55 protein-coding genes, 1 tRNA gene and 3 pseudogenes (2 of these 59 running past the window's edge) are annotated in these 56,103 nt (G+C 65.4%); 35 read left to right on the plus strand and 24 right to left on the minus strand.

All coding sequences use genetic code 11. The features are described from left to right. Window positions 1-32 carry the final stretch of a potassium channel family protein gene (locus tag C489_RS01415; RefSeq protein ID WP_006429322.1) on the plus strand. Its footprint begins 742 nt before the window's first position, so only the last 32 of its 774 coding nucleotides appear in the window; its start codon lies off the left edge, out of view; it ends in the stop codon at window positions 30-32. Continuing rightward, entirely contained in the window at window positions 32-262 is a 231-nt protein-coding gene (locus C489_RS01420) for an Lrp/AsnC family transcriptional regulator (RefSeq protein ID WP_006429324.1), read from the plus strand. Before C489_RS01415 ends, C489_RS01420 begins: the two co-directional genes overlap by 1 nt. A 729-nt stretch (window positions 263-991) precedes the next feature. On the opposite strand, the gene C489_RS01425 is transcribed toward C489_RS01420, so the two are convergent. Beyond that, on the minus strand, window positions 992-1,522 hold the full coding sequence (locus C489_RS01425; RefSeq protein ID WP_006429325.1) for a DUF5813 family protein: 531 nt from the start codon (window positions 1,520-1,522) through the stop codon (window positions 992-994). A gap of 198 nt (window positions 1,523-1,720) precedes the next feature. Between C489_RS01425 and C489_RS01430 the strand changes: the two genes are divergently transcribed. Beyond that, entirely contained in the window at window positions 1,721-1,906 is a 186-nt protein-coding gene (locus C489_RS01430; protein WP_006429326.1) for a hypothetical protein, read from the plus strand. On the opposite strand, the gene C489_RS01435 is transcribed toward C489_RS01430, so the two are convergent. The 10 genes from C489_RS01435 to C489_RS01480 all read right to left on the minus strand — a co-directional run bounded on the left by C489_RS01435 (window position 1,884) and on the right by C489_RS01480 (window position 14,885). Beyond that, window positions 1,884-2,273, minus strand: a complete 390-nt coding sequence (locus tag C489_RS01435) for a DUF7522 family protein (RefSeq protein ID WP_006429327.1) — start codon at window positions 2,271-2,273, stop codon at window positions 1,884-1,886. The genes C489_RS01430 and C489_RS01435 overlap by 23 nt on opposite strands. 86 nt (window positions 2,274-2,359) lie before the next feature. Beyond that, a complete protein-coding gene (locus tag C489_RS01440; protein ID WP_006429328.1) occupies window positions 2,360-3,652 on the minus strand; it encodes an O-acetylhomoserine aminocarboxypropyltransferase/cysteine synthase family protein in 1,293 nt (430 codons plus the stop codon). Between the two features lie 182 nt (window positions 3,653-3,834). Further along, complete coding sequence (locus tag C489_RS01445) at window positions 3,835-4,848, minus strand: sodium:calcium antiporter (RefSeq protein ID WP_006429329.1); 1,014 nt, start codon at window positions 4,846-4,848, stop codon at window positions 3,835-3,837. Window positions 4,849-5,054: 206 nt separating this feature from the next. Then, on the minus strand, window positions 5,055-5,822 hold the full coding sequence (locus C489_RS01450) for a hypothetical protein (protein WP_006429330.1): 768 nt from the start codon (window positions 5,820-5,822) through the stop codon (window positions 5,055-5,057). Between the two features lie 4 nt (window positions 5,823-5,826). Beyond that, the gene (locus C489_RS01455; RefSeq protein ID WP_049890487.1) at window positions 5,827-8,484 is read right to left on the minus strand and encodes an alkaline phosphatase PhoX; all 2,658 of its coding nucleotides are present in this window, start codon (window positions 8,482-8,484) and stop codon (window positions 5,827-5,829) included. A gap of 324 nt (window positions 8,485-8,808) precedes the next feature. Further along, window positions 8,809-9,228, minus strand: a complete 420-nt coding sequence (locus C489_RS01460) for a hypothetical protein (protein WP_006429332.1) — start codon at window positions 9,226-9,228, stop codon at window positions 8,809-8,811. 173 nt (window positions 9,229-9,401) lie between these two features. Further along, entirely contained in the window at window positions 9,402-11,090 is a 1,689-nt protein-coding gene (locus tag C489_RS01465; protein ID WP_006429333.1) for a histidine kinase N-terminal 7TM domain-containing protein, read from the minus strand. 135 nt (window positions 11,091-11,225) lie between these two features. Beyond that, window positions 11,226-12,794: a 2,3-bisphosphoglycerate-independent phosphoglycerate mutase gene (gpmI, locus tag C489_RS01470; RefSeq protein WP_006429334.1), complete on the minus strand. Its 1,569-nt coding sequence runs from the start codon at window positions 12,792-12,794 to the stop codon at window positions 11,226-11,228. Between the two features lie 113 nt (window positions 12,795-12,907). Continuing rightward, window positions 12,908-14,461 carry an HTTM domain-containing protein gene (locus tag C489_RS01475; protein WP_006429335.1) on the minus strand — a complete coding sequence of 518 codons (1,554 nt, stop codon included), beginning with the start codon at window positions 14,459-14,461 and terminating at the stop codon, window positions 12,908-12,910. 145 nt (window positions 14,462-14,606) lie between these two features. Further along, window positions 14,607-14,885, minus strand: coding sequence for a hypothetical protein (locus tag C489_RS01480; protein ID WP_006429336.1), 279 nt, complete (start codon window positions 14,883-14,885; stop codon window positions 14,607-14,609). Window positions 14,886-15,009: 124 nt separating this feature from the next. Between C489_RS01480 and C489_RS01485 the strand changes: the two genes are divergently transcribed. After that, window positions 15,010-16,287, plus strand: a complete 1,278-nt coding sequence (locus C489_RS01485) for a DNA double-strand break repair nuclease NurA (RefSeq protein ID WP_006429337.1) — start codon at window positions 15,010-15,012, stop codon at window positions 16,285-16,287. 91 nt (window positions 16,288-16,378) lie between these two features. On the opposite strand, the gene C489_RS01490 is transcribed toward C489_RS01485, so the two are convergent. Continuing rightward, window positions 16,379-16,711 carry a DUF7113 family protein gene (locus C489_RS01490; RefSeq protein WP_049890488.1) on the minus strand — a complete coding sequence of 111 codons (333 nt, stop codon included), beginning with the start codon at window positions 16,709-16,711 and terminating at the stop codon, window positions 16,379-16,381. 436 nt (window positions 16,712-17,147) lie between these two features. Between C489_RS01490 and C489_RS01495 the strand changes: the two genes are divergently transcribed. The 3 genes from C489_RS01495 to C489_RS01505 all read left to right on the plus strand — a co-directional run bounded on the left by C489_RS01495 (window position 17,148) and on the right by C489_RS01505 (window position 20,665). Continuing rightward, complete coding sequence (locus C489_RS01495; RefSeq protein WP_006429339.1) at window positions 17,148-17,774, plus strand: DUF7344 domain-containing protein; 627 nt, start codon at window positions 17,148-17,150, stop codon at window positions 17,772-17,774. A 141-nt stretch (window positions 17,775-17,915) separates the two neighbouring features. Beyond that, window positions 17,916-18,704, plus strand: coding sequence for a cohesin domain-containing protein (locus tag C489_RS01500; RefSeq protein ID WP_006429340.1), 789 nt, complete (start codon window positions 17,916-17,918; stop codon window positions 18,702-18,704). Window positions 18,705-18,760: 56 nt separating this feature from the next. Continuing rightward, complete coding sequence (locus tag C489_RS01505) at window positions 18,761-20,665, plus strand: ATP-binding protein (protein WP_006429341.1); 1,905 nt, start codon at window positions 18,761-18,763, stop codon at window positions 20,663-20,665. A 101-nt stretch (window positions 20,666-20,766) separates the two neighbouring features. Here C489_RS01505 and C489_RS01510 read toward each other — a convergent pair whose 3' ends face one another. Beyond that, window positions 20,767-21,861, minus strand: coding sequence for a PAS domain-containing sensor histidine kinase (locus C489_RS01510; protein WP_006429342.1), 1,095 nt, complete (start codon window positions 21,859-21,861; stop codon window positions 20,767-20,769). Window positions 21,862-22,281: 420 nt separating this feature from the next. On the opposite strand from C489_RS01510, the pseudogene C489_RS01515 reads away from it, so the two are divergent. After that, window positions 22,282-23,590 (plus strand): annotated as a pseudogene (locus C489_RS01515) (RNA-guided endonuclease InsQ/TnpB family protein). An 81-nt stretch (window positions 23,591-23,671) separates the two neighbouring features. Here the strand turns inward: C489_RS01515 and C489_RS01520 are convergent. Beyond that, window positions 23,672-24,430 carry an SDR family NAD(P)-dependent oxidoreductase gene (locus tag C489_RS01520; protein WP_006429344.1) on the minus strand — a complete coding sequence of 253 codons (759 nt, stop codon included), beginning with the start codon at window positions 24,428-24,430 and terminating at the stop codon, window positions 23,672-23,674. Between the two features lie 182 nt (window positions 24,431-24,612). Between C489_RS01520 and C489_RS01525 the strand changes: the two genes are divergently transcribed. Next, window positions 24,613-25,041, plus strand: a complete 429-nt coding sequence (locus C489_RS01525; RefSeq protein WP_006429345.1) for a hypothetical protein — start codon at window positions 24,613-24,615, stop codon at window positions 25,039-25,041. A 103-nt stretch (window positions 25,042-25,144) separates the two neighbouring features. Here the strand turns inward: C489_RS01525 and C489_RS01530 are convergent, their stop codons facing one another. Both C489_RS01530 and C489_RS01535 read right to left on the minus strand, forming a co-directional pair. Next, entirely contained in the window at window positions 25,145-25,762 is a 618-nt protein-coding gene (locus C489_RS01530) for an alpha/beta hydrolase (RefSeq protein ID WP_006429346.1), read from the minus strand. A gap of 26 nt (window positions 25,763-25,788) precedes the next feature. Continuing rightward, window positions 25,789-27,432: a M23 family metallopeptidase gene (locus tag C489_RS01535; RefSeq protein ID WP_006429347.1), complete on the minus strand. Its 1,644-nt coding sequence runs from the start codon at window positions 27,430-27,432 to the stop codon at window positions 25,789-25,791. A 127-nt stretch (window positions 27,433-27,559) separates the two neighbouring features. On the opposite strand from C489_RS01535, the gene C489_RS01540 reads away from it, so the two are divergent. From C489_RS01540 to C489_RS01550, 3 genes are all read left to right on the plus strand, one after another. After that, window positions 27,560-28,447, plus strand: coding sequence for a winged helix-turn-helix domain-containing protein (locus tag C489_RS01540; protein ID WP_006429348.1), 888 nt, complete (start codon window positions 27,560-27,562; stop codon window positions 28,445-28,447). Between the two features lie 103 nt (window positions 28,448-28,550). Then, the gene (locus C489_RS01545; RefSeq protein WP_006429349.1) at window positions 28,551-29,387 is read left to right on the plus strand and encodes a PspA/IM30 family protein; all 837 of its coding nucleotides are present in this window, start codon (window positions 28,551-28,553) and stop codon (window positions 29,385-29,387) included. A gap of 259 nt (window positions 29,388-29,646) precedes the next feature. Then, entirely contained in the window at window positions 29,647-29,994 is a 348-nt protein-coding gene (locus C489_RS01550; RefSeq protein WP_006429350.1) for a hypothetical protein, read from the plus strand. 55 nt (window positions 29,995-30,049) lie between these two features. Here the strand turns inward: C489_RS01550 and C489_RS01555 are convergent, their stop codons facing one another. Beyond that, complete coding sequence (locus C489_RS01555; protein ID WP_006429351.1) at window positions 30,050-30,559, minus strand: FxLYD domain-containing protein; 510 nt, start codon at window positions 30,557-30,559, stop codon at window positions 30,050-30,052. Between the two features lie 225 nt (window positions 30,560-30,784). On the opposite strand from C489_RS01555, the gene C489_RS01560 reads away from it, so the two are divergent. The 4 genes from C489_RS01560 (at window position 30,785) to C489_RS01575 (ending at window position 35,016) form a co-directional block, all read left to right on the plus strand. Beyond that, a complete protein-coding gene (locus C489_RS01560) occupies window positions 30,785-31,831 on the plus strand; it encodes a hypothetical protein (RefSeq protein WP_006429352.1) in 1,047 nt (348 codons plus the stop codon). Between the two features lie 294 nt (window positions 31,832-32,125). Continuing rightward, the gene (locus tag C489_RS01565; RefSeq protein ID WP_006429353.1) at window positions 32,126-33,154 is read left to right on the plus strand and encodes a hypothetical protein; all 1,029 of its coding nucleotides are present in this window, start codon (window positions 32,126-32,128) and stop codon (window positions 33,152-33,154) included. A gap of 80 nt (window positions 33,155-33,234) precedes the next feature. Continuing rightward, window positions 33,235-34,272, plus strand: a complete 1,038-nt coding sequence (locus C489_RS01570) for a hypothetical protein (protein WP_006429354.1) — start codon at window positions 33,235-33,237, stop codon at window positions 34,270-34,272. Between the two features lie 294 nt (window positions 34,273-34,566). After that, window positions 34,567-35,016 carry an AAA family ATPase gene (locus C489_RS01575; RefSeq protein WP_006429355.1) on the plus strand — a complete coding sequence of 150 codons (450 nt, stop codon included), beginning with the start codon at window positions 34,567-34,569 and terminating at the stop codon, window positions 35,014-35,016. 164 nt (window positions 35,017-35,180) lie between these two features. Here C489_RS01575 and C489_RS01585 read toward each other — a convergent pair whose 3' ends face one another. From C489_RS01585 to C489_RS01595, 3 genes and pseudogenes are all read right to left on the minus strand, one after another. Next, entirely contained in the window at window positions 35,181-36,071 is an 891-nt protein-coding gene (locus tag C489_RS01585) for a hypothetical protein (RefSeq protein WP_006429356.1), read from the minus strand. Between the two features lie 170 nt (window positions 36,072-36,241). After that, window positions 36,242-37,281: pseudogene (locus C489_RS01590) on the minus strand (dipeptide epimerase). A gap of 1 nt (window position 37,282) precedes the next feature. Continuing rightward, complete coding sequence (locus tag C489_RS01595; protein WP_049890490.1) at window positions 37,283-38,299, minus strand: DUF1611 domain-containing protein; 1,017 nt, start codon at window positions 38,297-38,299, stop codon at window positions 37,283-37,285. 312 nt (window positions 38,300-38,611) lie between these two features. Between C489_RS01595 and C489_RS01600 the strand changes: the two genes are divergently transcribed. The 13 genes and pseudogenes from C489_RS01600 to C489_RS01660 all read left to right on the plus strand — a co-directional run bounded on the left by C489_RS01600 (window position 38,612) and on the right by C489_RS01660 (window position 51,030). After that, window positions 38,612-40,048 (plus strand): sulfatase, encoded by a 1,437-nt coding sequence (locus C489_RS01600; RefSeq protein ID WP_049890491.1) that lies wholly within the window; start codon window positions 38,612-38,614, stop codon window positions 40,046-40,048. Beyond that, window positions 40,049-40,471 (plus strand): GtrA family protein, encoded by a 423-nt coding sequence (locus C489_RS01605; RefSeq protein WP_006429360.1) that lies wholly within the window; start codon window positions 40,049-40,051, stop codon window positions 40,469-40,471. A gap of 100 nt (window positions 40,472-40,571) precedes the next feature. Then, a complete protein-coding gene (locus tag C489_RS01610; RefSeq protein WP_006429361.1) occupies window positions 40,572-41,141 on the plus strand; it encodes a YqaA family protein in 570 nt (189 codons plus the stop codon). A gap of 95 nt (window positions 41,142-41,236) precedes the next feature. Then, a pseudogene (locus tag C489_RS20570) lies at window positions 41,237-41,436 on the plus strand (MFS transporter); the annotation flags it as partial. A gap of 93 nt (window positions 41,437-41,529) precedes the next feature. Further along, window positions 41,530-42,699, plus strand: coding sequence for a bifunctional phosphopantothenoylcysteine decarboxylase/phosphopantothenate--cysteine ligase CoaBC (gene coaBC / locus C489_RS01620; protein WP_006429363.1), 1,170 nt, complete (start codon window positions 41,530-41,532; stop codon window positions 42,697-42,699). A 108-nt stretch (window positions 42,700-42,807) separates the two neighbouring features. Further along, window positions 42,808-43,464 (plus strand): DUF7344 domain-containing protein, encoded by a 657-nt coding sequence (locus C489_RS01625; RefSeq protein ID WP_006429364.1) that lies wholly within the window; start codon window positions 42,808-42,810, stop codon window positions 43,462-43,464. A 177-nt stretch (window positions 43,465-43,641) separates the two neighbouring features. Beyond that, window positions 43,642-44,211 (plus strand): hypoxanthine/guanine phosphoribosyltransferase, encoded by a 570-nt coding sequence (gene hpt, locus C489_RS01630; protein ID WP_006429365.1) that lies wholly within the window; start codon window positions 43,642-43,644, stop codon window positions 44,209-44,211. Window positions 44,212-45,125: 914 nt separating this feature from the next. Continuing rightward, the gene (locus tag C489_RS22500) at window positions 45,126-46,004 is read left to right on the plus strand and encodes an ABC transporter substrate-binding protein (RefSeq protein WP_239642018.1); all 879 of its coding nucleotides are present in this window, start codon (window positions 45,126-45,128) and stop codon (window positions 46,002-46,004) included. Window positions 46,005-46,011: 7 nt separating this feature from the next. After that, window positions 46,012-46,959: an ABC transporter permease gene (locus tag C489_RS01640; RefSeq protein WP_006429366.1), complete on the plus strand. Its 948-nt coding sequence runs from the start codon at window positions 46,012-46,014 to the stop codon at window positions 46,957-46,959. A 3-nt stretch (window positions 46,960-46,962) separates the two neighbouring features. Next, complete coding sequence (locus C489_RS01645; protein WP_006429367.1) at window positions 46,963-48,084, plus strand: ABC transporter permease; 1,122 nt, start codon at window positions 46,963-46,965, stop codon at window positions 48,082-48,084. Then, entirely contained in the window at window positions 48,084-49,166 is a 1,083-nt protein-coding gene (locus tag C489_RS01650) for an ABC transporter ATP-binding protein (protein WP_006429368.1), read from the plus strand. The genes C489_RS01645 and C489_RS01650 overlap by 1 nt, the downstream gene beginning before the upstream one ends. After that, on the plus strand, window positions 49,163-50,503 hold the full coding sequence (locus C489_RS01655) for an ABC transporter ATP-binding protein (RefSeq protein WP_006429370.1): 1,341 nt from the start codon (window positions 49,163-49,165) through the stop codon (window positions 50,501-50,503). The genes C489_RS01650 and C489_RS01655 overlap by 4 nt, the downstream gene beginning before the upstream one ends. Continuing rightward, window positions 50,500-51,030: a hypothetical protein gene (locus C489_RS01660; RefSeq protein ID WP_006429371.1), complete on the plus strand. Its 531-nt coding sequence runs from the start codon at window positions 50,500-50,502 to the stop codon at window positions 51,028-51,030. Before C489_RS01655 ends, C489_RS01660 begins: the two co-directional genes overlap by 4 nt. 359 nt (window positions 51,031-51,389) lie before the next feature. Here C489_RS01660 and C489_RS01665 read toward each other — a convergent pair. The 3 genes from C489_RS01665 to C489_RS01675 all read right to left on the minus strand — a co-directional run bounded on the left by C489_RS01665 (window position 51,390) and on the right by C489_RS01675 (window position 52,456). Continuing rightward, window positions 51,390-51,464 (minus strand) — tRNA-Met (locus C489_RS01665). A 66-nt stretch (window positions 51,465-51,530) separates the two neighbouring features. After that, window positions 51,531-51,977: a GtrA family protein gene (locus C489_RS01670; protein WP_006429372.1), complete on the minus strand. Its 447-nt coding sequence runs from the start codon at window positions 51,975-51,977 to the stop codon at window positions 51,531-51,533. 212 nt (window positions 51,978-52,189) lie between these two features. Continuing rightward, window positions 52,190-52,456, minus strand: a complete 267-nt coding sequence (locus tag C489_RS01675) for an HAH_0734 family protein (protein ID WP_006429373.1) — start codon at window positions 52,454-52,456, stop codon at window positions 52,190-52,192. A gap of 157 nt (window positions 52,457-52,613) precedes the next feature. On the opposite strand from C489_RS01675, the gene C489_RS01680 reads away from it, so the two are divergent. Genes C489_RS01680 through C489_RS01700 form a run of 5 tightly spaced genes read left to right on the plus strand, consistent with a single transcriptional unit; the run spans window position 52,614 to window position 54,824 of the window. Continuing rightward, a complete protein-coding gene (locus tag C489_RS01680) occupies window positions 52,614-52,895 on the plus strand; it encodes a 50S ribosomal protein L44e (protein ID WP_006429374.1) in 282 nt (93 codons plus the stop codon). A gap of 5 nt (window positions 52,896-52,900) precedes the next feature. Next, complete coding sequence (locus tag C489_RS01685) at window positions 52,901-53,074, plus strand: 30S ribosomal protein S27e (protein WP_006429375.1); 174 nt, start codon at window positions 52,901-52,903, stop codon at window positions 53,072-53,074. After that, window positions 53,071-53,871 (plus strand): translation initiation factor IF-2 subunit alpha, encoded by an 801-nt coding sequence (locus tag C489_RS01690; protein WP_006429376.1) that lies wholly within the window; start codon window positions 53,071-53,073, stop codon window positions 53,869-53,871. The genes C489_RS01685 and C489_RS01690 overlap by 4 nt, the downstream gene beginning before the upstream one ends. Next, entirely contained in the window at window positions 53,871-54,050 is a 180-nt protein-coding gene (locus tag C489_RS01695) for an RNA-protein complex protein Nop10 (protein WP_006429377.1), read from the plus strand. The genes C489_RS01690 and C489_RS01695 overlap by 1 nt, the downstream gene beginning before the upstream one ends. Window positions 54,051-54,056: 6 nt before the next feature. Next, complete coding sequence (locus C489_RS01700; protein WP_006429378.1) at window positions 54,057-54,824, plus strand: proteasome assembly chaperone family protein; 768 nt, start codon at window positions 54,057-54,059, stop codon at window positions 54,822-54,824. 184 nt (window positions 54,825-55,008) lie between these two features. Here C489_RS01700 and C489_RS01705 read toward each other — a convergent pair whose 3' ends face one another. After that, window positions 55,009-55,788, minus strand: coding sequence for a DUF7839 domain-containing protein (locus tag C489_RS01705; protein ID WP_006429379.1), 780 nt, complete (start codon window positions 55,786-55,788; stop codon window positions 55,009-55,011). A gap of 171 nt (window positions 55,789-55,959) precedes the next feature. On the opposite strand from C489_RS01705, the gene artA reads away from it, so the two are divergent. Next, on the plus strand, window positions 55,960-56,103 hold the beginning of the coding sequence (artA, locus tag C489_RS01710) for an archaeosortase A (protein ID WP_006429380.1). Its footprint extends 963 nt past the window's final position; only the first 144 of its 1,107 coding nucleotides appear in the window; it begins with the start codon at window positions 55,960-55,962; its stop codon lies beyond the right edge, outside the window.

Here is a 56,103-nt window from a genome sequence, read left to right on the forward strand (position 1 = left end):
AGATCGACTCCGACACCGGAGGTGTCAACTGATGGTTACCGCGTTTATCATGATCAAGGCGAACACGGGCGAGGCGGATCGGCTCAGAGACAGCATCGAATCCATCGACGGCGTGCAGTCGGCCCACATCGTCGCGGGCGATGTCGACCTCATCGCGAAGACGCAGGTCGAGACGCCGGCCGCAGTCAAGGAGATCGCGGCGACCCATATTCAGGCCATCCAGGGCGTCGAGGACACGCAGACGTATATTGCGATGGATTAAGAACGAAATTTTCCTCTGCGGTCTATCGCGAGCGAAGCGCTGAGCGCTTCGCTCGCGATGTCCCTCGGCAAAATTTCGATCAAAAGCACTCCTCCTTCCGTTCCGAGCGCAAAGCGCTCTCCACATCAGTCGTCGGCCCGCTCGCTCGTTTCACTCGCTCGCGGTCGGCGACTTGCAACGGCCTGCCCTCCCCCGGGGTGCACGGCTCTCGCGTCTGCCCGAGCCGCGCTCCCGGCCACAGCGGTCGTTTGATAGTCCAACACTAGAACTTATCAACCAAGTAGACTACCTTCCAAATATGGTACAGAGACAACACAAAGCAATTCTTGGAGTCGCGATGGTTCTGTTGGGGCTCGTTCAGGCAGGTTCGTATTTCGTAGATAGCGAATGGCAGTTCGCCGTGTTCGGTCTCTTATACGCTTGCATCGGAATAGGGTATCTCTGGGCTGAGGTCTATACTGCTGGTGGGTAGTTGCAACCGGCGCAACGAATGATGGACTCCCACTAATGTTGCATCAGAAATCGAACAGTTCGGAGAACCTGAGCGCCGCTGTTCACCGAGCGCTTCGCGTTCGGGCCGACGAGCGACCACTGGGAGCGAGGAAGGCTTTTAATCGAATTTTTGTCGAGGTGCGCCGCAGACGTACCCGTGGTTCGAAAGACGCCTCTGGTGTCTTTCGTCATCACGAGAGAGCGAAGCTCTCTCGAACGACAGCGCAAAACTTCGTTTTAGAGCGGCATGCCGCCGCTGCTGCCGTCGCCGTCCGCGGCCTGCTGACCTCTGTCCTGGGCGTTCTCGAGCAGCGTCGCCGCTTCCCCTTGATAGTCGTAGCCGGGGATGATCCCCTGTGCGAAGGTGCCTTCGACGAATTCGATCAGGGCCTTGGCGTCGGCGACGCCCTCGCCGGCGTCCCACGCGGTGTACGCGAGGCGGACGCGGACTTCGTCGGCGTCGCGTTCGACGACCGGGTCGTCGTGAGTGCTCGTCTGTGCGACGGTGAAGACGTCCGCGAGCCGGCGCTCGAGGGTTTCGAACCAGCCGTTTTCGACGGGATCGGCGACGACTTCGTCCGCGACGGCGGCGTCGAGCGTCGGGAGGAAAACGGTGACGTGGAATCGGCCGTCGCGGTTGCCCTCGGCGTCCTCGGCCTCGATCGCGGTGTCGAAGACGGTCGTCGTGAGGGCGTAGCCGTCGTCGGTCCGGTCGAACGCGTCGTGGGACTCGAGTTCGCGCGCGATGGGGTCTGGAAGCTCGCTCATTGTCGACCCAACGGGCGTGGCGGAAAAGGGTGTTACGTTGTTCTGACTACAGAGCGGTCGGGTCGGAGGAAACCGCTACAGCGTGGATATCACGCGCAGTTCTCGAGGGTTTCGAGGGGACCGTTTCGCGGGGAAGTAACGAGTTTCTACCGGAAACGGCCCCCATTACTACAAGGGAACCCGTCCTCTCTCGACGGCATGAGTCTGGACAGACACGCCGCGGAACGCCGTCGCTTCGCTCGCCTCCTCGGAACGGACGGCGACCACGGTTCCGGCCTGCCGATCGGCGGGCGGGACGCCGACGAGGAGGCGGACGACCGAGACGCGGTCGACGATGACGACCGCTCGAGCGACGACGCAGCTACGACGCCTGCCGATCGGTGAGGAACGAGTCGAGTGCCGTCGCGACTTCTTCGAAGTCTTTGACCGTCAGCCCGTCCGTCGTGGCGAAGACGCCTTCGCTGTCGTTTGTCACGCGGATGAGAAAGCCGTTCTCGAAGACCCGAATCGTGTAGTCGTAGGAACCGAGTTCCGACCCTTCGTAGGCCGTCTGCGTGGTCTTGAAGCCGCGCCACTCGTGGCCGATGAACGTCGAGAGATCGGCGTCGCGCTCGAGGTCGTCGCGGAGGTAGAGCTGCTCGAAGTCGTCGCGCGTGAAGTACGTGACCGAACGGAGGCTGTCGCCGATGGCCGTTCGACAGGTCGCGACGATCTGCTCCGCCGCCTCTGACGTGAGTATCCCAGTCGGCATACGCGACCAGTTGGTCTCCGCGAACTTAACCGCGAGGGCTACTCACAGCGCGCTGGAATAGCCGTAAGCGATCGAGTGGGGGCGAACTACACGTGCTCGATCGCCCGGTCGAGATCCGCGATCACGTCGTCGACGTCCTCGATCCCGACCGAGAGGCGCACGAGGTCGTCGGTGACGCCGCTGGCCAGCTTCTCCTCCTCGGTGAGTTGCTGGTGGGTCGTGCTCGCGGGGTGGATGATCAGCGTCTTCGCGTCGCCGACGTTCGCGAGCAGGCTCGTGAGGTCGACCTCGTTACAGACCGTCTCGGCGGCGTCGTAGCCGTCCTCGAGGCCGAACGTAATCATGCCGCCGTAGCCGCCCTCGAGGTAGTGCTGGGCGTTCTCGTGGGTCTCGTGGCTCTCGAGGCCGGGGTAATTGACCCAGGAGACCTTCGAGTGCTCCTCGAGGTACTCCGCGACGGCCATCGCGTTGTCACAGTGTTTCTCCATGCGCAGGGGCAGGGACTCGAGTTTCTGCAGCGTGACCCACGCGTCGAAGGGGGCCTGCTGGTTGCCCAGATCGCGCAGGCCGCGGGTACGGGCGACGACCGAGAAGGCTGCATCGCCGAAGGTTTCCTGGAAGTTCACGCCGTGGTAGGCCGGGTTCGGCTCGGTGATCTCGGGGTAGTCGCCGTCCTCCCATGGGAACGAGCCGCCGTCGACCAGGATCCCGCCGACGGTCGATCCCGCGCCGTGGATCCACTTGGTCGTCGAGTTCCAGACGAGGTCCGCGCCGTGTTCGAGCGGTCGGCACAGATACGGCGTCGCGAAGGTGTTGTCGACGAACAGCGGCACGTCGTGGTCGTGGGCGATGTCGGCGATCCGTTCGATGTCCGGGGTCACGAGCGCGGGGTTGCCGATCGTCTCGAGGTGGACGAAGGCGGTGTCGTCGTCGATGGCCTCGGCGTAGGCCTCGTAGTCGAGCGTATCGACGAACTTCGTCTCGATCCCGCGCTTTTCGACGGTGTGGGTGAGGTAGGTGTAGGTCCCGCCGTACAGCGACGACGAGGAGACGATGTTGTCGCCGACTTCGGCGAGGATGAACGTCGCGAGGTCGAACGCGGCCATTCCCGATGAGGTGGCGAGCGCCCCGACGCCGCCCTCCAGCGTCGCGATGCGCTCCTCTAACATCGCGTTCGTCGGGTTCATGATCCGCGAGTAGATGTTGCCCGCCTCTTCCAGTCCGAACAGCGCGGCGGCGTGGTCCGTGTCCTCGAACTGGTAGGAGGTGGTCTGGTACAGCGGCGGCGCGCGGGCACCCGTCGTCGGATCGGGCTCCTGGCCGGCGTGGACGCTGTTCGTGGCGAATCGGTGTCCGTCGGAATCCGAATCGTCGCTCATACCCGCAGATCAAACGGGAGCTGGTAAAGTTATTAGGCGAACCGGTTCGGTTCCGGTCGTACAGTAGCCACTGAACCGATTCAGACACTGATCGCAACGCAGTCCGGCGATCAGGTGTCCAGTGAGTTTCAGTGGCGACGAAACTTGTCGGTCAAACGGTCACCGGGGCTCTCGGCCCCGACTCAGAGTTCGAGCACGCTGACGATCCGGAGGCTCTCGAGGACGACCCACCCGACGAACAGTCCGTAGGTCACCAGCAATGCCCACGCTTCCCGACGCGAGAGGTACATCCCGGTTCGCGAAATCGCGAAGAACGTGATCGTCGCGAGGACCAGAAACCCCATCATTGGGACGATGTACGCGAAGTTGATCGTCAGCGACCCCGCCACGAGGACGCCGACCGGGACGGCGACGAGCAGGTCGAACGTGTTGCTCCCGAGGACGTTCGCCAGCGTGACCGTCGGCCGATCGGCCCGCGCCGCCGCGAGACTGACGAAGGCGTCGGGCAGGCTCGAGCCGGCCGCCACGACGGTCAACCCCCAGAGGAACGACGGCGTGCCGAACGCGTCCCCGAGCCCGATCGCGGCGCGGACCAGCGCCTCGACGCCGACGACAATGAGCACTAACCCGAGCCCGAATTGGAGCCACGTCGGGACGAGCGCGATCGAGTCGTCATTAGTCTCGTCGCTCGCCGCGGCGTCGAGGTACTGGGTGAACAGGTAGAGGCCGTACAACCCGAGGGGAAACAGCGCGAGCGGTCTCGAGACGGATCCCCTGACGAGGTCGTCAGCGCTGTCGACGGGATTGTAGATGACCGCGAGCGAGAACGTCAACAGCAACGCGGCGACCGCGAGCATGTAGAACAGCGACTCCTTGTAGACCAGTTCTCGCGTCGTGTCGATCCCGCCGCCGACGAGGACCGCGAGCCCCGGGATCACGAGGAGGTTGAACACCGCCGAGCCGACGATGGAGCCGACGCCCAGTTCGAACTCGCCGTGGAGCAACGTCGCGAGCAACACGCTCGCCAGTTCTGGGGTGCTCGAGCCCACGGCGGCGACGATCGCTCCCTGAACCACCAACGGGAGCCCGTACGCGGCGGCGAGCCCGTTTGCCGACTCCTCGAGCCAGTCGCTGCCCTTCCAGACGACCGCCGTCCCGACGGCGGCGAGCGCGAGCAAGGCGAGGATATCGATCATCGCTGGGAGTCGGCGGCCCGCCGGCGAAACCGGTTCGGAGCGGTCGTCCGCGGTCCGTCGCCCGTCGGAGCGTCGGTGTCTCGGTTCATACGTCCCCGTTATCGCCCGGACGTGTAAACGTCCCTGACTATCCTCTGGGTGCGTTACGGTGAAGAAAACCGACCAATACGACGCACCTCGTCGGCCGAAAAAACGGTCGACCGGCGTCAGCGCGACCGTGCCAGCAGCGCGGCCGCGAGTGCAGCGATCGCCGTGATCGCTGCGCCGCCCGTAAAGCCGGGGACCGAGTCCGATCCGTCGGACTCCGTCTCGTCGCCCGAGTCGCCGCTCTCGTTTTGCGACGCTGACCCGCCGTCGACGGTGAGCGTCCCCGCCTCGAGCGACGGGTCGATGCGGTCGCCGCCGTCCGCGTCGATCTGCAGGTCCGTTACCTCGAGCGCGGTCGAGCCGGCGTCGGTGCCGTTCACTTCGATCGTCGCGAGCGTCACGTCGCTCGCGCCGGGAGTTACCTCGTCGGTGAGGTCGGCGGCTTCGACGGTGACCGACTGGCCGTCGGCGCTCACTATCGGATCGGTCGTCGGGCCGTACCGGTCGGGATAGCTGGCGTTCGCGACAGTCGCGGTTCCCTCGTCACCGGACAGTTCGACGGTGAGTTCGAACCCGGCGAGCCCGTCCGGCGCGTCGGTGAGCGCGATCCGGTGAGTCGCCGTCTCGCCCGATTCGACGGACGCATCGCCGACGACGAGGCCGGGTCCGGCGGCCGTCTGCGTCGCGGGTGCCGTCGTGGCTCCCGCATCGGCGACTGCCAGCGACGCGATCGGGACGAGTGCCACGGCGACCGCGAGCGCGACGAGCAGCGCCGCGGCGGTCCGTTTCCACCGTCGCGACGGGGTCGAACCCCGGTCCGATTCGCCCATCGGTGTGCGTCCCCGGCCCGCCTCGCTGACTGCCGGATCGGCGTCGTGGCGTGCCATCGGCTCAGATTTCGTCGTAGAGTTCGGTGATGTCGTCGTAGTCGATGCGACCGTTGTCGTTGAAGTCGTAGTAGTCGGCGCTGAGAGTGACCGAGTCGTCCTCGATGGAATCGAACAGCAAGACCACGTCGTCGTAGTCCAGTCGACCGTTGCCGTTGACGTCCTCGTACATCCCGTCGCCATCGGGGTCCGTCGGCGTCCGGCCGCTGCCGGGGCCGCCCCCGACCGCCGGCGGACCGGTGACGACGACGCCCGGTCGGGACTGCGGTTCGATGGCGATCCCGTCGTCGTCGTCCAGCGCGTGAACGTCGACCGTGATGTCGGTCGTCCCGGTGCCGGTACCCTCGAGTTCGAGCGAGGCCAGCGTGACGTCCATCGCGCCCGGTTCGATCGCCTCCTCGAGGTCGGCGAACTGGAACTCGACGCTCGAGCCGTCGTCGCTGATCGCCGGGCCGGCGGTGAGCTCGAGCGCGTCGTGGTAGTCCGCGCCGGTGATTTCGGCGATCTCGGTGTGGGCGAGTGAGACGGTGACGCGACCGCCGGCGAGCCCCTCCGGGACCGACGAGAGCGTCAGGTCGGCCGTCCCGGTGGCACCGTGGCTGATCGCGACGGAGTCGACGTGTAGCGACGTTGGGGGCTCGTAGACCCACAGCGCATCGTTCTCGTACGTGCGGCCGAAGGTGCCTTTGTCCTCACAGAGGAGCACCCGGCCGTCGTCCATGACCATTACGTTGTCGACGTTGATGAGCGACTCGTCGAGCACCGACGAGGGATCGCTCTCGTTCGGCCCGACGACGACCGGCTCGAGCCGGGAAACGTTGTAGTCCGCCTCGAGTTCGGCCCGGTAGAGGACGCCGGACTGCACCTCATCGAATCGGATGTCGCCGTTCTCATCGGTCATGGCACCGCCGAGCGAGGAGATACCGAAGTAAATGAAGTCGCCGGGTTCGGCCTCGTCATGGGAATCGATCCCCTCGGCCTTGTTGAACTCGACGCTGGCACCGATCTCCTTGGCCGCGGCGCGGGTCTCGAGGAAAGGGACCCGGCGAAGGGCCTCGTCGACGCCGTCCGGCCCGTTTTCCTCGTACTGCGTTGCCCACTCGACGACCTCCTCGTCGGTGATGTAGTCCTGGTTCCCGTTGATCGCGACCGCCTCGTCGGCTTCCGCGAGCGCGGTCTCGAGGTCGGCCTCCCAGTCGGTTTCGGCGTGGGTCTCGAGGTAGTCGACCTGCGTGACGTCGTCGTAGTCGGCGATCCAGGAGTCGACCTCGGCGTTGCTCGCCGTCCCCAGTTCGAGCCACTCGATCTCGAGGGGGGTCTCTGCGACCGGTCCCTCGCCGATCTCGGCGGCTTTCATGGCGTACAGCGTGCCGCGGACGTCCATCCGGCTGTCGTACTCCGGAATCGGCTCCTCGGCGACGAACTTGTAGATGCCCTTCGCGCCGCCGTCGGAGGCCAGATAGACCGTCCGCTCGTCGGGTAGTACTTCGGGACACTCCCACGCGGCGCGACCGAAGACGTGGTGTTTGACCGGCGTCGGCACGTCGGCGGTCGGCTCGGTGATCTCGACGATTTTCCCGTAGCGGTAGCGGTTCGGGAACTCCTCGTCGCCGATGGGCTGGGGCGTATCGTCGATTTCGACTCCCTCCTCGTCGAGACCGGCTTGATCGATCGGCTCCGCGCCGAGATGATAGGCCATCTTCTCGGTGTTCCGATTGTTATGCAGCCCCATCGGGTACCAGCTGTCCTCGGAGCCGAAGACGTCCTCGATCGACTGCTCGACCCCGAGAATCTTGGGCCGGTTCCAGAACTCGCTGCTGCCGCGGAGGCCGACACCGCTTCCGGCCTCGACGATGTCGCTGACCGTCGCGAGTCCGCCGACGCGCGGATGGCCGTACTCCTCTTCGGCCGACAGCGGCGTCTCCCACGGGCTCAGATCGCCGTAACAGTTGACCTTCGTCCCGCCGATCTCGCGGAACGGTTCAGTATTCTCGAGTTCCATCGCGTTCTCGAGGTCGGCCTGCAAGTAGCCCTCCTCGTCGCGGTAGAGCGGCGTGCGCGTGATCGCACCCGGTCGCGTCTCGTTGTTTGTAAAGAGATAGCCCTCGAGGCCCTCCTCGTCCGTCGAGACGAAGAAGTTCATGTCGGCCTGGTCGCCGACGCCCTCGTACCACGGTTCGGTGATCTCAGCGAGCGGCCGACCGTCGGGCGTCTGCGGGTGGCTGAACCGCTCGGTCCCGCCATTGATCTTGTCGCCCGTCTGCACGAGCAGTCGGTACTCGCCGGCTGCCGAGAGGACCTGTTGTTCCTCCTTGTCAGTTCGGGGTGGCTCGAGTTCGTCGAACTCGTCGTTCGTGCCGTTGAACGTGAACCGGAAATCGTCGAAGACGCCGACGCCACCCGTGTTAAAGGGCTCGAGGTTGCCGTCGTGGGGCCCCTGCAGGCTGTAGAGGAGTTCCCCCGTGTCGAAGACGAACGGCCCCGTTACCTCGGCGCCGAATGCCGTCGTCGAGAACCGATCGATGTTCCCCTCGATATACGGCGCCTCGAGCGTGTCGTGTTCCTCCGGATCCTCGTCTGCCCCCACAAGGCCGACCGTTCCCGCTCCGATTGCCGTTACCGCTGACGATGCCATCAGCTTTCGCCTCGTAAATTCGACCATGCAAACGGATCAACCCCCGACTAATTAATTAGATTTTATAATATTTGGACTTATTATAATGTACTACAAGAGAGGGAACGTTACAGAACATAGCAGACAGAGCACTCTGACACCTATTGAACGCTAGATAGTTGAGAATACGGATCGGAGTCGGTGGCGGCACGGAAGCGGTGATCGACGCGTCTCAGCGCGAGTCAACCGGCTCGAGACTCGCCCGTACGCTCAGGACGGTACCACGAAGTATCGCGGTTCCAGACCTGCAAAGCGATGACCGTGACGAAAATGTGACGGAGACGGTGAGCGTCGAGTCCACCGACGCAGCCGTCAGTCGAGTTCCTGTTCTTCCACGTCGGTCCGGATCGTTTCGGCGCGGTCACGGACCCACGTGAGGTAGCGATCGAGTTCGGTCGGCGTCGACCCGTAGAAGGAGGCGACCCAGCCGCGGTCGGCCCACGGCATCGTCATGAGATAGGCGGCAAGGGTGTCTTTACCCGCTTGGACGACCTCCGGCGGAACGCCGCGCTCGCCGGTGTTTTTCTCGACGAAGCCGTTGACATCGAAGTAGACGTCGGCGTAGAGCCGCGCGTCCTCGAGGTCGTCGAACGCGATATCCGTGTGTTCGGGCGCTTCGAATCGGTAGCGCGGGTCGCCGTCGGCCGCGTCGGTCTCGACGATCCGGACGTCGAGAACGTAGGCGTCGACGATCGACTCGTCTGTGTCGGGGCCGGTTGTGGTCTGGGACATGGTGGAACGGGTCCAGCCGAACCCAGTCCTATCGCAGTATTGAACCTTCGTATGTGGCGTATATATCTCTCGAGAACCCGCCGTTCCGATACAGAGACGCATGAGCTCGTTACGGGATCGCAGAGGTAATCGCGACGGCGACCGGCCTTCGGGTCCCGTACTCCGGTTCCCGATCACGCTGCTGCGTCCGTCTCGACGACGCCGGGGAGCCGAACGGTCGCGGTCGTCCCGGTCTCGTCCGTGTCGAACGCGATGTCGCCGCCGAGTGCCGTCACCGACCACGAGACGATCCACAGTCCGAGCCCGCTTCCGTGTTCCAAGGCCGTCTCCTCGCCGCGCTCGAGGACGGCGAGTTCGTGGTCCGGGATCCCCGGCCCGTTGTCGCGGACGGTGAAGACGGCACTTTGTTCGGCGCTGCCGTCGTACTCGATCGTCACGCGAGGCGTCGCGGCGTCGCTGTGGACGAGCCCGTTCTCGACGAGGTTCGTAAAGACGAGGTCGAACAGCTCCCGGTTTGTCTGCAGCCGGCAGGTCTCGGGAACGGCTACGTCGATATCTCCCGACAGCTCCGCCTCGAGGTCGGCCGCGATCGACGCGAGGGCGTCGCGGGCGGACAGCGTCGCCGGCGAGCGGGCCCCCGTTTCGATCGCTCGTTCAAAGTCGCGGGCCTTTTCGCTCGTCTCGAGAACCCCGCTGACATCGTCGCCGACCGTCTCGAGCATCTCGGCGAGGTCGTCGTCCTCGACGCGGTCGGCGGCGATTCCGACGTAGCCGCGGACGGCGGTCAGATCGTTCCGGAGGTTGTGGCGCAACACCCGGTTGAGAATCTCCAGGCGCTGTTCGCGCCGGCGCCGGTCGGTAATGTCCTGTAAGATCACGGTGTGGCCGACGGTCCGGTCCGAGCCGTCCCGCAGCGGGGACGTCGACACCGCGAACTCCCGCCGATCGCCCCGGTCGGTCCGCGTGAGAACTGCGTTCTCCGCGTCGACGCGGACATCCGTCACCGCCTCGAGTGATTCGCCGAGGACCGCCGATCGCGCGGCGTTGAACAGGGTCTCGGCCGCCGGATTGTAGTCGACGATCCGCTCGTCCGTGTCGACGACGAGAAACGGGGACTCGAGGTCGGCGATCGCCGAGCGGTCGGCCGTGCGCCGAACGGCCGGGCTGTAGGTGAACATCCGTCCGCCGACGAACGCGTAGGTATCGAGGACCACGTGGGGCAGGAACATGACGGCAGAGAGGTTGAGCTGCGGGACGGGGCCGAGTTCGAAGAGCCAGACGAGCAGGGCGATCCCCGGCGGGAGCGTGCTGAACCCGACGGCGAGCGCTTCCGTGCGGTAGAGCGGGCCGTAACTGATGACCGTATCGAACAGGAGCAACGTCCCCGAGGCGGCGAACACCGCCCCGGTCATGATCGCGAAGAAGGCCCACGCGTTGCGATCGTAAGAGACCGTCGCCGCGCCGTAGACCGGTTCGATCCGGAAGCCGCTCCAGACGAGTTCGTGCAACGGGTTCGTTACCACGAGGACCGTCGTGACTATCGGAACGAGCACTAATAACCCGAACCACGGCGTCCGAATGAGGTTCCCGCGACCGGTGTACTCGAGGCCGAAGGCGAGAAACGGGACGCCGGTCCAGACGATGCCGGTCCACGTCAGAACCTCGAACCCCCACCGCAGCGCGGGATCGAAGACGAACAGCGACGCGCCGTAGGAGAAACACCACAGCGCCTGCGCGACGAAGGTCAGGAGCAACCAGTTCGCGCCCGGCCTCCCGCGGTACCGGCGGAGATAGGAGAGCAACAGTAGCGTTCCGACGCCCGACAGGATCGACCCGGCTGCCGGCCACGGAACCGTCACCATGCTACGCAGGGTCCCAGCACAGCGACTTCGGTGTTTCGGCTCGCCGCCGTAACGCGGTCGACGATAGCTGTCGGTTCCGATTCCGGCCCGAGTCGGCCCGCTGGGCCGAGTCGGCCTCGCGGCCGGCCCGGTCGCTCACTCGAGCAGCGACTCGCCGGTCATTTCGGGGGGCTGGTCGAGGTCAATGACCTCGAGGATCGTCGGCGCGATGTCCGCGAGCGTGCCGCCCTCGCGGACGGTTCGGCCCCCGTCGGTCCCGTCAGGAGCGAGGTAGACCAGCGGGACCTCGTTGTACGTGTGCGCGGTGTGGGGGTTCGCTTCGGTTCCCATGTCGTCGGCGTTGCCGTGGTCGGCGGTGACGAGGACGTGTGCCCCGGCGTCCTCGAGCGTCTCGACGAGGCGACCGAGTTGGGCGTCGACGGTTTCGACGGCCTCGATCGCGGCCTTGTAGTCGCCGGTGTGACCGACCATATCGGGGTTGGCGTAGTTGAGCACGAGCACGTCGGGGTCGTCCGATGCGATGGTGTCGATGGCGGTGTCCGTGACTTCTGGCGCGCTCATCTCGGGTTGCAGGTCGTAGGTCGGCACGTCGGGGCTCTCGACGATCTTCCGGATCTCGCCGTCGAACTCGACCTCGCGGCCGCCGTTTAAGAAGTAGGTGACGTGGGCGTACTTCTCGGACTCGGCGATCCGGAGCTGGGTTCGGCCCGCGTCGGAAAGCACCTCGCCGAGCACCTGCTCGGGCTGGTTCGGCGGGTAGGCCACGGGGAGGTCGAAGGTCTCGTCGTACTGGGTCAGCATCACGACCTCGGCGTCGGGGGGACTGGTCTCGACCTCGTCCGCCCAGTCCTCGGGCCGAATGTCGGCCAGCATTCGCGTCAGTTGCCGTGCGCGGTCTGATCGGAAGTTGAACCAGACGACCGAATCGCCGTCCTCGAGTGCCGGCTGTCCCTGCTCACGGCTTCGCCGTTCGCCGTTCGAGGCGCGTAGCGCCTCGCTCTCCACGACCGTCGGCTCGACGAACTCGTCGGTCTCCCCGCGGTCGTAGGACGCCTCGACGGCGTCGACGGCCGACTCGGCGCTCCACTCGGCCTCGCGGTTCACGATCGCGTCGTAGGCCCGCTTGGTCCGCTCCCAGTTCTGGTCGCGGTCCATCGCGTAGTACCGGCCCGAGACCGTCGCCACGTCGCCGGTTCCGTGGTCGTCGATCACGTCCTCGAGCGTCGAGAGATACTCCCGGCCGCCGGTCGGCGAGGTGTCCCGGCCGTCGGTGATTGCGTGGGTGACGGCCTCGACGTCGCGGTCGGCCGCCAGTTCGATCAGCGCGTGCAGGTGCTCGTGATCAGAATGGACCCCGCCGTCGCTGACGAGGCCGACGAAGTGCACGCGGCCGTCGTTTTCCCGCACCCGGTCGAAGGCCGCGTTGATCGCATCGTTCTCCCGGAAGGAGCCGTCCGCGATCGAGTCCGAAATCCGCGTGTACTCCTGATAGACGACCCGCCCCGCGCCGATATTGAGGTGGCCGACCTCGCTGTTTCCCATCTGGCCCTCGGGCAGCCCGACGCGCCGGCCTGCGACCTCGAGTCGGCCGTACGACCCCGCGTCAGAAATCCGATCGAAAACTGGCGTCTCGGCCGCTTTGACCGCGTCTCGTCCGCCCTTTCCGAGCCCCCAGCCGTCGAGAATGATCAGCGCAGCGTCCATGTGTTTCCGGTTTCCAGCCGGGGTTACTTAGCTATCGTTGTCCGCCGCGAGCCGGTATCCCCTGTTGTGATTCCGACCGCCCGGCTCGAGCCGGCTGGATCGACGCAACGGGGTCAGTCGTTCTGGATGAACTCGCCCGAGCAGTCGTACTCGAGCAGTTCGTACTCGGCGATGTCCGGCTCGTCGTACGGAGCGGCCCGGTCGGTCAGGCCGTAGACGGTGACCCGTTCGACGCCGGTTTCGTGGGTCTCGTTCCAGCGGCCACACAGGTGGTTGGCGAAGTACGACTGGTGGTTCTCGTTATCGGCGTATCGCATGTTCGAGACGTACTTTTGCCATCGCGCCGTCTCGTAGGTCTCGTCGACTGACGGCGGTCTGTCCCAATTGACGGCCGAGCCGTGGAAGACGTCGGCTTCGGACTCGTTCTCGAGGTCGCCCGGCACCACGAGCCACCGCGCGTCGGAGGTCGGCTCCGGCGCGAACATTCGCCAACTCTGTTCGGCCTGTGCCGTCTCGAGGACGTCCTCGGCGGGGTCCGGAACGTCGGTGTAAGCCACCGCCTCGGCGTTCGAGAGGATGACGAGGGCGAGGAAGAGCCACGGGACGACCGTCGAGAACAGGACCCGACCGCGGTTCGTGACGGTGGCGGCCGACGGCACGGCCGCTCGAGCTGTCGGGAGCAGGGGAACGGCGAGTCGTGGCGCACCCCGCTGGAGCCGCGCGAGCCCGTTGCGGAGGTCGGGCGCGACGCCGGCTCGAGTCGCCAGCGCGGTCAGCCGATCCCAGACGACCGTCGGATAGAACAGGAGCAAGCCGGCGACGGCGATGAGCGGGAAGAGCCCGATCTTGAGCATGACGAGCATTCCGAGATGCATCCCGACGAAACAGGACGCGAACATCGCCCGCCGGTAGCCGGTCAGGACGAGGAGCAGGGGCGACAGCAGGATGAGCGCCATCCAGGCGTAGGCGGCGACGCGCAACAGGAGGAACTGTTCGGCGAGGACGTTCCCGAGCAGGACCGTGAGGTGGTCGGCCTGGAAAATCTCGACGAGCGCGTCGCCGTTCATCCACACGTCGCTTCTGGTCTTGTGGATGGCGTTCGTCGCGTACATCAGCAGCATCTGCAACAGAATCGCTATCGTCCCGATGGACGCCACCGTCGACCGGTCCCGATCGATCCGGCGCGCGTCGATCGACCACCGCTCGCCGAGCGGGAGGAAGACGCCCCAGAACAGCAGCATTCGCAACAGCACGTCGCCGCTGTTGAGCACCATCGGATTCCGGATATGCAACGAGACCAAGAGGAACCACGAGACGGCCGTCGCTACGCGGGTCCGGTAGCCGACGGTCAGAGCGAGGCCGAAGCAACCGGCGATGATGAACAGGACCGCCTGCACCCACGGCTCGCCGGAGATCGCGTGGATGGAATACACGGATGAGTAGTCCGAGAACAGTGCCCGCAGCGGGAGGACGCCGGCGTCCGTATAGAACGCCCTGAGGTTTCGGGCGCGGAGTGCCAGATCCGTGATGATCAACAGCCCGACCGCGATGCGGAAGGCGGCCAGCGCTCGCAGATCGATCTCGAACCGTCGGTGGACGGCTCGGGAGGCGCTATCCAGAGCGGTCGTCAGTCGATGCCGCGCGTCGCTGGGGAGGACCTGATCCATCGTCTTCGTGTTCGCTCTCGGGTCTCGTATCGACCGGCGTAAGTTTGGTGTATACTGAAACGTCTCTTTTGCCGGTCGTCTCCCCGTTGACGCGGGCCGGCGGCAAATCCTCGAGCGGCCTCGATTCTCCCGCGTCGAGAAGATCTCAGTGCGACGGTCGCGTCGCGTCCCCGTCGTGTTCGAAGGTCGTCCCACAGTCGCCACAGGTCGTCCCCTTCCCGGGCTTAACACGCTGTGCGAACACGGCACCGCACGCGTCACAGATCATGAACAGGCGGTGTTTCGGTGCGACCCCGGCCTCGAAGTCGGCGCGGATCCAGGCGTCGGGGTTGTCTTCCTCGTAGAGGGTGATGCTGGAACTGTCCTGTCGCCAGTTGATCGCACGATCGTCGCGGGTGATAGCGGCCGATTCTCGCTCGGACATCGAGATACTAGCAGCCTCGAGACGCCCATATATACGTTTTCTGATAGTTTTTTACCCGGCCTCGAGTTAACGTCCGGAGCCGACGACCACTGGATTTTTGCGAGTCGGGTGGGTGCCCCCTGTCATGACGCTCGATCCGGTCCACTTCGACGGTATCGCGCGGCTCGCGAGGCGGATCGACCACGGGACCGACGAGCGCGACCGGCGCGCCTTCGCCGAGACCGTCTGGGAGGAGTTCCTGGACCCGCTGGTCCACGACGGACGGACGGTCCTCGAGCCGATCGACGAGCGAGCCCGCCGGGTGGTCGACTGCGAGGCGGTCGCGTTGCGCGACCGCGAGTTCCCGACCGAACACGGCCTCGACGCGGGGACGATCAACCCGACGACGTTCAAGAACGGGCTCGTCATCGACATCGCGCAGGCGGCCATGAGCGCGACCCCGAGCGATCTCGATCTCCACCGGTCGCGGACGACCGTGATGACGGTCCACTCGAACGACGAGACGATGATGGTCGACGAGACGTGGGGCAAATTCGACGAGGGCTACAGCCGGAGTCGCGCGGTCAAGATCCCGCCGCTGCCGCGCTTCGCCGAGGGCGTCGTCCACGCGCTGGCGCTGTACCTCGCCGAGAGCACGCACGCCCGCGACCACGCCGACACGGTGTCGGACCTGCTGGTCCTCGACGGGCCGCTGTACCCGCGGGGCCTGCTGCGCTGGGCCGACCAACACCCCGATCTCGCCGACTTCCTGCTCGATGACCCCCGGCCCACGACGGTCCTCGAGAACTACGTCCGGCTGGTCGAGGAGTTCGTCGAGCGGGACGTTCCCCTCGTCGGCTTCGTCAAAAACCCCGCGACGCGGGTCCTCACGCGGACGCTGAAGTCGAAACGGGACGTCGACGTCAGCATTCCGTGGAGCGACGATTCGGCCCTGTTTACCCGCCTGCTCGAGCGCGGCGAGTACGTCGACGACATCGACGGCGACCGCTGGGAGCGGGACACGTCGGCGCTAACCTACACGAACTGGTTCCGGTCACGGGGCGGCGTCGACCGGCCGCTGTCGGCCGACGGCGACGCGCTCGGCGTCGACCGTCGCCTCGAGCGCGAGGCCTACGAGGTCACCTTCTTCGTGATCTACGACCCGCGCGATGATCTACTGTATCGGATCGAGGCCCCCTACGCGTTCACGAAGGACCCGGAGACCCGCGAGCGACTCACGATGCAACTGCTCCAGGACGTTGCCATCGCCCACGGCCCGCCCACGATCGTCGAGAAAGCTGACGAACTCGCCCGGATCAGTAACGCGGAGAAGGCCTCGCTCCGGGAGACCCTCGAGGAGCGATTCGACGCGGCACAGGATCGGACCTACGACGACCACCGGTGGGACGAACAGCCGTATTAGCCATCGCCAGTGTGGTGGCTACGCTGGTCGATCGGCGGGAAAACGGAGCAATCGAATCGGCAGGAAAGAACCACAGAGTTCGCTGTCCGTACTAGCCGTCGTTCTTTTCGACCTCGAGGTCGACGTCGTCCGGATCGACGCCGATCCGGGCGAACTGCGTTCGGACGTGTTCTTTGGCTCCCTCGAGGGCCTGCTCGCGGGTGTCAAAGCCCCGCGGCATGGGCGACTCGAAGGCGAGGTTGACCTCGCGGCCGTCGACCAGTTGGGTCGAGCCGCCGCTGTCGACCTCGTAGAACTCGTCGCAGACCCAGACGTACGCGGCGTCTTCGTCGGGTGCACCGCGGAACGAGGGGGCCCGTTCACCCCGTTCGTACAGCGTCCCGGTGAGTTCCGTCCCGCCCGCGCGACCGCGTACCATAAGCATAACGCTATCTAGGGTTCGCGGACGCAAAAACCTCGTGGCATCGCCCGATGCGTGCGAAACCGTGCCGATCCGGGGTCGGTCATCCGCGGGGGATCCCCGCCGACTCACGGTCGGGCGCGGCGGTTACTCGCCGGACGACCACCGATATCTGGTAACTACCGGCGATTTGGAAAGGCCATTGCCATCATTTGGCCAGCTCTCGTGAGAGTAATCGGGGAGTACGAGACGGCAGCACTGACGATCAGCGCAGATACTCACTCGAGACGGGATGAGAGTCGCGGCTCCTGATACACATGTTTCCAGGCAGAATTACCGCTATACCCCGGTATCAGGCGTGTCATCCGGTTACGACGAGATTACGGGAGTAACGAACGAATTTTCGGCCCAAATCGTTTTGGAAACGACCTTATCCCCGTTGCAGGGGTTGGTGTGAGTAATGAGTTCGGACGCTCACCTCGGCGGCGACATGCCCGACCCACTCGCGACCGTTCCCACAGAGTGTTACGAGATACTCCGCCACCCGCGACGGCTTCGGCTGCTCGAAGTACTCGGCTGTCAGCAGACCAGGCTCCCGCTGTCGGAGCTGACGACGGCGCTGCTCGACCGAACGTCGACGACCGACGCCGACGGACAGGCACGCCACGAGCTGCGGATCAGCCTCGTCCACAACCACCTCCCCCGGCTCGAGGCATACGACATCGTCGACTGGGACGACGACGGCGTCGCGCTCGTCGACGAACCGCCGGTCCACCCCGCCGACATCTCGATCCTCCTCGATCTCTGTGACAGCGAGAACGCCGAGATGCTGCTCGAGACGCTCGTCGAGCCCGTTCGAATGCGACTCCTCTCGCTGCTCGAGGCCGACGACGGTCCGGTCTCGCTCGAGCGTCTCGCCGCCGCGCTCAGCGCCCCCAACGGCGGGCCATTCGACGACGCCGAGCGCGCGAAGATCGCGCTGCATCACTCGCACCTGCCCGCGATGGCGGACCTCGGCGTCGTCAGCTACGACCCCGAGTCGAAGCAGGTCACGCGATACGAGCAGGTCGCCTCGATCGTCCAATAGCCGCTCGGGGTCCGGCCGACCGCCTCGTCGACCGAGTCTCGTTTGTCCGACCCGCCGTCCGTCCATCACTCGCGCCCGCATCGGCTTCTCTTTTGACCCGCGATCGCCAAACTGTAAGTTCGTACCGACCTACGGGCAAACGTGTCGCGAACTGACGACCTACCCGACGGCGACCACCGGGTCGACGGGCTCGGACCCGACAGCGATCGCGTCGTCGCCTGCCTGCTCGCCGTCGTCCTCGCCCTCTCGCTTGCGATTCCGGTCGTCGCGGGGACGGCCGCCGCGATCGATCAGGTCGCGATCCTCTCGCCCGAGCAGACACAGGTCGAGGCCGCGCCCGGCGAGACGCTCGAGATCGATGTCGCGCTCCGGAGTCAGGGCGGCCACGGCGGCGAGGGCGTCCCTGCCGTGGAACTGGTGGCCCAGTATCACCCCGACCACCTCGCGGTCACCGATATCGAGCGCGGACCGTGGCTCGAGGGCGGGGAGACCGAGATCAACACGACGGAAATGGTCGCTCGCGAGCAGGGAACGACGATCCTTGAGCAGCGCCGCGAGCCCGCCGCCGGCGGCACGACCGGGAGGGGAACGATCGCGACCCTGACGGTTAGCGTCGCCGAGGACGCCGAGGCCGGGACGACACCGATCTCGTTCGGCGAGAGTACCGTCGAACTCACCGGGGACTACCCCTCGGCCGTCATGGACGAGCCCGTAACGGTCGCGATCGACGGCGGCAACGAGTCCCTCGAGGCGTTCGACCACCCCGATCCCGACGAGATCGACCGCGAGGCTGCGGCCTCGAGCGAGGACGGGACGGCCGACACAGACGGTGACGAACCGGTTTCGGGGTTCACGCTCGAGATTGCTCTCCTCGCCGTTGTACTCGCCGTGGCTCGGTTTGCGGCCGGTCGTGACGGTCGCCGCTCCTAGCCAGTCCCGACGGGTGGAGGGAAACGTGTTTGAGGAACGGGCCGGATTGGGGTGATATGACCGATCTGGGAGACTTCGGCGAATTCGACGCCGACGCCGATACCGGCGACGGCGCTGACGCCGAGACAGCGGACACGTCGCCGTCGAATTCGGACGCCGAACGGGCGGCGAGCGCGAGTTCGACGACCGACGAGGAACGCGACGAGTTCGAACCGACGCCCGTCGAACCCAGCGGCGATGACGTCGGTATCGGGACGATCTGCGTCTCGCAGGGCCTGCGCGTCGCCGAAGACGGGGACGAGACCGCGCTCCGGGCCTACGTTACCCGCGGCAATCGCTCCTCGATCCGCATCGGGAGCTATCTGCTCGCGCCCTACCCCGACGGCGAGACGCTCTTTTGCCGGATCACCGGCCTCGAGTACGCCCAGCAGTACCACGCCGACGACGCGACGGAGATCCACGCCCGCCGGGCGATGCGGACCGACGAGATCGACGAGTCCGATTACAAGTTCGTCGCCGAACTCGAGCCGGTTGCGATTCTCTATGAGGACAGCGCGGAGCCACGCTCCGCGGACGACTCGAGCGGGCGGAGCCCGCGAGACGACGGCGAGTTGAAACGGCGGATGACCGACCGCGTGCCGAAACCCCAGACGGTGATCCGGCAGGCCGACGACACCGAGGAGATCAAGACCGGGCTGAAGATGCCGGAAGACGGCGTCTTCCTCGGCCACCTCTCGGTCGGCGGCGAGAAAGTGCGGACGGCGGCCACCCCGCCGACGATCGATTACCGACTGAAAGACGACTACGACGCGGGCGATCCGCTCGTCTTCCGGCACTCCCTGATCGCCGGCGGGACGGGCTCGGGGAAGACCCACGGCGCGAAGAACATCCTGCGCCAGTACTTAGACGAGGAGCGGACGTATCCGATGGACGACGGTCGCGAGGTCCGCCCCGCAGTCATCCAGTTCGATCCCCAAGACGAGTACGCCCAGATGCACGACGACAACCCCGACCTGGACGACGAGTTCGCGCGCCGCCTCGAGCGCGAGGGGATCGCCTACGGCGGTCACGAGGACACGACCGCCTTCGTCCCGAAAGTCGGGTCGGCGTCGTACGCCGCGGGCCACCACCGCGCGGAGCAAGTCGAGTTCACGATTCCGTTCTCGATGGTCTACGACAACCCGTGGCTGGTCGCGGGCAGCGGGTTAAACGACAACCAGTACGGCGCGCTCACGAGCGTCCTCCTGCCACGGTTCCGAAAGCAGTACAGTGACGCCGGCACCTACGAGGAGTTCACGACGTTCCTCGACGACCCCGCGCTGCGCGAGGAACTCGACGAGTCCGGCCGGGTCCACGAGGCGACCTTCGACGCGGTCCGGCGGCGCGTGCTCGGCTTCGGCCACGTCTTCGATCAGGACGCCCGGCCGATCACCGACCTCGTCCACGAGTTCGTCCGCCCCGGCGGGCTGACCGTGGTGCCGACCTATCACATCAACGATAGCCGGGCGACCGAGGCCATCGTCCTCGCGGTCTCCTCGCTGATTATCGATCAGAAGCTCTCGAACGACCCGGCCTACGACCGGATCAAGGAGACCCCGCTCGTGCTCGGGATGGACGAGGCCCACAACTTCCTGACCGACGCGGACTCCGTGCAGGCGGGGAAAGTCATCAACAAGTTCACCGAAGCCGCCAAACAGGGCCGGAAAGAGCGGCTCGGCCTCTTCCTTATCACGCAGGACCCACAGGACATCCACGACGCCGTCTTCAAGCAGATCAACACGACCGTCGTGCTCAACCTCGGCGACGAGGACGCGATCAAGAGCGTGAACATCCCCAGCAACCTCGAGTCGAAAGTCCCCTACATGGAGAAAGGTCAGATGGTCGTCTACTCGCCCGACAACTCGGAGCCCGTCGAACTCATCGGGCTGCCGAAGTGTCTGACTCGTCACGGGCGGGACTGAGCGCCTCTCGGCGATCGGAACCTCGAGTCATGCTGACACGAGCACAGATTCGGCGTGCGCTGCTCTCGTTCGGAGCAGCGCGTGACTGATCGAGACGATTGTCACTCAGTACGACCGCGTGCCGCGGGTATCGTAAACGAGAACGTCGCTCCGTCTCCCGAATCGGGCGTGATCCAGATATCACCGTCGTGCCGTTCGACGATGCGTTTACAGAGCGCGAGCCCGATCCCGGTTCCGGCGTACTCCTCGTAGCTGTGAAGTCGCTGGAACATCTCGAAAACGCGGTCCGTGTCCGCCGAGTCGATGCCGATCCCCTCGTCGCTGACCGAAATGATCCACTCCTCTTCCTCGAGCGTCGCGGAAATCCGTACCCGCGCCGCCTGCTCGCCGCTGTATTCGATCGCGTTGGCCAACAGATTCTGAAAGACGTGCCGGAGCTGGCTGGCGTCGCCCCTGACGGTCGGCAACGGTTCGCTGGTGATTTCGGCGTCGGCGTTCTCGATCCGCATCTCGAGGTCGAGTAGTACGTCCTCGAGCACTGCCTCGAGATCGACCGAATCGGCGGGGTCGTCCTGTGTCTCGACCCGCGAGTACTTGAGTAGTCCCTCGATCATCTCGCGCATCCGCTCGGCACCGTCGACGGCGAACTCGATGAACTCGCCTGCGTCCTCGTCGAGTTCGTCCCCGTACTGGCTTTCGAGCAGTTGCAGATAGCGCGTCACCATCCGTAACGGCTCCCGAAGGTCGTGAGAAACCGCGTAGGCGAACTGCTTGAAGTGCTCGTTTGATGTCTCCAGCCGTTGCTGGTACTCGTGGCGCTCGGTGATATCGAAATGTGCGACGGCGACGTATCGCCGATCGCCGTCGGTGAACGATGCCGCCCGCATGAGGAACCAGCGTTGCTCGTTCGGAGAGTGACACGGATATTCGAATTCGAAGTGGTCCCGGTCGCCCGCGAGAACCTCGGATAACCCAACGGCGGCAGTCTGTCCGGTTTCCGACTCCGCTTGGTTGGTGATCTCGAGATAGTTGGTTCCGATCAGATCCGACCGACGATCGACACCGTTCGATTCGCCGAACTCCTGCCATGCCTGGTTCGTATGCAGTATCGTGCCGTCATCACCGAGGATGGCGACGTTGATCGGGAGCGTATCGAGTGCCGTCGGAACGAGCGCCGCAAGCTCCTGAGCGTTCATACCTGCTCCATATCGCCAGAATTGTCTTCGATACGGACGCTGTCGTTTGCGACTGCAGGATTCGTTCGGGGGGTGCGGTCTGACATGGTGAGTTGCTTGAGTGTCGGTTCTGTGGTATTCCTGTGGCCGCTCCACGCCCATTCCGCCTATCGCCTTCCTCGCTACGGGGAGGCGACAGGGAAAAGATCTCTATCTAAACAGACGGAACCACATGCGTATAAGATGCGCATTCACCCAGATGATCAAACAACCCCGCCCAACCTACTCTCACAGCGCGACCACAGCCGGTTCAACTGATGCGGTAGCGCGGAGTCCCCTTCCTCAAGGAACGAGCGAAGCGAGTGAGTAGGGAGGGGAGGAGCGCGTTTGTATAGGGCACAAACACCATTTTATAAGTAGCCACCTGTCTACATTAAATATGTGGCAGACGACTACGTGCGTCGGACGGCAATCACCCGCCTCTCGGTAGACGGTGAGCAACGCGAGTTGCTTGAGGAAACTATCTCCGAGTGGAAGCGTGGTTGCCAACTCGCCACGGACATGGCGTGGGGCAACTGTAACACAAAAAGCGACGTACAGCCCCTCGCCTACGACGACGTGCGCGAACACACCGATCTCGGTAGTCAGCACGCGATTCTCGCCACCCACCAAGCCGCACAAGCCATCACTGGCTGTATCGAGCGCCGGTCTAACGGCAGGAAAGTCAGCAAGCCCACGTTCACCGCACCCACGGTGAAGTACGACACTCGGACCATGTCGCTGTTCGATGACGGCACAGTGTCTCTCTCCACCACGAAGAGTCGTGTCCGGTGTGAACTTGCTCTGCCCGACGCCGACGATGGCTACCAACGGCAGTACCTCGACTCGGACACGTGGAGCGTCACGGAAAGTACGCTCACCGTCCGTGACGGCGACTACTTCTTGCATATCGGCTTCCGCCGACCCAAGAACGACACCGAGCGGAACACCGTTGAGGACGGAACGGTCCTCGGGGTTGACCTCGGTATCGAAAACCTCGCTGTCACAAGCACTGCCAACTTCTTCAGCGGGCGAGAGGTAACACACGACCTCCGCGATTTTGAGAAGGTACGCGCCGGACTCCACCAGACCGGGACGCGAAGCGCCCATCGGACACTCGAACAGTCGAGTGGCCGTGAGCTTCGATACATCCGCGACGTACTCCACCACGCGTCCAACGCGATTGTGGATGAAGCACTCCGATACGAGTGCGACGTGATAGCGTTCGAGGACTTAACCCATATCCGCGACCGGACGGGAGCGTCGTGGGGTCACAAGTGGGCGTTCCGAACGCTGTACGAACAGGTGGAGTATAAGGCCGAAGCGGACGGTATCTCGGTGAAGCAAGTGGGTTCGGCGGACACATCGAAGCGGTGCGCCGAGTGCGGATTTACGGCTGACGAGAATCGCCCGACTCGTACTGAGTTCCGATGTGTGAAGTGCGAGTCGGAAGCGAACGCAGACTACAACGCAGCGAAGAACATCGGGATGCGGTATGTCCGTCGGGGCCAACAGTCGTCTCGGCGGACGGGCAACAGTCAGCTTGCCCTGAAGTCTGGGGTTGTGACGTCCTCAGGTTTCGTAGAAACCTGATGGGCTGCACGAGAGCTCGCTCTCGTGAACGCCGAGTGGCGGATTCACCGCTCACCCGGAAGGGTTTGATGCCGAGTCCACGGACAAGCCCCACCCTCAAAGCGCCGACGGCGCTTAGGGTGGGGTAGTTGACTCGCAGTCGAATCGATCAAAATCGCTGGCAGAATTGGGTTCGTTCCTGCGAGGCTGGCAGCCGACGTTACTGTGCGAGGTAGCCTCCCTCGACGGGCAGCGTAACCCCGGTCACGCGCGAGGAAAGGTCGGAGCCCAGGAAGAGCACCGCGTTCGCGATCTCCTCGGGATCGGCGAGGCCCGGCATCGGCTCGGTGTTTAAGAACTGCTCTTCCATCTCGGGGTGGTCCTCGATGCTCCGTTCGATCATCTCGGTGCGGACGATCCCCGGCGCGATCGCGTTCGCGCGGATATCGTCATCGGCGTATTCGATCGCCGCGTACTTCGTGAGCTGGCTCACGGCCGCCTTCGCGGCCCCGTAGCCGCTATACTGGGGGACCGCGACTTCGCCGCCGATCGAGGAGGCGCTGATGATCGACCCGCCGCCGTCCTCGAGCATCGCTTGGATCCCGTATTTCAGGCCGTACCAGACGCCTTTCAGGTTCACCTCGATGACTTGCTCGAAGGCATCGTTCTCGTACTCGTCGAGGCGGGCGACCGGGCCCTCGATGGCCGCGTTGTTGTACAGCACGTCTAGCCCGCCGTACTCGTCGACGGCGGTTTCGATCATCGCTTGGGCGTCGTCGGGACTAGAGATGTCCGTCTCGACGAACGTCGCTTCGCCGCCGGCATCGACGATCGATTCGACGGCCGCCTGTCCCCCGTCGGTGTCGATGTCGGCGACGACGACGGACGCACCGTTGTCGGCGAACGTCTTCGCTGTCTGCCGTCCGATTCCCGACCCCGCACCGGTGACGACGGCGACCTTCTCTTCGAGTAGATTCATGAGTAGATCGTTCCGCTGCCCGTTTGATATGCCTGTTGGACGACGAGTTAATAGACCGGAAAACGGTATCTCGGTCCACCCGCGATGATAGTCGCTGTCTGATACCGATGAGCAGCCTCACGATAGCGAGAGACGCATGTCCGCCCGATGGTACACGACGAAGCCGACGTACTCACTATCGAATGGGACACGGAGCTCGAGGCGGTCGTGATGAACCGGCGCGATTTCGGACGGGCGAAACGTACCGTAAGGGGCTGAACACCGGCCTCGATCTGGCGATCCAGAAGGGGGCGACCAACTGGCTCGCGGACTTGCGGGATCTCGGGACCCTCTCGCAGGACGACCAACAGTGGACTCAGGAGGTGTGGCACCCGCGAGCGTTCGAGAGTTCGCTCTCGTACATGGCGATCGTCCAGCCCGAGAGCGTCGTCACGAACCTCTCGGTCGACGATCTCGTCCAAGAGGTCGGATCGAACGTCACGTCGCACATGTTCGATAACAGATCGGACGCCGAGGACTGGCTCCGCGAGCAACAGCAGGAGTTCCAGTGGGACCTCCAGACACAGCGATCCGACGGCGAGAAACGGCGCGGCCGTGACCGAAGCCAGTAAGCGGATCGTCACAACGTTGCTGTCCGAGCAGCGGAGTCTGTCACCGACCGTGTCCAGCGATTCGTGAACCGATCGACGAGCAGCGACCGCACGCGCGGCCACCTCACGTCGACTCGCACAGCGTCCGTTCGAAAAACGAGCCGACCGTCGTCCCGATCTCGTCGTGTTTCCCGAGGAAGAAGTGATCGCTCGCCAGCGCGGTGATCTCGTCGCCGCGCTCTCTCGCGCGGTCGACGACGGGTTCCCAGTCGACGGTCGTGTCCCGCTCGCCGTACAGCAGGTGGAACGGGGACTCGAGTCGGGACAGCGCCTCGAGCGCGTCGAGGTCGTCTGCCAGTCGGGCCGTCGGGGCGAGGACGGCGACGGCGTCGGGGTCGGTCTCCGCCGCGGCGAGCAGCGCGAGCGACGCGCCGAAGCTGTAGCCGAAGATGCCGACTCGGCGGTCGTCGCCCGCGGCGTACTCGTCGCGGGCCCACCGAACGGCGTTGCGAACGTCCGCTCGCTCACCGCACCCCTCGTCCCACGGGCCGTAATCGAAGCGGAGACAGGCGATCCCCGACTCGCAGAGTACCTCCGAGACCGCGACGAGGCGGGGATCGCTCCGCGAACCGCCCTGCTGGGGATGGGGCGGACATGCGACGACGATCGCGTCGGGTTCGCCGGCCGGTTCCTCGAGCGTCCCGCGAACGTCGCGGCCACCGGGAATCAGGACATCGCTCATAGACAACCGTTGTGAAGCGGCGGTAATCAATCCCCGTCGCCCTCGAGCGCGGCGTGGCCGACTCGACCCGTCTCAGGGGAGACTGCCGGGTCGGGAAACGCCTCGCGCAAGCGGAGCCGATCGTATTCCCCGAGGAGGGCGTAGCCGACGAACCCGACCGCGAACGCGAGCGCGCCCAGATTCTGGACTCCAACGCCGAGACTCGAGCCGAGTCCGCCGTCCCAGACAGCGGCCGCGACAAGTCCGAGACCGACGATGATACCGAGGCCGCCGGGCCGGCGTCGGTAGCGGTCCCCTCCGATCACGACTCGAGCCCGCCAGCCCGCGGCGAGTGCGGCTCCGCCGATCAGCAGGGGCGCGACGGCGGACGTGGCGACGACGATCGGCGCGAAAAACGCGACGACACCGCCGACACACGTCCCGAACGCGACGCGGGACAGCGTGGCGAGTCCGGCACTGTCGCCGCTCGAGGATCCGGCTCGGTCCGCGTCGCGTTCGGCCGGCTGCTCGTCCCTGTCAGTCCGATTCGGCTCCGAGTCCCCGTCCAATCGATCGACGTGGGTGACGCGTTGGCCGGCGGAGAGGAACGACCGGGTTTCGTTTCTGTTCTCGCCCCCGTCCTCGAGCGATTTGTCGGTAGGATCACTATCGGCGTGCTCGTTGCCGTCTCCGTCGTCCGCGCCGGGGCGGGGATCAGCGATCGACGGGCTGGCACCGGGCCACTCGGCGTTGATGTCGTCGAAGGCGATCGGGAGCCCCGCCGCGATCTCGAAGCGGGGGTGATCCTGCAACTGGAAGTGGAGGTGCGGTTCCGAGGAGTTCCCGGAGTGGCCACAGCGGCCGATCTCCTGCCCGCGGCGCACCCGTTCTCCGGGCGCGACCGACGTGCTGCCGGGGACGAGATGGGCCAGACAACTGTACTCGTCGGGCGTGTGTTGGAGCACGACGTAGCACCCGCGGATGTCCCGCTTTAGTGGGTGGGAGAGACCGCCGCCGCGGGGGGATTCGAAATCGCTGTCGAAGACGTCGATGACGACGCCGTCGGCGGGGGCCAGAATCGGTTCGTCGTAGCAGTAGTAGCCGTCCACGGCCGATCCGGACTCCTCGGGGGCGGTTCGGCCCGCGTCGTCGGTGATCACGAAGTCGTAAGCGTACCGTTGGGTCGCCGGGAACCACGAGTGAGAGAAATCGCGGTCGTAGCTCCCGTTGACGACGGTCCACGTGCCGTCGAACGGGAGGCGGTACGAGGCCTGCTGGTCGTAGGTCTCGGCGTCGGGGAACGTCCCGCGGTGGCGGACGAACGCGACGGCGGTCCCGAGCCACTGCGAGAGATCCTGTGCCAGCAGGAGCGGATTGACGAACGTCAACGGCATCGTTAGAATCCACGCCGCGAACGTCTGCCAACTCCCCATCTCGATCCAGTCGATCGGACCTTCGCTCTCCTCGTCGGCCCCGCGTCGCAACGCCAGATCCACCAGTGGCGAGACGAACGGCCAGAGGAAAAAGAGGAAGAAGAGTTCGAAAACCTCGAGGACGGCCAGCGAGTCGAAGACGTAGCTGGGGACGGCGAGCAGCCCCAACAGCGCGAGGTACATCGGCTCGAACGACCGGAGGCGGCCGCGAAGCCGCGAAGCGAGCGTGGTCGGGAGGGAACGCGTCCGTTCGCTCATCGAGACAATGATCGTGCCAGCACCACGTAATCGCTTTGTGAACTGCAATTCACGTTCAGAGTTAACATACAACACACAGGTTCGTACGTCCGGAACGATCAATGTGATGTCGGACCAACGCTGAGGCATGACGCCGGACGACGAGTCGGAGACCGCGGTTCGGGACGCCTTCTCCCTGTTCGATCACGAGATTCGCCTCGAGATCCTGCTGGCCCTGCTCGAGGACTGGCGCGCCGTCTACACCGAGCCGCGGTCGTACGCGGAGCTGATGGACGCGGTCGGCATGCGCGACAGCGGGAAGTTCAACTACCACCTCGACAAGCTTCGCGGCGTCTACGTGCGGGAGGTCGAGGACGGCTACGTGCCGACGGCGGCGGTGACGGCGCTGTACCGGGCCGTCCTGGCACATCGGCCGACCGACCGCCTCGCGCTCGACCGGACGACGATCGACTCGACCTGTCCGCGCTGTGAGGGGGCGGCGGTCCTGCGGTACGAACGGGGGTTCGTCACGGTCGAGTGTTCCGCGTGCGAGGAGTGGCCCGGCTTTACCTACCCGTTCCCGAAAAACGGGATCGAGGGGCGAGATCCCGACGCCGTCGTGCGGGCGACCGCTCGTCGCGCGAGATACCACGCCGGACTCGCCCGGACGGGCCAATGTCCGTTCTGTGCGGGCCAGACGGCCGTCGATGTCCACCTCGAGAGCGATGCGGACGGGTGGGGCGACGAAGACGGCGAATCCGAGGACGTGGTGGTCGAAATCGCCTGTGAGACCTGTACGTTTCTCGTCGGCATGGGGCCACTCCCGCCGCTGCTGTTCGACGGCCGCGTCGCCGGCGCGTTCGCCGATATTGGTGTCGACCTCGAGCGTGCCGACTGGGAACTCCCCGCACCGACCGCGCGGGTCGACGCTCGGGACCCGCTGCGGCTCGCGCTCTCGGTCGCCGGCGACGCAGGGACGGCCACGATCGTCGTCGACGACTCGCTGACCGTTCGCTCGGTCGATATCGAGCGCTAGTCACGGCTTGGCCGACGCCGGGCAGGAACTCCGCGGAACGTCGTCTCGCAGTGGATATTTCTGAGGTGACATTTTTAAGGCCGAGGAGCAATACGTTGCGAGTATGGGCATCCTCTCTCGGACTTCCTACGTCATCCGGTCGAAGCTCAACTCGGTGCTCAACCGGGCCGAGGACCCGACCGAAACGCTGGACTACTCCTACGAGCAGATGCGGGACCAACTCCAGCAGGTCAAACGCGGCATCGCCGATCTCACCACGCAGAAAAAGCGCCTCGAGATGCAGAAACGCCGGCTCGAGGACAACGTCGAGAAACACAACGATCAGGCCCGAACCGCGGTCCAGCAAGACCGCGAGGATCTGGCGCGACGCGCCCTCGAGAAGAAGAAGACGAAGATGAACCAGATCGAGGATCTCGAGCGCCAGATCTCGGAGCTGCAGAACCAGCAGGATCGGCTGATCGAGCAGAAAAACGAACTCCAGAGCCGCATCGAGGAGTTCCGTACCAAAAAGGAGACGATGAAGGCCCGCCACGAGGCCGCCAAAGCCAGTTCCACGGTCTCGGAGGCCATGACGGCCACCGGCGAGGAGTTCGAAGACGTCGGTCGCGCCATCGAACGCGCCGAGGAACAGACCGAGGACATGGAGGCCCGCGCCGCCGCGATGGACGAACTCCACGAGTCGGGCGCGTTCGACGACGTCCTCTCGGACAAGGACAACATCGACCGCGAACTCGAGCAGCTAGAGACCGACAGCGGCGTCGAAGCCGAACTCGAGACGCTCAAGTCCGACGTGGGCGGGGGCAACGCGGAACCGGAAGCGGAGTCCGAGTCCGAAGCCGCGGCCGATGTCGACGAGGAGGAACTTACGGACCTCGAGGGCAACGATCAGGAAGACGTCGAGGCCGAACTCGCGGAGCTACAGGACGAAGAGAACGCATAGATATCGGGTGCTGACAGCGTCGGCACAGGAGTCCGTTTTCGGAGCGCGGATTCGGATTTTCACCGCTGAGTGACTTCCCGAACGGCGTGGTGGAGAAGCCGGATTTTTCGTTCGCCGTGAGACGACGTGAGCCGCCGCAGTCGAACGACAACCGGGACGGCTGTGAGTCCGCATATTTTTGTCAGCGTGAAATTATTTCCCGCTTCCAGTGCTGTGAGGCAGAGAAACGATTACCATCGTCTATGAATATATCTGTACTATGAGCGACGAGTCACCGTTCGAATCCGTTTCGCTGACCGCACAGGTCGTCTTGCTCGGTGTCGCCGAGCTCGCCCGCGAGGACGAGACGCCGGTCCAGACCCACGACCTCCGACGACACTGCAAGCAACAGCTCTCCGCCGTCGACACGGAGGTGGTCGGCACGATCACCGAAGCGGATGTCATCCGGTCGCTCTACCAACTCGAGGACGAGGGGCTCGTCGACGAGGTCGAGCCAACCGAAACGTCGCCGACGGGGAAGGGCCGGCCCGCGTACGCACTCGCCGTGACCGCCGACGCGGTCTACGACGGCGTCGACGACGAACTTCTGGACGGGACCGGCGACTGAGTCGCGTCGCGGCGGACGGGGCTCGCGCCGGGTGGGGCTGCCGACAGGATCGGTCTCAGGAGGGCGTTCCCAACACGGTGATATCGTAGTCGGCGATGTCTGAGGGGGCCTCGAGGACGACGACCTGAAACGCCCAGGTTTCGCCGGCCCCGAGGTCGCCGGTGCTGGCGAGATACCGGCCGAGGAGGTTGCCGGCGTCGTTGTAGACTCGCGTTCGCACCTCGACGATCTGGATCCGGTCGCCGCCCGTGTTCCGGACGGTGCCTTGGATCGTCGAGCCGAGATAGCCGTCCTCGACGACGAACTCGTGGTCGACCAGCTCCAGCGGATCGAGCGGCGTCACCGAACTGGTCGGCTGCTGTTGGGCCAGCGACGAGGCCGTGGACATCTCTGTCGCGTTCCTGCTCGAGGCGTTGCTGGCGTTTATTTGGCCCACGTTACCGCTCTCGTAGGTCGGCTCACCGCCGAGCCCGCTGCTGCCGGTACAGCCGGCGGCCGCGGTCGCGATCCCGACGCCGAGCGACGCGAGCAGTCGCCGCCGGCTCGTCGACTCCGAGCGCGTCATCGCGACCTGCTCCTCGTCAGCGCGTCGATTCCGGTACCGAACATGTCTCCGAGGACACCACGGACGCATTTCAGTGTAGGCCCTGAAGCGACAGCGTTCGATCCGCTTGGTGTCTCGCCGCGGCCCGGCCCGTCGGTCTCGAGGGCGGTCCGCGACGGTGTGGAACGGCGCTGGTCGATGTGTGCAACGCAGGCGCTTATTGTCGGGTCGATTGAACGTGTCTCCATGCCCTCCGAGACCGACGAGACGCTCGAGTCCTACGGGGCCGACGTGGGCGGGCCAGGAGGACCGCTAACGCGGTTCCACGAGTGGTTCCTGATTCAGGGGAATCGACTGGCCGTCACGGCGCTGCTCTCGGCCGTCATCTTCGCGTTGATCGTCGGCCTGTACGAACTCGGCGTCATCAACTTCGTCAACCAGAACTCCGTCACCCGCGTCGCCAGCGGCATGATCGCGGGCACGTTCTCGCTGGTGACGCTCGTCGTCTCGGTCAACCAGCTCATCCTCTCCCAGGAGTTCGGCGCGGCGGGGAAGGCCCGCGACCGGTTCGAGGGCGTCGTCTCGTTCCGCGAGGATGTCGCCGAGGAGGCCGCCGTCCCCGCCGCGCCGGCCGCGCCAACGCGGGTCCTCGAGTTGCTCATCGAGACGATCCGGGACGATGCCGTCGAACTCGCCGACCTCGTCACCGATCACGACGACGAGGTTCGGGAAACGGTCGTCCGGTACACCAACGGCGTCAAAGAGCGGGCCGACCGAGTCGAGGACACGCTCGAACAGTCCGATTTCGACACCTTCTCGGCCGTCTCGGCGGCGATCGACTACGACGAGGCCTGGCAGCTGTACGTCGCGACCCACCTTCGCAACGACTACCACGAGTCGCTCTCGCCGGCCGCGACGGAGCAACTCGACGAACTGATCGGGTCCCTGAAGCTGTTCAACATCGCTCGAGAACAGTTCAAGACCACGTACCTCCAGCGGGAACTCACTCGCTTCTCACAGCTGACGATCTACTGCGGCGTCCCGTCGATCCTGTCGGCGATCCTCATCGGTCTCCTCTACGCCGACTTCGCCGGGCCGAGCCTCAACGTCGCCGCGTTGCCCTACGTCGTCGCCGTTCTGATCGTCGTCATCCTCTCGCCGCTGGCCCTGCTGGTCGCCTACATCCTCCGGACCGCAACCGTCACGCGACGCACCGCGTCGGTCGGTCCGTTTATCCCGCAGAAGGACCCCGACGAAGGGCCGTTCGATGTGACCTATGGCGAGGATCGGTGATCCTCCAGTTCGGTCGGCTCCGTGATCGGTCTCCCGGTGGACGAACGGGCCGCTCGCCAGCGTCTATGTCAGAAAACGTGGTCGGGTTCGAACAGCGTCACGACGGAGCCGAGGCCGAACTGGCCGACTCCGACGAGACGGCGTTCGTAAAGCGAGTATCGTGCTATGTTCGTAGTTCGTATGCCACTTGATGCGGTGGGTCTCGATCGCGAACGGACACCGTCGAACAGCCGCGAGGTTGCTCACTCCCGGGCGAGTATTTTACCCCGCGCCGTTGTCCCTTTTCCACAGTCAATGAGCGATTCGGACTCGAGCGGCGTCCTGGGCCAGCGGGCCGGCGTCGGTGGGCTGCGGCTGTGGCTGTTGCTTCGACTGAACCGGTGGTTCTTCACGGCGGCCGTGCTGGTGATCGTGTTCGGCGTGCTGGTCGCGTCCAGTAAACTCGGACTGACGCCGCTGCGTCTCATCGTCGCCCAGCACAACGGCACCTTCTGGATCTTTTCGGCGTTCATCGGCGCGATCATCACGGGCACCTCGATCGTCGTCACGATCAACCAACTCGTCTTGTCCCAGGAACTCGGCGCGGTCGGCGATCAACGCGATCGAATGCAAGAGGCGATGGCATTTCGCGGCGATATCGAGGACACCCTCGAGGAAGAAGACATCATGCCTCCCGAACCCGCGGCGTTTCTCTACGAACTCGTCGACGGGATCGAGCGGGAGGCCACCGAGTTCGAGTCGACGGTAGCGGCCGATCACGGCGACGAACTCCAGCGGAAAGTCGCCGACTACGTCGACGACGTCACCGAGAACGCGACAGTCGTCAAGGACGACCTCGCGGACGCCCAGTTCGGCACGTTTGACGTGATCTGGAACGCCCTGAACTTCAACTACTCGCGGAAGATCCACGACGCGCGCAAGATCCGTACCGACCACGGCGACGACCTCTCCGAGGAAGCCGACGCCGAGGTCGACGAGATGATCAAGATCCTGAAGTTCTTCGGCCCCGCCCGCGAGCACTTCAAGACGCTGTACTTCCAGTGGGAGCTAATCAACCTTTCGCGGGCGCTGTTATATATCGCAGTGCCCGCGCTGGCGGTAATGGGGCTCCTGATGATGTACGTCGACGGCACCGCCCTCCCCGGGACGACGCTGACCGTCGACAACCTCGTCTGGCTGACCAGCGCGGGGTTCGTCATCGGCATCGCACCCTTCGTCGTCTTCATCGTCTACATCCTCCGGATCGCCACCGTCGCGAAGCGGACCCTCGCGATGGGGCCCTTTATCCTGCGGGAGTCCGAGCGCGACGAGGATCTCGGCTAACGCTGCCGGTATCGCCGCGCTCGGTCCGCTGGTGCGTGCCGTAGCTATTTCCGGGACGGTCTGGTATTCCGGATCGAACGATGAGCGGCGACGGGTCCCAGCCCAGCGACACGATGGTCGAGCGCAGCACGGACCCGACGTGGAAACACTACCTGCTGTTGAACGCGAACCGGTGGGTCGTCGCCGCCGGACTCATGCTGTTCGTTTTCGTCGGCCTCCTCGCCGTCGCCCGCCTCAATCCGATCTCCTTCAGGGCACTCGTTGGGGGCCAGGACCCGGTCGAGACGCTCTTTCAGGCGCTGACGACCGCACTGATCACCGGGGTCACGCTCGTGGTCACCATCAACTCGCTGGTGCTCTCCCAGGAGCTCGGGGCCGTCGAGGACCAGCGCACGCGCCTCGAGGGGGCACTCGACTTCCGGCGGGACGTCGAGGAGTCGATCGACGCACCGATCAGCCCGCCGGAACCCTCTTCGTTCCTGCGGGCGGTCATCGCCGCCTCCGAAGACCGGGCTCACGACTTCCGCGAGGCCGTCTCCGAGAGCCAAGACGAGGATCTCAAAGAGCGCGTCGACGACTTCGTCGACAACGTCACGACCCACGCCGACGCGATCCGCGACGACCTCGAGGACGCCCAGTTCGGCACGTACGAGGTCCTCAAGGCGGCGCTGGACTACAACTACTCGTGGAAGATCTTCCGCGCCCGACGGATTCAAAACGTCCACGCCGACTCCTTTACCGACGAGGCTCGCGAGGCCTACGACGATGTCCTCGAGTCGCTGAAGCTGTTCGGCCTCGCTCGGGAGCACTTCAAGACGCTGTACTTCCAGTGGGAACTGATCAACCTCTCGCGGGCGATGATGTACGTCGCCGTCCCGGCGCTGGTGGTCACGATGTCGATGCTCCTGTTCTTCGACGCGAACGCCGTGACGGGCGTGTTTCTCGGCGTCGACATCCTCGTTTGGATCGTGGCCGCGGCGGCGACGATCGCCGTCGCGCCGTTCCTGCTGTTGATCGCGTTCATCCTGCGGGTCGCGACGATGGCCAAACGGACGCTCGCGATCGGACCGTTCATCCTCCGGGAGTCGAGTCGCGGCGAGGAGATCGACTGGGAGTGATCGCGCCGTTTCGGGTTGCGAGCCGCGGGTGCTTGCAGACGTGAGCCTCGCGGTTTTTGGCTCTCGGACCGAACCGACGGCCATGTCGACGGCATCCGACACGACGACCACACAGAAGTGCCGCGTCTGCCGGACTGAAAACGACGTTTTCTATACCTACTGTCGACAGTGTCTCGCGGAACTTCCCTCGGGGCCGACGGGCTCGGAGTCCGCAGTGCTCTGAACGCCGGAGCGGCCTCGGGTTCAGGGTCGCGATCCACGCCATTGGTATAGCCCCGCCCGCTACCCTCGGTCGTGATCGTCGTCATCTGCGGGCCGCCGGGGGCTGGCAAGTCCACCATCACGGCCCGCGTTCGCGACCGACTCGAGACCCGAGCGGTGCCGGTCCGGTCGTTTCACTCCGATTCCTTCTCGAGTCGCACCTACGATCGACTGGCCGAGCGAGTCAGGGACGCGCCGGAAACGGGAGTCACGCTGGTCGACGGCACGTTCTATCGCCGGCAGTGGCAGATGCGGTTCCGAGCCTTCGACGACGTTCGGTTCATCCACGTGACCGCGAGCCTCGAGACCTGCCTCGAGCGGAATCGAACGCGTGCGTACCCGATCGAGGAGCAGGGAGTCCACGTGGTCTACCGGGAGTTCGAGGCACCCGACGCCGACTGCGAGATCGACACTGATCGGTGCGGACCCGACGAGGCAGCCGCTCGAATCGCGGCCGCGATCGGGGGCTGGCTCGAGGGGTAACGAACTGCTATGGCTCGCTTCTGTACCGTAGTCGGAATATAACTTTTTCATATGCAGCCGATAGTCCGCCTGCAGTGAGTGCGACGGTGGTGTAGCGTAACACACGCCCGTGCCACGGGTGTGCCGAGGGTGCAATTCCTTCCCGTCGCGTTGTCAGCGGTGTCTCAGAACCCGATACCGAACGGCTCGGGCAGGCCGAACTCGTCGGGGGTTCGATCGGGGACGACCTCGTCTGGCAGCACGTCCCAGCCGAGTTCGTCCTCGCCGGGGACCGCGTCGGTGTCGAACTCGGGGTCGTCGGCGGGCGGCAGGTCTCGAGACTCGGCCGGCGGCGCGTCGTGTGCGTAGACACTCTCGGGGTGATCGACGGTCCAGACGTGGAGCATACACGGCGTCTGACAGGGGAACTCGAGGTCGCCCTCCCGATAGTCTTGCTCGTAGGTCTGCTGGTAGAACCACCACGCGAACCGCCCGGGGAGGCCGGTGTGGGCGTGCCACGGTGAACACCGCGCCTCGGCCGCCGCCTCGTCCTCGCCGTACACCGCCGGGGGCTCGACTGACTCCCCGTCCCGCGTCGCGATGAACATCACACCGATCGAGCGCCACGAGTCGTTGTCGACGAGGACCGATTCCGGCCGCTCGGGGGCCAGGACCTCGTCGTCGCCGATGAATTCCGGGCTGAGCCAATGGGACCAGCTGTCGTCGCCGCTCTCGAGGGTGTCGAAGTACGGTTTGTACCCCGCGTCGAGCAGCGCGTCCACGTCGGGATACTGGCTCTCGAGGGCGTCGTCGACTGCCGACTGCAACTCGGTCGTCGCGGGATGGTCGTCCGTACAGCCCTCTGCGGTCGTCCCCTCGCAGTGGGCCATCCCGGGTTCGATGGTCGCGTCCGGACAGTCCCGATCGAACTGTCGGGCGACCTCGGCCTCGGTCCCGCCGTCGGCCCCGTCGGCGCGGACACTGCCGACGGCCGAAAGCCCGACCGTTCCGGCCGACGCCTGCAACAGCGCCCGCCGGGACACGATCGGATCGTCGTCGTTGTCGCTGTCGTACATGCCAGCATCCCCACACCGACTGCGGGTATGAAACCACGTTGCCGCCGAGAGTGACTGTCAAATTCGGCGGTACGCGGCGATCACCGCGTTAGAGTAGCCACTGATACGATTTGAACACTGATCGCAATGTAATCCGGCGATCAGGTACGCATTGACCTTCAGTGGCTACTCTAGTCGAGCGAGCCATCGAGAACCGCACCCGTTCCCGGGCGCTCGAGGCCCGCGAGGTCGATCCGACCGTCGGACATCGGAACGCCGTCGGCGAGGTCGTCGGCCAGCAGCAGCGAGCCGTCGAGGTCGGCGTAGTCGAGCAGCGGCGCGAGGTGACAGGCCGCCGCGATCGAGGCGTTGGATTCGGTCATGCAGCCACACATCACCTCGAGGCCGTGGGCGCGAGCGGTACTGATCATCCGTCTGGCCTCACGCAGCCCGCCGCATTTCATCAGCTTCAGGTTCGCGATGTCACAGCGGTCCGCAATCCGGGGGATATCCGCGAGCGTCACGCAGGACTCGTCGGCGGCGATCGGCAGGCTCGAGCGCTCGTATACGAACTGCAGTCCCTCGGGATCCTCGGCGGGGACGGGCTGTTCGACGAACGCGAGGTCGAACTCGGCGAGGCGGTCGATCTTCGCGACGGCCTCGCGGGGCGTCCACGCCTCGTTGGCGTCGACGAACAGCCGGACGTCGGGGGCGGCGGCGCGGATCGTCTGGACGATCTCGAGGTCGCGATCGGTGCCGAGTTTGACCTTCAGCGTGCCGTAGCCCCGATCGACGGCCGTTTCGGTCTTTTCCCGCATCGTCTCGAGGTCGTCGAGCCCGATCGTGTAGGAAGTCTCGAGGGTCTCTGCGGGGTCGAGCCCCCAGTAGCGATAGAGCGGGACCTCGAGTTGCGTCGCGACGAGATCGTGCAGGGCGATGCTTACCGCGGTCCGGGCGGCCGGATTCCCCCGGACCGTCTCGCGCATGCGGCGCTCGATCCGCTCGAGTTGGTGGGGGTCGCCGACGGACTCGACGACTGAAAGCAGGTCCGGCAGGACCGCCTCGACGGTCGCGGCGGTCTCGCCGTAGTGCGACGAGGGCGTCGCGGCACCGATGCCGGTCGTTCCGTCGCCGTCTTCGATCCGGACGAAGACGGCCTCGGTCTCGGTGGTNTGTGTATAAGAGACAGGAGCGGGAGCGAGCGGCGTTCGAACGAGGTCTCGAGGGCCATGCTAGAGCAGTTCCTCGAGCAGGTCGTCGGTATCGAAGCGGATCACGTCGGTCGCGGGCGCACCGAGGGTGTCGGCGTAGTCTTCGACGGCCTCGCGGGCCGCCGCGTCGTCCAGCCCGGCCGTGTTCAGCGCGCCGGCGACGACCTCGCTGTCGGCAACCGGCGCGGCGACGCTCTCGTAGAGGTCGACGTAGGTCGGGATCGACGGCAGCGAGAACGACTCGTAGCCGTGGATCGCCTCGCGCCCGGCCTCGTGACAGAGGACCAGTTTGTCCGCCATCGAGCCGTGGAGGATACCCAGCGTGACCGGCGAGTACGCCGGGTGAACGATGCTGCCCTGCCCCTCGACGAACAGGTAGTCGTGCTCGTCGCCTTTCTCGAGGATCATCTCCTCGACCGCGCCCGCGGTGAAGTCGCTGACGACGCGGTCGATCGGGTTGCCCCAGCCCTCGATCATGATGCCGGTCTGGCCGGTCGGGATCACGGCGGCGTCGTGGCCGGCCGCGCGGGCGTCGCGGGCCAGCTCCATCGTCGTCGTCATCTTGCCGACCGAGCAGTCCGTGCCGACGGTGAGAATTACGTCGGCGTCGACCTCGCCGGCGATCCCCTCGCTGACCGAGAGGTCGGCGGGCGGGTTCCGGACGTCGCGGATCTCGCAGCCGTTCTCGGCCGCCAGCCGCGCGAACTCCTCGTCCTCGGCGAGGAAGTAGTGCAGTCCCGAGATCACGTCACAGCCGTGCTCGAGTGCCGTCCGAACGTCGTCGCGCCAGCTCTCGTCGAACTCGCCGCCGATCGGCGAGATCCCGATCAGGAGGGTGTCGACGGCGTCGGGCTCGAGGTCGTCCATCCCGGCGACGATCGGCGCGTCCTGGACGTCGGGGACGAAATCGGCGACGCGTCGTCCGGCGGTGTCCCGATCGAGTACCGCGGTGACGTCGTGGTCGGCGTATCTGAGGACGCCGAGCGCGGTCTTCGCCCGGTCCGGGAACTTCTCGTGAGCGAGAATTGCAACGGTCATACCGGCACATGGTGTGGGGGTTACTTAACGCTACAGACCCGTCCCGGCGGGGGATTCGCGTCGGGAGAGTCCGCCGTTCTCCCGACTACCGAACCGTCGGCGCGACTCGAGAACCGGTCGTGTCAACTGACAGTCTCGAACTCACGAATACCGAAACTCTCATTTCGATATCACACTGATTCGTCCGTATCGTATTATTCCATCAGCGCGAACGGGCCGGCGAAGGGGACCCTGCTCGACGCTTCTGTCGCGCTCGGTGGAACTCGCTCGAGCATCGGTCCGGAGCCGTTCGACGAGACGAACCGAACAAAGATGTCATCTACGAACGAAGTTTCGAACGTTGTACTGGTCACGGTCGACTCGTTACGGGCCGACGCCGTTAGCCCGTACGACGCCGACCGGCACACGCCCGTGATCGATTCGATCGCCGACAGTGGCACCGTCTTCGATCGGGCTTTCGCGACCGGAAACTGGACCCCGTTCTCGTTTCCGTCGATCCTTTCCTCGCGGCCCGTGTTCGCCGACAGCGGCGGGATCGGCGTCGAGGAATCGACGACGCTCGCGGAGGCGTTGTCGGACGAAGAGATCGAGACCGGGGGCTTCAACGCCGCTAACGGCTTCCTCACGACCCACTGGGGGTACGACGACGGCTTCGACGAATTCGACTCGTTCGTCGCGAACGTGGGCTCGAGCGTCTACAGTCGCTACCTCGCGACACACCCGACTGTCGAGGCGTGGCTCCAGTTGGCTGCCTCGCCGGTTCGTCGCGCCGGCTCGTGGCTCCGCCGCGAGACCGACGACCGACCGTTCCTTGACACCTCGCGGATGTTCGACGTCGAACACGCCGCGAGTTCGTTTATGGAGGAGGCGTCGTCCCCGTTTTTCCTCTGGGTTCACTACATGGACGCCCACACGCCGTACGTCCCCGCACCGCGGTACATCCGCGAGGTGTCCTCCGATCGCCTCGGCACCCACAGGATGTTGCTCGCTCACACGCGGACCGGGCTCGGGTGGGACGTCAGCGACCGAACCCGCTCGGACCTGCGAACGCTCTATCAGGCGGCGGTTCGGCAGGTCGACGCGAGCATCGGACGCCTCCTCGAGACGCTGTCGTCGAACGGGCTCGACGACGACACGGCCGTCGTCGTGGCCGGCGACCACGGCGAGGAGTTTCAGGAACACGGCCACCTCGCCCACTATCCGAAGCTCTACGACGAACTGATTCAGGTGCCGCTCATCGTCGACGTTCCCGGTGCCGACGGCGGACGAATCGACGGGCAGGTGGGGCTCGATTCGATCGCGCCGACGATTACCGACCTGCTGGATGCCGACACCCCGGACTCGTGGACCGGCGACAGCCTCGTGCCGAGCGTCCGCGACGGCGACGAGCCGGCCGACGAGCCGGTCGTCTCGGTCACCGTCCGCGGCGAATCGGTGACGAAACAGCCGATTCCGCGGTCGCTGGCCGACGGCGATCTCCTCGTCAGCGTTCGGGATCGGGACTGGACCTACATCGAAAACGTTGACACGGGTGACCAGGAACTGTACTCCCGTCCGGACGATTCGACCCAGCAGACGAATCTCGCGACCGATCCGACCCCGGATCAACAGGATGTTATCGAATCGTTCGAGCCGATCGCTACTGCCCATGCAAAGACGATACGAGAACGAGACGCCGAAGCGACGCCCGACGACGAGGACGTCGACGAGGACCTCGAGGCCCGGTTGTCGGCACTCGGCTACCGCTAGATGATCCGCTCGTTCCTGCGCGGTCTCGTCGACGGCCCGTTCGCACGCCAGTTGCGTCGGTTCGTCATCGTCGGGGCCATCGCCGCCGGAGTGCAACTGGTGTTGCTGTGGGCATTCGTCGACAGCATCGGCCTGCACTACCTGCTCGGTGCGGTCCTGGCGATCGAGGTGACGATCGTCCTCTCGTACGTTCTGAACAACGCGTGGACGTTCCAAGCGAGCCGGAACACCGGAACCAGCGAGTATCTCGTCGGCCTGCTCAAGACGAACGTCGTCCGCGGGACGGCGATCCCGATCCAGCTGGGCGTCCTCTTCGGCTTCGTCGAGTGGGGAAACATCCCGTACCTGCTCGCAAACGCCCTCGCAATCGTCCTCAGCGGAGTATACCGGTACGTACTCGACGCCCGCTGGACGTGGGGGTAGTGATGGCCGGGGCATCGCTCGACCGGACCGGCCGACCTCCGACCGACGCCGCACGATCCGCGAACCGACCGCAACCCGCGAACCGACCGAAACTTCGATAATGCTCACCACACTCCCGATCACATCGATACTCGCGTTCGACGCACTGGGCGGCGTCCTCGCCGGCAGCGGCGAAGCGCTCGTCGAGTCCGCCACCGGCTGGCCCGGCATGGGAATCGTCTTCGGCTACTCGTTTCTGATCGCGTTCGCGCTCCCGGGTCCCAGCGAAGTCGTCCTCCTCGCGCCGCTCGACCTCGGCTTCCCGCCGTGGCTCCGCCTCTCGAGTATCATGCTCGTCAGCGCGACCGGCAAGGCCGCCGGCAGCGTGGTCGCGTTTCATCTCGGACAGGAGGTCAAGCAATCCGGGCCGATCACGCGGTGGTTGCGCCAGTCCCGGTGGGATGTCCTCGCGTGGTCGGAGGCCCGGTCGGTGCGGCTCGCACAGCAGTACGGCTACGGCGGGCTCGCGATCGCCCTTTCCGTTCCGTTTTTCCCAGATACGATCTCGATATACGCCTTCGCCATCCTCGAGAAGGATTATCCGAAATTCGCGCTCGCGACGTTCCTCGGGAGCCTCGGCCGGCTCGTCGTCACGCTGGGCGTGGTCGGCGGCTTCGCGGCGGTACTCTAACGCGGCGTCGGGACGCTCCCGACTCGAGCGCGAGTTGACCGCGGCTCGGTCGACAGATCACCACTGTTTACCCGTTCGCGCGGGAGCGGTGGGACATGACGGACCGCTGGCTGACGGCGTGGGGGCTCGGCTCGGTCGCGTTCGGGGGGCGTCGCTACTGGTGCCGCTCTACATCGTCCTGCTCGGCGCGTCGCCGGTCCACCTCGGCGTGCTGGCTGCAACGGCGGCGAGCATCGGCGCACCGGGGGCGATCGTCTTCGGGCGCGTGGCCAACCGGGTCGATCGCCGGCGGCCGCCGGAGCTGTGTCGACGGCCGAGGTCGATGCCGACGGTGACGCCGATAGCGATGGCGGTACTGATAAACCGGCCACGCGCGAACTGTGACTGAATGCTCGAGGGAGTCAACGTCGCGCTCGGGGTGACGGGGTCGATCGCGGCCGTCAAGACGGTCGAACTGGCCCACGAGTTGCGACGGCAGGGTGCGACGGTTCGCGGGGTGATGACCGACAGCGCACAGGGAATTATCCACCCGTGGGCCGTCGAGTTCGCGACCGAGAACGAGGTCGTCACGGAAATCACGGGCAGCGTCGAACACGTCGACCTCTGTGGCTACGACGGCTGGGCGGACGTGTTCCTGATCGCGCCCGCGACGGCCAATACGGTCGGCAAGATCGCCGGCGCTGTCGACGATACGCCGGTCACCACGTGTGCGACCACCGCGCTCGGTGCCGAGACGCCGGTCGTGATCGCGCCGGCCATGCACGAACCGATGTACGACCACCCCGGCGTGCTCGAGGCAATCGAGACCGTCGAGGAATGGGGCGTCGACTTCGTCGACCCGCGGCTCGAGGAGGGCAAGGCCAAGATCGCCAGCGAGGAGGCGATCGTCTGCGAGACGGCCCGCGCGGCCGGCGACCGGTCGCTCGATGGCGAGCGCGTCGTCATCACCAGCGGGGCGACCAGCGAGTCGATCGACCCGGTTCGAGTCATCACGAACCGCTCGTCGGGGAAGATGGGGCGCGCGGTCGCGAAAGCCTGCTACGTCCGCGGGGCAGACATCACGCTCGTCCACGACGGGTCGGATGTCCCCTACGCCGACGTCCGCGCGGTCGAGAGCGCCGCGGAGATGCTCGAGGCGACACGGGAGGCCTGTACCGAGGCCGACGCGCTCGTCTCGGCGGCCGCGATCGGCGACTACACCGTCGAGGAGAGCGCCGAGAAGATCCGCTCGGGACAGCGGCTCACGCTCGACCTCGAGCCGACGCCGAAGCTCATCGACGAGATCCGCTCCCAGTACCCCGACCTCCCCATCGTCGGCTTCAAGACCGAAACGTCCGGCGACGAGGGAGCCATGATCGAGCGGGCGAGGGAGGCCCTCGAGCGGGCCGGGCTGGCCTTCGTCGTCGCCAACGACGCGAGCGTGATGGGTGCAGACGCGACGAAAGCGCTGCTGGTCCACGCGACCGACGCCGCCCGCTACGAGGGGACGAAGGCGGGGCTGGGCGGCGAAATCGCCGATTCGATCGCCGCGGTGTGCGGTTCCGCGGCGGCCGACTGAGCGAGCGGGCCGTCAGGAGAATTATATGGGTGGGGTTCATCCGACCGACGTAATGGATAGACGACCGGATGCGGGTTTGTATGCGACGGCGGCGGCCGGCGACTCGAGGTGATCGAGGTGGCACAACGACAGCATTCCGACGACGCCACCGCGGCCGGCGAGGGTGACGCGGCCGATGCCGAGGCCGACACCCCGGACGCCGAGGCCGACACCGACGAATCGCTCTCCAAAGGCGAGATCTTCGAAGTCCTCCGGAATCAGCGACGGCGCTACGTCCTCCAGTATCTCAAGCAGGACCACCGGCCGGTCGAACTCGGCGATCTAGCCCAACAGGTCGCCGCCTGGGAGTACGACACGACCCTCGAGGGTGTGACGCCGGCACAGCGCAAACGCGTCTATACGACCCTCCAGCAGACCCACCTCCCGAAAATGGACGCCGCCGGCATCCTCTGTTTCGACTCCGATCAGGGCGTCATCGAGGGGACCGAGCGAACGCAGGACATCAGCGTCTACCTCGAGATTGTTCCCGGCCGCGAGTTCGCGTGGCGGGAACTGTACCTCTCGCTCGGCGCGATCAGTTGCGCGCTGGTCGCCGCGCTCTGGCTGGGGATCTACCCGCTGACGGTCCTGTCGAACCTGTCGTGGACGGCCATCGTCGCGGCCACGTTCACGCTCACCGCAGTCGCACACGTCTACCACGAACGGAACATGCGTCTGGGCCACGGCGATCAGCCGCCGGAACTCAGCTACGGGACCGACAAGTAGCGCTGACGGCCTCGAGCACGTCGACCGGTCGATCGGCGGCGTTCGACGCCGACTCGAGTGTACCGCACGAACCGACTTCGGATCGATCGAGTCGCCGCTCCGAATGTGGGACGTTCGCAGGTGACTGCACGTCGCTCGGATCGTCAACTTTTACTCCGCTACCGACCGACCCACGGCATGGATCAACTGAAGCAGTCGCTCCTCGAGGCCCCGATCATCGAGAAGAACGGCTACCATTACTTCGTCCACCCCATCAGCGACGGCGTTCCGAAACTCGATCCGACCCTCCTGCGCGAGATCGTCATCCGAATCATCCGGAAGGCCGAACTCGATGAGGTCGACCGGATCGTCACGCCCGCGGCGATGGGCATTCACATCTCGACGGCGGTCTCGCTGATGACCGACATCCCGCTGACGGTCATCCGCAAGCGCCAGTACGGCCTCGACGACGAGGTCGAGATCTCGCAGAAGACCGGCTATTCGGAAAACGAGATGTACATCAACGACGTACGCGAGGGCGAACGTGTGCTCGTCCTCGACGACGTGCTCTCGACCGGCGGCACGCTCGCGGCGGTGCTCACGGCCCTCGACGAGATCGGCGCGGAGGTCGTCGACACGGTTGCGGTCATCAAGAAGGTCGGCGGCGAGAACAAGGTCGACGACGCGGGCTACGACGTCAAGACGCTGATCAACGTCGATGTCGTCGACGGCGAGGTCGTCATCGTCGACGAGGACGGCGACCACTGACAGTCAGTTCCGTCGATACTCCAGCTTCGATTTCGGTCGTCCTCGAGTTCCGTAGAAGCTGGATCGGCCACGCCGTACAGACGGCCATTTTCGACCGACGGCTCCGCGGTCCGTTCGGGACCGTGTCGAGCCAACACAAGGAATATGGCGTCACGATTTGAACCTCGTACCGATGACAGGGAATCGCGTCGGGCCGAGTGACCGCCATCGATTGCGTCGGCGGTCGCTGCTGAAGGGTGTGGGCACGGCCGGCATCGCCGGATTGGCGGGCTGTGTTCGCAGTACCGAGATCGAAGCCGACGGCCCGGCGGAGGAACTCATTCAGACGGGATTCGAGGTGACCGGCGTCGAGCCGCCGTTCGAGACGACGATCGCGATCACCGAAAACACCGAGCGAAGCCGGTTCGCACAGCTCCTCGCGACCGAACTCGACGACACCGGGTTCTTCGATATTTCGATCAGCGAATACGAGTGGACGACCTATCTCGACATGATGACCGCGGCGGCCGACGAGGAGGAAAACGCCCTCTTCATCGTCAGTTGGACCGGCGGCTGGGACCCCGACGACTACGTCAATACGCTGTTTCACTCGGACAACCACACGCCAACCGGGCTCAACATCAACCACTACGCCAACGAGACCGTCGACGACTACATCGACGACGGGCTCGAGGAGACCGCCCCGGACGAACGGGTCGACATCTACCAGCAGCTACAGGAGGAACTGGTCGTCGACTCCCCGGCATCGTTCGTCCGCGTGAGCGAAGCGGCACACGTCTGGGACTGTCTCTTATACACATNCGACCTACCTCGCGATCTACGCGCCGTGGGCGGGCGTCTACACCGACCTCGAGGAGGGCAACGAGTTCGTCGGTGCCCTCGGTAGCGACGTTTCGGCCACCGATCCGGTCTCGATGAACGACACCGCCTCGAGTCGGGCGACGCAACTCGTCTACGAGGGCCTCACGGGCGTCGACTTCGACGGGACTGTCCGGCCGGTGTTGGCCGAGGACTGGACACAGCTCGATCCGACGACCTACCGGGTTTCCCTTCGGGAGGGGGTTCGCTTCCACAACGGCGAGGAACTGACCGCCGCACACGTCGCGGGCTCGTTCGAACGCTACGAGGGCGAGGCCAGGGAGTCGGACGTCACCGACTGGTACGACGGCAGCGAGATCGTCGACGACTACACGATCGACGTCCGCTGCTGGCGGGAGTACGGCCCCTTCGAACAGCGACTGTTCGACCTCCCGATCGTCCCGATGGCGGCGATCGACGGCGACCTCGACCTCGCGTCGCGGCCGGTCGGCACCGGTCCCTACCGGTTCGACGACTACCAGTCGGGCGACCACTGGCGGCTGACGCGGTTTGCGGACTACTGGTTCGACGGCGACGAGACGGTCCCGGCCCCGGCACCGATCGAAACCGTGACCCTCGAGATCATCACGGAAGCGGCCGCTCGACAGGGCGCGCTCGAGGCCGGCGATATCGACTTCAGTGACGGCGTGCCGTCGGCGAGTCTCGCGGACCTCGAGCGCGACGCCGCGTACGGCGTCGATCGGCACGTCGGCGGCGGATTCGATCTGGTGATCTATCCGCTCTATCGCGAGCCGTTTTCCAACGCGCAGGTCCGCCGGGGCTGTAACATGCTGATCCCCCGCGAAACGATCGTCGAAAACGTCTATCACGGCCTCGGGCAACCGGCCTACACGCCGATCTCGCCGCTGCTCGAGACCTACGCCGACGAGGAGTTTCGAGAGCGGATCGCCGACGAATACGTCCGTCCGGACTGACTCACACATGTCCCTCGGAAGATACGTCCTCACGCGACTGCTGGTCGCCGTTCCGGTCCTCCTGGGCGTGACCGTGCTGACGTTCTCGTTTCTGCACGCGCTGCCGGGCGATCCGGTCGACGCGATCATCGGCTACCAGAGCGTGAGCCCCGAGACCGAGGCCTCGATTCGAGCCGAATACCACCTCGATCGCCCGGTGTGGGAGCAGTACCTGCTGTGGCTGCGGGATGCGCTCACGCTCGAGTTCGGGCGGTCGCCGGTCACCGGGCGGAGCGTCGCGGCGACGATCGGGCGGCGGCTCCCCGCGACGCTGGCGCTTGGCGGGGCCGCGTGGCTGCTCGCGCTCGCGATCGGGATCCCAGCGGGCATCGTCGCCGCGGTCAAGCGGGGCGAACCGGCCGACGAACTCAGCAGGGTCGCCGCACTCGCCGGGATCGCGACGCCGAACTTCTGGCTCGGCCTCGTGCTGCTGTTGGTCTTCAGCGTCCGGCTGGGCTGGTTCCGGGTGATCCCGCCGGACGCGCCGCTCGCGAGCCTCGCGATGGCGAAGTTCATGCTCCTGCCGACGGTCACGCTCGGAACGGCCTCGGCCGCGCTCGTCACGCGCTTGCTCCGCTCGTCGATGCTGCGGGAACTCGAGGCGGGCTATGTCAGGACCGCACGCGCGAAGGGGCTCCGCGAGCGAACGGTAATTCTGAAACACGTCCTCCGGAACTCCTTGCTCCCGGTCGTGACCGTTGCCGGCCTCCAGCTGGCGTTTCTGGTCGATGGTGCCGTCGTCGTCGAACAGATCTTCTCGTGGCCGGGCATGGGGCGACTGATGGTCCAGTCGATCCTGCAGCGAAACTATCCGGTCATTCAGGCTGCCGTACTGGTCATCGGCGTCTCGATCGTCCTCGTGAACCTGCTCGTCGACATCGTCTACGCCGTCCTCGATCCCCGCATTCGATACTAACCCATGAGTGACCGACGACCCACCACCGAACGCGGCCGGATTCGCATCGTCGGCTTCGACGACGCGGACTCGTCGCAGCGCGACAGTGACGGCTCTCCTGAGCGGACCGATGCCGGACCCCAATCACCGACGGGAGCGACTGGGGCAACGGGAGCGGCGGAGCCGGTGGAAACCGAACTCGAGGGGACGGAGCGCCACCGCCTCGCGGACGCGTGGCACCGCTTCCGCCGGAATCGCGCGGCGATGGTCGGACTGGCGGTCATCGTCGTCATGGCGGTGCTCGCGGTCTTCGCCCGGCCGATCGAGGTCTCGACAGCGGAGTACACGATCGCGATCCAGCCCGTTTCGCTGGTTCCGCACGATCCCCACCAGCCGGCCGTCGGGCCAGCGAACGCGCCGCCCTCGTTGGAGCATCCATTCGGGACCGACTGGGCCGGGAGAGACCAGTTCGCCCGGGTCCTCGTCGGCGGGCGCTACACGCTGGGAATCGGCCTCGTCGCCGTCCTACTGGCGCTGTGTGTCGGAATTCCTCTCGGCGCGATCGCGGGGTATTTCGGCGGCTGGGTCGACGAGGTCGTTATGCGGATCGTCGACGTGCTCTATGCCTTCCCGTTTCTGGTCCTCGCGATCGCGATCGTTCCGATCCTCGAGCCGATTCCGGTCCTCGGCGAGGGGTTCTGGACGGTGGTGGTTGCACTCGTCGTTACCGGCTGGATCGGCTACGCCAGACTGTTACGCGGCGAAATCCTCTCGGTCCGCGAACGCGAGTACGTGACGGCCGCCAGCGCGCTCGGCGTCCCCGACCGGACAATCATCCGGCGACACGTCGTCCCGAACGCCGTCGCGCCGGTCGTCGTGCAGGCGACGTTGAACGTCGGCACGGTCGTCCTCGCCGCGGCGGCGCTCGGCTTTCTCGGACTCGGACTCGAGCCCGGGAGCGCCGAGTGGGGCGCGATGCTCTCGCGGGGCCGTGACTCGCTCGCACAGGGCCACTGGCACATCACCGCCTTCCCCGGGCTCGCGATCTTCCTGTTCGTGCTGGCGATCAATCTCGTGGGCGACGGGATCAACGACGCGCTCGATCCCCATCGAGACGTGAGCGACGACCGGAGGCGGATGCGCTGATGGCGCTGCTTGAGGTCGAGGATCTCACCGTTCAGTTCTACACGGACGACGGCGTGGTCCGGGCGGTCGACGGCATCAACTACGAGATCCGCCGGGGCGAGGCGCTCGGGCTGGTCGGCGAGAGCGGGGCCGGCAAGAGCGTCGCCAGCCTCGCGCTGTTGGACCTGATTCGAGCGCCCGGCGAGATCGTCGGCGGCGAGATCCGCCTCGACGGGCGAAACCTCCTCGAGTGTTCGACCGACGAACTCAGGGGGATTCGGGGCGACGAGATTGCGATGGTGTTTCAGGACGCCGACGCGGCGCTCAACCCGGTCTACACCGTCGGCGAACAGATCGCCGAAGCGATCCGCGTCCACGAGGACGTGTCCGACCGTGCGGCTCGCGACCGAGCAATCGACCTCCTCGAGCGGGTCGGCATTCCGGAGCCGGCCGCGCGGTACACGGACTACCCGCACGAGTTCTCCGGCGGGATGCAACAGCGGGCCGTCATCGCGATGGCGTTGTCCTGCGATCCCGACCTGCTCGTCTGTGACGAACCGACGACCGGGCTCGATGTCACCGTGCAGGCGGGCATCCTCGAGTTGCTCGAGGACCTCGCGCGGGAATCGGACACGGCGATCCAACTCGTCACCCACGACCTCGGGATCGTCGCGGAGCTGTGCGATCGGGTGTTGGTGCAGTACGCCGGGGAGATCGTCGAACGCGCGCCCGTTGAAGACCTCTACTACGACCCGAAACACCCCTACACCGTCGGATTACTGGCCTCGATCCCCCGGCTCGGCGACGACCGCGAGCGGCTTCCGACAGTCCCTGGCACGGTCCCGTCGCTCGTCGATCCGCCCACCGGCTGCCGGTTCCACCCGCGCTGTCCCTACGCTGAGGACGCGTGTGCCAGACGCAGTCCGCCGCTTGTCGAGGCGGACACGGAGACGCCGGCGGCCGAGACAGCGCCCGACGCGCACCTCGCGGCCTGTCTCGAGTACACCGGCGACCTCGAGGACGGACTCGACTACGAGGTGCAGGTCCGAGACGAGCCGCCGGCCGACCGATCCGACCGAGACCGCGGCGGTGAGACGCGATGACCGCGAGCGACGACGAGCCGCTCCTCCGGGCGACCGACCTCGAGAAACACTACACGACCGCCGACGGCTTTCTCGATCGGTTGCTCGGCCGCGGGCAGACGGTCCGGGCGGTCGACGGCGTCGACCTCGAGATCCGCGAGGGCGAGACGCTCGGGTTGGTCGGCGAGAGCGGCTGCGGGAAGACGACGCTCGGCCGGACGCTGCTTGGACTGCTCGACCCGACCGGCGGCACGGTCACGTACCGCGATACCGAACTGACGAACTGCGCTCGAGCGGAACTGCGGGAGTTGCGGACCGAGATCCAGTACGTCTTCCAGAACCCGATGGCCAGCCTGAACCCGCAACTAACCGTCGGCGAAATCGTCGGCGAAGCCCTCTCGGTCCACGATATCGTTCCGCCGGAGCGCCGCGACGAGCGCGTTCGGGACCTGCTCGAGACGGTTGGACTCCGGGCCGGGCACGCGAGCCGGTACCCCCACGAGTTCTCGGGCGGCCAGCGCCAGCGGATCGGCATCGCCCGCGCGCTCGCGGTCGAACCGTCACTGATCGTCTGTGACGAGCCCGTGTCCGCGCTTGACGTCTCCGTCCAGGCGGGCATCCTCAATCTGCTGTCGGACCTGCAGGAGCAGCTCGGGCTCTCCTATCTCTTCATCGCCCACGACCTCTCGGTAGTCGAACACGTCTCCGATCGGGTCGCAGTGATGTATCTCGGCAAACTCGTCGAAACCGGGACGACTGCCGAGGTCTTCGACTCGCCCTCCCACCCCTACACCGAGGCGCTGCTGTCGGCCATCCCCGAACCCGACCCGTGCTGGGCGGGCGACCGGATCGTCCTCGAGGGAACCGTCCCGTCACCGACCGACCCGCCCTCGGGCTGTCGGTTCCACACTCGCTGTCCGCGAGTCATCCCGCCCGCGGAATACGATCTCGAGGAAGACGCGTTCCGCGCGATCATGACGCTTCGAACCCGACTCGCCGACGCGGACCCGGATGCGGGGCTCGAGGCGCTGTGCTCTCGGCCCGACCGGAGCGAGGATCTCACGGCGACACTCAGGGAGGCCTACGACATCCCCCGACGACTGCAGGATCCCGACGCGGAGGCCGCGCTTTCGGACGCGCTCGAGAGCGCCGCGGCCGGCGACCTCGACGCCGCACGCGAGCGCCTCGCCTCGGCGTTCGAAACGCCCTGTGAGACGAGCGAGCCGGCGCTATCGGCGGGTCCGGACCACCACCCGATCGCTTGCCACCGGTTCGACGACCGGTACGAGTTGGACGACGCCGAAACCGACGCCTCGATCGAGCACGACGACCGATTCGCGCGAGGGAGCCAGCCATGAGACGGATCTACGAGTCACGCGCGCTCGAGCGCGCAGACGATGATCCGTTCACTCCGGAGGGTGACAATGGCGAGGAGCCGGGACCGCGAACGATCGACTGGGCCGCGTTCAGCCACGCATTCACTCCGTTGGCGATTCGTCACCGCGGGATCAGCGTCGATGTCTCCACGGATAAACGGCGGTACGAGCGCGGTGAGTCGGTCGAAATCACCGTCGAATTTCGCAATCGGTTCCCGTTCCCGATCCGTATCCGAACCGAGTCGCCGAACCGCTGGTACTGGACCGTCGACGGCCTGCGGAACGCCTCGCGGGTTCCGCAAGCGGTTCCCGACCGCCCGGCGGCGTTTTCCTTCGCTCGCGGCGAGCGCAAGCGGTTTCGCCGGGAATGGCCACAGCGAATTCAGGTCACCGACGAGGAGTGGGAATCCGTCGATCCCGGCACCTACACGATCGGCGCGGGGATCTCCCGTTCGGACGCCGACGACCGGGGACTCGTCGATCGGGTCGAGATCGAAATCGTGAGGTAAAGGGTTGTGTTCGTCCGGTCGCTCATCTCACGGGCCGTTCTGGCTCCATCCCGTCTCGAGACTAGACGGAGAATATACGGTACTCATCGCTCCGTTCTCCACTGTTACTGGCGTCGAGAAGTCTGGGAGAGTTGAACCACGCTGTCACCCTCACGTCGGTCGGGTGCCATCCGGTTCAAACTCCAATCATGCTATGGATGGCGCTCACGGATTTGATTGCGCCAAAACATAGCGGGAGGTAGATTTGAACCACGGTCGCAGCGAAACTGCTCCCTGATTCAAATCTACTCGTCGTATTTTCAGGGATTCAGGACTCACTCCTCGCCGTGCTCGTCGTTCGTCGTTGAATCCCTGAAAAGTAGCGGGAGGTAGATTTGAACTACCGGTCTGCGGGTTATGAGCCCGCCGGAATCTCCTGGCTATCCCATCCCGCTATCACATCATACCCGAGTGTGCTAGTTAAGGGTTGTGATTCGGTCGCCGTATGCGGGTTTCTACCGCTACTCCTGATGGACTTGCCACGTGTAGAGACTCTCACAGGTGTAGTTGACGAAGAAGCCGACGCCGATCCCGATCACGTTCGCTGCCATGAACCAGACATCGAATCGCTCGGTCAGCAGCGTCAGTACCGCGAGGGTGACCAGTAGCCCGCCGAACCGAACCGCGTTCGAGCGGCCAAATCGCCGCGCGAGTGGTCCGATCCCACTCTCGCCGTGGCTCGAGAACGTCCACTGCTCGTTGACCGCGAAGATGACTGCGATGCCGAGTTCCCACGCGATGAGCTTCGCGCCCCAGAGACCGAGCCCCGTGCCTCGGATCAGCAGGAAGAGGACGGCGTTGTCGACGGTCGCCCCGAGCGTCCCGACGCCGACGAACTGGCTAAACCGTGCCGTCGAGCGGAGCGCACGAATCCGCGTTCGAACGGCCTCTGACAGGGAGTTGCTCATCGTCGTATTCGATCTCGAGCGTATCGACCACTGTCCTCGGCTTCGGTTTCGCTCTTACGGTCGCTGTATTTAAATGTAATATATCCGTCCTGTTCACAACGGGTGGTTCGACGGGGGACGGTCGCCCTATGGGGCTCAGAAGGTGCACTTCGCTCGAGGGTGGGTCGGAGAATCGGTGCGTGGGAGCCGCGTATTCGCTCGAAAATCAGCCGTTAGATCGCCAGATCGCTCTTCGCTCGCACGACGTCGACGTCCTCGGCGTCGGCACGGTCGACGTCGAGGAAATGCGGCGTGAAGTTTCGTTTCTCGTAATCCTCGTACTCGTCCTCGGCACCGACGGTACACCAGAGTTGCACCCGCTCGGGACCGTGATACTCGCCGTTTCTGTTGATCCCGAAACAGACCACCTCCTCCCCTTCGTACCGGATGATCGCCCCGTTTCGAATCCCGGGATCGCCGTGGATGATGAGCTGCTTCATGGCCTACGCTTCACAGGAGAGCGGATTAAACGCTTCGGAGCGAGCGACAGCGACGACCGCTGGAGAGCTACCCAACACGACAGCCGGCGTGAACGACGACGACGAACCAAACGGGTTTTAAACAGCGCTATCTTAGCCCACGGCAAGTGAGATAACTATGCAGATGCCACGCCGATTCAATACGTACTGCCCGCACTGCAACGAACACCACGAACACGAAGTCGAAAAGTCCCGAACGGGCCGCTCGAGTGGTCTCAAATGGGACGCTCGCCGCACCCGGCGGAGCACCTCGAGCATCGGTAACTCCGGTCGCTTCTCGAAGGTGCCGGTCGGCGAGAAGCCGACGAAGAAGACCGACCTCAAATACCGCTGCAGCGAGTGTGGCAAGGCCCATCTCCGCGAGGGATGGCGTACCGGCCGCCTCGAGTTCCAGGAGTGATTCCAATGGCAGGAAATTTCTACAACGTTCGATGCAGTGACTGCGAGAACGAACAGACCGTCTTCGGCAAGGCCTCCTCGGAGGTCGCCTGCGCCGTCTGCGGGACGACGCTCGTGCGACCGACCGGCGGGAAAGCCGAGATCGAACACGAGATCCTCGAGACAGTCGAGTCACGATGAAGTACAGCGGCTGGCCCGACCCCGGCGAACTCGTCGTCGGCAAGATCGACGAAATCGAAGACTTCGGCGTCTTCGTCGATCTCGAGGAGTACGAGGACAAGCGCGGCCTCATCCACATCTCGGAAGTCGCGAGCGGCTGGATCAAGAACGTTCGCGATCACGTCCGCGAGGGCCAGATCGCCGTCTGTAAGGTCTTAGACGTCGACGAGGAGTCCCAGCAGATCGACCTCTCGCTGAAAGACGTCAACGACCACCAGCGCTCCGACAAGATTCAGGAGTGGAAAAACGAGCAGAAGGCCGACAACTGGATGGAACTCGCCTTCGGCGAGGAGATCGTCGACGAGGACTACACGGCGATCGCCAACGAACTCATCGCCATCCACGGCGGCCTCTACGAGGGCTTCAAGCAGGCCGCGATCCACGGCGAGGAAGCGCTCGAGGACACCGACCTCGAAGAGGACGAGATCGATGCCATCGTCGAGACGGCCCGCGAGAACGTCTCGGTGCCCTATGTCAACGTCACCGGCTACGTCGACCTCGAGAACCCGACCGACACCGGCGTCGACGGCATCCGCGAGGCGCTGGAAGCCGCCGAGGGCAACGGTGAGGTACCCGAGGAAGTCGACCTCGAAGTGAGCTACGTCGGCGCACCCGAGTACCGCATCACGGTCCAGGCACCCAACTACAAGACCGCCGAATCCCAGCTCGAGGAGAGCGCACAGCGAGCGGTCGCTGCGATCACGGACCAGGGTGGCTCTGGACAGTACCACCGTGAGCGCCGGACCGACGACGAATAATGAAATCCGACATCCGGGTCTGCTCGGCGTGGCGCGAGGCCCACGACAGCCCGGTGTATACCCTTTCTGGGACGTGTCCCGACTGCGGTGCCGAGACGGCAAACAGCGCCCCCGCTCCGTTCGATCCGAACGATCCGTACGGCGAGTACCGACGCGCTCTTAAACGTCGCCGCCGCTGATACGGTATGGACGAACTCGAGATCGACGCAGTCGCCGAGGTCGAACTGGACGACCCCGTCCTCGTCGAGGGGTTGCCGGGAGTCGGACACGTCGGCAACCTCGCCGTCGAGCACCTGCTCGAGGAACTCGAGGGAGAGAGCACGCTCGTACGCCGCATCTACTCACGGGAGTTCCCGCCGCAGGTGAGCGTCGAAGACGGCGTCTCGACGCTGACTTGTGCGGAGGTGTACGCCGTCGAGGTTCCGGACGGCCGTGACCTCCTCTTGCTGACCGGCGATCATCAGGCCCAGAGCAACGAGGGCCACTACACGCTGACTGACGCCTTCCTCGACGTCGCCGAGGAGTTCGGCGCGACCGAGGTGTACGCGCTCGGCGGCGTTCCGACGGGCGAACTCATCGACGAGTACGCCGTCGTCGGGGCCGTCAGCGACGAGTCGCTGCTCGAGGCACTCGAGGACGCGGGCGTCGAGTTCCGCGACGACGAGCCGGCGGGGGGCATCGTCGGCGTCTCCGGGCTCTTGCTCGGACTGGGCGAGCGCCGCGGCTTCGAAGCCACCTGCCTGATGGGCGAGACCAGCGGCTACCTCGTCGATCCCAAAAGCGCCCGCGCGGTCCTCGAGGTGCTCGAGGCGGTCCTCGGATTTGATCTCGACTACGAGTCGTTAGACGAGCGGGCCGACGAGATGGAGGAAGTCATCGGCAAGATCCAAGAGATGGAACAGCAACAGCAGATGGACGTGCCGACCGACGACGATCTGCGGTACATCGGCTAACGGTCTCGTTTTTCACGTTTCGTCGCGGCCCGTTCGGGTTCGGTCACCGTGCTCGGCCAGCGATGGGTCGACACTCCGTCGGACGCCGAACTGTGGGGGGTTTCGGTTCGGGAGCACGCTATCGAACAGTGACTGCCGTTGTACGCCCTCGAGGGCGGGGCGTCTCGGCAGCGATCGGCGGCAGCTACCCCTCGAGCACTTCGTAGGAGACATCGGCATCCCGAAGCGCGTCGGTGACCCGGCCGACGGCGTCGGTCGTGGCGACGGCGGTCACCTCGAGGCCGTGGTTCGCGGCGTCGGCCGCGACGTCGCCGACGGCGAAGGTGACGTCGGGATCGGTGCCGGCCTGCCGACAGGCGACGACGGCTTCGACGCCGGCGGCGACGACAATGTCGGCCTCGTCGCAGGCCTCGGTGACGGTGTCGTCGTCGATCGCGCGGCTCCCGCCGGTTCGGATCGAGGGGACTTGGAGGACGGTGACGGAGCCGGGGTCGAGTTCCATGACGCCCTCGAAGCTGGTGACGCCCACGTCGGTGCCGGCCGCGGCGTCGGTGGTCGCGATCCCGGTCGCGGGCCCCTCGCTGCCCGGCACGGCGTGGAGCAGACCGTCCTCGACCGACAGCGAGACGGTTTCGCCTTCCTCGATGTCCGCGGACGCGATGTATGCGTCCTCGCTCATCGCACCCAGGACGTCCCCGGTGACGTGATCTGCGAACCGCCGGACGTCGTCTGCGGCCCGAAAGAGCCAGTCGACGCCCTCGCGGGTGACGCGATAGCGCGAGCGGCCTTCCTTCTCGACGAGTCCGTCGTCGACGAGTTCGCGGATATATTCGCTGACTGCCTGACTCGTCACGCCGACTTCCCCGGCGATCTCCCCCTGGCTGACCGCGGGCTGGCGCTCGGCGATCTGGACGAGGATCCGAAATCGCGTTGCGGCCCGCTTGTTGTCGAGGACGTCGACCATATGGCTAGCCTTTTCGAGAGCGTTGCAAAAAGGTACGCGGTCGCGCGCTTCCGTCGTGGCTCCCGAATGCGCGACTGCCGGCTGCCGACTCGGCGGTACTTCCGTTCACAGCGAGCGATAGTCTCGAGGCGTCAAGTTGATAGCGAGAGAGTTCGTCGGATTCACGTGAGTATGTCGGCCCTATCAGCGGCGACCGCGATCCCCGACACAGTCGCCGATGTCGCGGTGGCGGACCCCGCGACGCTTCTCTTCGCGAGTATCGGTTCAATCGCCCTGTCGGACGCGCTCGCGTGGCTCGCGATCGGCGCGTTCGTG

Origin of the sequence: Natrinema versiforme JCM 10478, from assembly GCF_000337195.1 — an archaeon.
GTDB classification, from domain to species: Archaea; Halobacteriota; Halobacteria; order Halobacteriales; family Natrialbaceae; genus Natrinema; species Natrinema versiforme.

Excerpts from the sequence above, each read along its gene's own strand:
- C489_RS01555 (WP_006429351.1), bottom strand. The coding sequence starts at position 30,559 with ATGACGCGCTCGGAGTCGACGAGCCGGCGGCGACTGCTCGCGTCGCTC.
- C489_RS01585 (WP_006429356.1), bottom strand. The coding sequence starts at position 36,071 with ATGTACGACAGCGACAACGACGACGATCCGATCGTGTCCCGGCGGGCG.
- C489_RS01490 (WP_049890488.1), bottom strand. The coding sequence starts at position 16,711 with ATGCTTATGGTACGCGGTCGCGCGGGCGGGACGGAACTCACCGGGACG.
- C489_RS01440 (WP_006429328.1), bottom strand. The coding sequence starts at position 3,652 with ATGAGCGACGATTCGGATTCCGACGGACACCGATTCGCCACGAACAGC.
- C489_RS01485 (WP_006429337.1), top strand. The coding sequence starts at position 15,010 with ATGACGCTCGATCCGGTCCACTTCGACGGTATCGCGCGGCTCGCGAGG.
- C489_RS01565 (WP_006429353.1), top strand. The coding sequence starts at position 32,126 with ATGAGCGATTCGGACTCGAGCGGCGTCCTGGGCCAGCGGGCCGGCGTC.
- C489_RS01450 (WP_006429330.1), bottom strand. The coding sequence starts at position 5,822 with ATGGCACGCCACGACGCCGATCCGGCAGTCAGCGAGGCGGGCCGGGGA.
- C489_RS01660 (WP_006429371.1), top strand. The coding sequence starts at position 50,500 with ATGAGACGGATCTACGAGTCACGCGCGCTCGAGCGCGCAGACGATGAT.
- C489_RS01455 (WP_049890487.1), bottom strand. The coding sequence starts at position 8,484 with ATGGTCGAATTTACGAGGCGAAAGCTGATGGCATCGTCAGCGGTAACG.
- C489_RS01445 (WP_006429329.1), bottom strand. The coding sequence starts at position 4,848 with ATGATCGATATCCTCGCCTTGCTCGCGCTCGCCGCCGTCGGGACGGCG.
- C489_RS22500 (WP_239642018.1), top strand. The coding sequence starts at position 45,126 with ATGAACGACACCGCCTCGAGTCGGGCGACGCAACTCGTCTACGAGGGC.
- C489_RS01550 (WP_006429350.1), top strand. The coding sequence starts at position 29,647 with ATGAGCGACGAGTCACCGTTCGAATCCGTTTCGCTGACCGCACAGGTC.
- C489_RS01425 (WP_006429325.1), bottom strand. The coding sequence starts at position 1,522 with ATGAGCGAGCTTCCAGACCCCATCGCGCGCGAACTCGAGTCCCACGAC.
- C489_RS01695 (WP_006429377.1), top strand. The coding sequence starts at position 53,871 with ATGAAATCCGACATCCGGGTCTGCTCGGCGTGGCGCGAGGCCCACGAC.
- C489_RS01475 (WP_006429335.1), bottom strand. The coding sequence starts at position 14,461 with ATGGATCAGGTCCTCCCCAGCGACGCGCGGCATCGACTGACGACCGCT.
- C489_RS01650 (WP_006429368.1), top strand. The coding sequence starts at position 48,084 with ATGGCGCTGCTTGAGGTCGAGGATCTCACCGTTCAGTTCTACACGGAC.
- C489_RS01605 (WP_006429360.1), top strand. The coding sequence starts at position 40,049 with ATGATCCGCTCGTTCCTGCGCGGTCTCGTCGACGGCCCGTTCGCACGC.
- C489_RS01675 (WP_006429373.1), bottom strand. The coding sequence starts at position 52,456 with ATGAAGCAGCTCATCATCCACGGCGATCCCGGGATTCGAAACGGGGCG.
- C489_RS01690 (WP_006429376.1), top strand. The coding sequence starts at position 53,071 with ATGAAGTACAGCGGCTGGCCCGACCCCGGCGAACTCGTCGTCGGCAAG.
- C489_RS01705 (WP_006429379.1), bottom strand. The coding sequence starts at position 55,788 with ATGGTCGACGTCCTCGACAACAAGCGGGCCGCAACGCGATTTCGGATC.
- C489_RS01645 (WP_006429367.1), top strand. The coding sequence starts at position 46,963 with ATGAGTGACCGACGACCCACCACCGAACGCGGCCGGATTCGCATCGTC.
- C489_RS01530 (WP_006429346.1), bottom strand. The coding sequence starts at position 25,762 with ATGAGCGATGTCCTGATTCCCGGTGGCCGCGACGTTCGCGGGACGCTC.
- C489_RS01430 (WP_006429326.1), top strand. The coding sequence starts at position 1,721 with ATGAGTCTGGACAGACACGCCGCGGAACGCCGTCGCTTCGCTCGCCTC.
- C489_RS01465 (WP_006429333.1), bottom strand. The coding sequence starts at position 11,090 with ATGGTGACGGTTCCGTGGCCGGCAGCCGGGTCGATCCTGTCGGGCGTC.
- C489_RS01495 (WP_006429339.1), top strand. The coding sequence starts at position 17,148 with ATGAGTTCGGACGCTCACCTCGGCGGCGACATGCCCGACCCACTCGCG.
- C489_RS01525 (WP_006429345.1), top strand. The coding sequence starts at position 24,613 with ATGGGACACGGAGCTCGAGGCGGTCGTGATGAACCGGCGCGATTTCGG.
- gpmI (WP_006429334.1), bottom strand. The coding sequence starts at position 12,794 with ATGGACGCTGCGCTGATCATTCTCGACGGCTGGGGGCTCGGAAAGGGC.
- C489_RS01510 (WP_006429342.1), bottom strand. The coding sequence starts at position 21,861 with ATGAACGCTCAGGAGCTTGCGGCGCTCGTTCCGACGGCACTCGATACG.
- C489_RS01545 (WP_006429349.1), top strand. The coding sequence starts at position 28,551 with ATGGGCATCCTCTCTCGGACTTCCTACGTCATCCGGTCGAAGCTCAAC.
- C489_RS01595 (WP_049890490.1), bottom strand. The coding sequence starts at position 38,299 with ATGACCGTTGCAATTCTCGCTCACGAGAAGTTCCCGGACCGGGCGAAG.
- C489_RS01670 (WP_006429372.1), bottom strand. The coding sequence starts at position 51,977 with ATGAGCAACTCCCTGTCAGAGGCCGTTCGAACGCGGATTCGTGCGCTC.
- C489_RS01685 (WP_006429375.1), top strand. The coding sequence starts at position 52,901 with ATGGCAGGAAATTTCTACAACGTTCGATGCAGTGACTGCGAGAACGAA.
- C489_RS01570 (WP_006429354.1), top strand. The coding sequence starts at position 33,235 with ATGAGCGGCGACGGGTCCCAGCCCAGCGACACGATGGTCGAGCGCAGC.
- coaBC (WP_006429363.1), top strand. The coding sequence starts at position 41,530 with ATGCTCGAGGGAGTCAACGTCGCGCTCGGGGTGACGGGGTCGATCGCG.
- C489_RS01435 (WP_006429327.1), bottom strand. The coding sequence starts at position 2,273 with ATGCCGACTGGGATACTCACGTCAGAGGCGGCGGAGCAGATCGTCGCG.
- C489_RS01505 (WP_006429341.1), top strand. The coding sequence starts at position 18,761 with ATGACCGATCTGGGAGACTTCGGCGAATTCGACGCCGACGCCGATACC.
- C489_RS01460 (WP_006429332.1), bottom strand. The coding sequence starts at position 9,228 with ATGTCCCAGACCACAACCGGCCCCGACACAGACGAGTCGATCGTCGAC.
- C489_RS01680 (WP_006429374.1), top strand. The coding sequence starts at position 52,614 with ATGCAGATGCCACGCCGATTCAATACGTACTGCCCGCACTGCAACGAA.
- C489_RS01560 (WP_006429352.1), top strand. The coding sequence starts at position 30,785 with ATGCCCTCCGAGACCGACGAGACGCTCGAGTCCTACGGGGCCGACGTG.
- C489_RS01600 (WP_049890491.1), top strand. The coding sequence starts at position 38,612 with ATGTCATCTACGAACGAAGTTTCGAACGTTGTACTGGTCACGGTCGAC.
- C489_RS01540 (WP_006429348.1), top strand. The coding sequence starts at position 27,560 with ATGACGCCGGACGACGAGTCGGAGACCGCGGTTCGGGACGCCTTCTCC.
- C489_RS01480 (WP_006429336.1), bottom strand. The coding sequence starts at position 14,885 with ATGTCCGAGCGAGAATCGGCCGCTATCACCCGCGACGATCGTGCGATC.
- C489_RS01610 (WP_006429361.1), top strand. The coding sequence starts at position 40,572 with ATGCTCACCACACTCCCGATCACATCGATACTCGCGTTCGACGCACTG.
- hpt (WP_006429365.1), top strand. The coding sequence starts at position 43,642 with ATGGATCAACTGAAGCAGTCGCTCCTCGAGGCCCCGATCATCGAGAAG.
- C489_RS01535 (WP_006429347.1), bottom strand. The coding sequence starts at position 27,432 with ATGAGCGAACGGACGCGTTCCCTCCCGACCACGCTCGCTTCGCGGCTT.
- C489_RS01420 (WP_006429324.1), top strand. The coding sequence starts at position 32 with ATGGTTACCGCGTTTATCATGATCAAGGCGAACACGGGCGAGGCGGAT.
- C489_RS01640 (WP_006429366.1), top strand. The coding sequence starts at position 46,012 with ATGTCCCTCGGAAGATACGTCCTCACGCGACTGCTGGTCGCCGTTCCG.
- C489_RS01655 (WP_006429370.1), top strand. The coding sequence starts at position 49,163 with ATGACCGCGAGCGACGACGAGCCGCTCCTCCGGGCGACCGACCTCGAG.
- C489_RS01520 (WP_006429344.1), bottom strand. The coding sequence starts at position 24,430 with ATGAATCTACTCGAAGAGAAGGTCGCCGTCGTCACCGGTGCGGGGTCG.
- C489_RS01700 (WP_006429378.1), top strand. The coding sequence starts at position 54,057 with ATGGACGAACTCGAGATCGACGCAGTCGCCGAGGTCGAACTGGACGAC.